Genomic DNA, 57,671 nt, shown 5'->3' with positions numbered 1-57,671 from the left:
GGGTGCGTCGCCCGGCTATGGCTGGCCGCGCCCCGTTGCCAGTGAAACTGCACCTTGACCCGGTGATCGCGGTCGGTATGCACCACCGCACCCGCGGGCCCGACCACGATGGCGGTCTGCTGGCCGCGCACCGTCGGGTGCGGATGCAAAAAACGCCCATGGTCGTCGACGCCCGTGCTGCGGTAAGGCACGCGCGCCGGGATCGCCTCGATGCGGTTGCGGTAAAGGGGACGTCCGCCGTCCACCTCGCGCGTCTCCCTCGGCCCGAACTCGTGCGCGCCCGCCAGCGCGACGACGCCTTGCCCGAGCAGCTTGCCCACGCCGTCGCGCATATCCGCGCTCAGGTTGTTGTGCATCAGGTGCCTGGCGCGGACGATGACGAAGCTGCGCTCGTCGTCGCTCCCTGCTTTATCGAAGCGCGCATGCCCGTGCAGGGTAAAGCTGGTGCCCGGCGCGAAAGTCCGCACCGTCCCGGCGGCGATGTGCACCTGGCGCGCAGCCTCGAACGCCTGGATCTGGTTGACGGCGATCCGCTGGCCCACTTCCCGTGTCTGCCACGCATACAAGCCCGGCGCGTCGCGGCTGGCCAGCACCGGGCCGCTGCCCTCCGGCCCTGCCGCACTGGCCTGGCGCTGGCGCGCGCTGCGATAGTCCCAGCTGCCCATCTCGATCGCGTTGGTGTTCATGCGCATTTCGGTGCGCCAGCGATCGATGCTGTCGGCCTTCATTACCGCACCCGGACGGGTGAACTCCACCTCCGCCTGTGCATTTGGCTGGAAGGCGCCGTTGTGATCGGCAATCACCATCGTGTGGCTGCCCAGCGCGGCGCTGTCCGGATCGCCGCTGTGCTCGAAGAAGTAGAACAGTCCCTCCTCATGCATCAGGCGCTCGGCAAACGCCAGGTCGCTTTCCTGGTATTGGGTGGTCAGGCTGCGCTTCGCGTACACGCCCTGGTCGGCGACGTCGATGCGCCACGCGGGCGCCAGCAGGCCGCGTCCCGAATAGCTGCCGAAGATGACGTCCAGGATGTCGAATACGCTCATGTCCTGGAAGGTTCGGCTGTCCCTGCCCAGCGACAGGAACTTGCTCCACGGTTCAATAGTGAGGACATAGCGTGCGAAGCCACCATTGGCGCCCGTCATCGCAGCGCCCGTGATGTAGCCGTGGAAGGGGCGGAAGCAGTCGAAGCCCGACGCGGTGAGCAACTGCACCAGCGCCGGCCGCCCGACCAGGGTTTTCAGCACCAGGTGGGCGTCCGTCGACAAGGCATCGATCTCAAAGCGGTAGGCCTGGCTGATCGCTTCCTCGCCGCGCACGCATTCGGCCACCAGCGCATCACCCAGTGGCGTGGCGAGCCGGATCAGGCGGGTGTCCTGGGTAAAACGGCCGAGGGACGCAAGCAGGCTGGTTTCTAGGGCGCGCAGCAACATTGTTTCCTCCGATCATGCATGGCCAGGGTATTCGGCGATTACACGTCGAGATGCGGTCACGGCCGTTGCGAAGGATCAGGCTGCTTGATGACAGGGTGGACAGTGAGGCTGCCCGTGCACAACCTTTCGGAGGGAGGATGATACGACTCGGAATTGTCCGATAGCGAACGAAGAAAAAAAGAGGCGCCGACGCGTTTCCGCGGTCAGCGCCTCGAGCAGACGGCGAGGCCGCGTGCTAGTTCAGGTCGAGGCCACCAAAGGCATTCGGCAGCTGCTCCGCCGCCGTGGTCTCGAACACGTCGCCCTTCAGGTTGGTCAGCACGACCGGCAGCGCATTGCCGCCCAGTTCGAGGATGACCTGGCGGCAGGCGCCGCAGGGGGCGATCGGCCCATCGGTCTGGCCGATGACGGCCAGCGCGCTGAAGTCGCCCGGCTTGTAGCCATTGGCGATGGCGCTGAAGAAGGCCGTGCGCTCGGCGCAGTTGCACAGGCCGTAGGACGCGTTTTCCACGTTACAGCCGCGGAAGATGCGGCCGTCCTTGCATTCGAGGGCGGCGCCGACCTGGAACTTCGAGTACGGCGTATAGGCCAGCTCGCGCGCGGCGCGGGCTTCGGCTATCAGTTTTGCGTATTTCATGCTGCTCCTGTTACGGACGAATGGTGCGGAAGATCATCGGCTCGGCGACCGCTTTCACAGCGCCGACCTTGTAGGCGGCCTGCACCTGGCGCACCGCCTGTTCGGCCGCCTGCTGGGTGCGTGCGTGGACCATGGCCAGCGGCTGGCCGACAGCCACCTGCTCGCCCAGTTCCATCAGCCCGGTAAGGCCGACCGCGAAGTCGATCGCATCCTGCGGACGCACGCGGCCGCCGCCCAGTGCCACCACGGCCAGGCCGATCTCGCGGGTGTCGGTCGATGTCACGAAACCGGCATGCAGCGCCGGTACAGGGACGATAATCGGTGCGGTTTCCAGGTGCGCGTCCGGCTTGTCCATCAGGTCGGCCGGGCCGCCCAGGGCGGTGACCATGCGCGCGAAGCGCTCGGCGGCTTCGCCCGAATCCAGCGCCGCCTGCAGCCTGGCGCGTGCCTGCGTGTCGTCGGCGGCAATGCCGGAAATGACCAGCATCTCGGCGCACAGCGCCATCGTCACTTCGTGCAGGCGTGCCGGGCGCGCCTTGCCGCTCAGGTAGTCGATCGCAACGCGCACTTCGACGGCGTTGCCGGCGGCGTGGCACAGCGACTCGTTCATGCCGGTCAGGATGGCCGAGGTGCGGGTGCCCGCGCCGTTGCCAACCTTGACGATGCTCTCGGCCAGCTCCACCGATTTTTCAAAGGTCGGCATGAAGGCGCCGCTGCCCACTTTCACGTCCATCACCAGCGCGTCCAGGCCCGCGGCCAGCTTCTTGGACAGGATCGAGCCGGTGATCATGGCCACCGATTCCACGGTCGCCGTGGTGTCGCGGATGCTGTAGAAGCGCTTGTCGGCCGGCGCCAGCTGGGCGGTCTGGCCGATGATGGCCACGCCCACTTCCTTGACGATCTTGCGGAACAGTTCCGGGTCCGGCACGGTGCTGTAGCCGGGGATCGAATCGAACTTGTCGAGGGTGCCGCCGGTGTGGCCCAGGCCCCGGCCGGAAATCATCGGCACGAAGCCGCCGCAGGCCGCGATCATGGGCCCCAGCATGAGCGAAACCACGTCGCCGACGCCGCCGGTGGAGTGCTTGTCGACCACCGGGCCTGGCAGGTCGAGGGATTTCCACTCCAGCACCTGGCCGGAATCGCGCATCGCCAAGGTGAAGGCGACGCGTTCGTCCATGGTCATGTCGTTGAAGTAGACCGCCATCGCGAACGCCGCGATCTGGCCTTCGGTGGTGCTGCCGTCCGGGATGCCGCGCACGAAGAACTGGATTTCTTCGGCAGTCAGGATGCCGCCGTCACGCTTTTTGCGGACGATTTCTTGGGGTAGGAACATGCTCGATTCCTCGTAAGGGTAAGTCTGATCTAGTGTTAGCCCAAAAACCGTCATTCCCGCGAAGGCGGGAATGACGGTGCTTGATGGTGTTGGTTGTGTCAGCGTCGCGTGTGTCTTACACGCCGTACGGAATCCACACGTTCTTCACCTGGCTCGCATGCTGCAGCACCGTACGGCCGCAAGCCTGCTTCGCATCGAACCAGTCACGACCCTTGCCGCCGCCGACCCAGGTGCGCTTGAGCGAGTCGGCGGACAGGCGTTCGACTTCGGCGCAGCCGGCGGCCGAACCGTCGTGGCGCCAGACGGCGTCCACGTCGCCGTGCGAAGCCAGCGTGCGGGCCAGCTCGTCGGCGGAACCGGTGACGATGTTCAGCGCGCCGCCCGGCAGGTCGGAGGTATCGAGCACCTGGTACAAATCAAGCGCCGACAGCGGGTGCGCTTCCGACGGCACCGCCACCACTCGGTTGCCCAGCGCGATGGCCGGGGCCACCAGCGAGATGAAGCCCAGCAGCGGGTTCTCGTTCGGGCAGATGATGCCGATCACGCCGACCGGTTCGTTCAGCGCCACGGTGATGCCGTGCATCGGCGGCTGGTGGGCGGCGCCGTCGTACTTGTCGCACCAGGCGGCCCAGTAGAACAGGCGCTCGATCGAGGCTTGCACTTCGCGCGCTGCGTCTTTCGAACCGGTCTGCGCAGCGATGCGGGCGACGAATTCGTCGGCGCGGATCGCCAGGTTCTCGGCCATGTAGTACAGCACCTGCGCGCGGTTGTGCGCGGTGGCCTTGGACCAGCCGGCCGCCTTGTGCGCCGCTTCAACGGCATTGCGGATGTCCTTGCGGTTGCCTTCGCCGACGTCGGCCAGGAAGGCGCCGTTGGCGCCGGTGATGGCGCGGCTGTAGGCGCCGTCAGGGCGCGCCTGCTTGCCGCCGATGTAGAGCTTGGCGGTGCGGTCGACGGCGAACGGGCTGCCTTCGTCCGACGCTTTCACGCGGCCCTTCTCGGCCACGATCGGCGCGGCCGGGCGTGCATCTTCCGACAGCGGGGTCAGGTACTCGTACATCCCTTCCTTGCCGCCTTCGCGCCCAAAACCCGATTCCTTGTAGCCGCCGAAGCCGCAGGCTGCGTCGAACTGGTTGGCGGTATTGATCCACACCACGCCGGCCTTGATCTGCGGCGCCACGTCCAGCGCCAGCGAGATCGATTCCGACCACACGCAGGCGGCCAGGCCGTACACGGTGTTGTTCGCCAGCTGCACCGCTTCATGCGGAGTGCGGAAGCTCATCGCCACCAGCACCGGGCCGAAGATCTCGGCCTGGGCCACGGCGGCCGAGGTCGAGGCGCCGGTGATCAGGGTCGGCAGGTACCACGAACCGGCTTGCGGCATGTCGCAGGCTGGCTGCCAGACTTCGCAGCCTTCCGCACGGGCCGATTCCACCAGGCCGTGGATGCGCTGCTGCTGCACCGGGTCGACCAGGGCGCCGATGTCGTTCGATTTATCGAGCGGCGAACCGACGCGCAGGTTCTGCATGCGCAGCTTGACCTTGGCGATGAAGCGGTCGTACACCGACTCCTGCACCAGCAGGCGCGAACCGGCGCAGCAGACCTGGCCCTGGTTGAACCAGATCGAGTCGACCAGGCCTTCCACCGCGGCGTCCAGGTCGGCGTCGTCGAAGACGATGAAGGGCGACTTGCCGCCCAGTTCCAGCGACAGCTTCTTGCCAGTGCCGGCGGTGGCCTTGCGGATGATGCGGCCCACTTCGGTCGAACCGGTGAAGGCCAGCTTGTCGATGCCGGGGTGATTCACGATGGCTTCGCCCACGGCGCCGTCGCCGGTAACGATGTTCACCACGCCCGCAGGCACGCCGGCCTGCTGGCAAATCTGCGCGAACAGCAGCGCGCTCAAGGGCGTGTACTCGGCCGGCTTGAACACGATGGTGTTACCGGCGGCCAGCGCCGGCGCGATTTTCCATGCCAGCATCAGGAGCGGGAAGTTCCACGGCACGATCTGGCCCACCACGCCCACGGCGCGGTAGTCCGCGAATTCTTCCTGTTGCAGCTGGGCCCAGCCGGCGTGGTGGTAGAAGTGGCGCGCGGCCAGTGGCAGGTCGGCATCGCGGGTTTCGCGGATCGTCTTGCCGTTGTCCAGGGTCTCGAGCACGGCGAACAGGCGCGCATGCTTCTGCAGCAGGCGTGCCAGCGCGTACATGACGCGCGCACGGCCATGGCCGCCCAGCGCGACCCAGCCCGGCTGCGCGCGGCGCGCGGCCTGCACGGCGCGGTCGACGTCGTCGCCGCTGGCCTGGGTGACTTGCGCCAGTTCGCTGCCGTCGGCCGGGTTATTGGTGGCGAAAGTGGTCGCACTCTCCGTCCACGCGCCGTCGATGAACAGGCCAAAACGGCGTCCATGCTGCTCCAGCCACGCAGTTGCTTCCTTGGTGCTTTCGGGTGCGGGGCCGTAGTCCATGGTCTGAAGAATCTCTTTAATAGTTGGCATGACGAATCCGTTGGTATTTAAGGTTGCGCGTGGCGATGGGCGGCCGAGTAGTTGCCGGTGACGTAGTGCTCGAGCTGGCGCTCGATGTCGGTCATCAGGCTCGACGCGCCGATGCGGAACAGGTGCGGCTGCAGCCAGTCGTTGCCCAGTTCTTCCTTCATCACGGTCAGGTATTGCAGTGCGCTCTTGGCGGTGGATACGCCACCGGCGGGCTTGTAGCCGACCTGGAAGCCGGTCTGCTCGTAGTATTCGCGGATCGCGCGGGTCATCACCAGCGACACGGGGATGGTGGCGTTCACGCCTTCCTTGCCGGTCGAGGTCTTGATGAAATCGGCGCCGGCCATCATGCAGACCCAGGAGGCCTTGGCCACGTTGTCCAGCGTGACGATGTCGCCGGTGGCGAGGATCGCCTTCACGTGGGCGTCGCCGCAGGCCTGGCGGTAGGCCAGCATCTCGTCGTACAGCGCCTGCCAGTTACCGGTCAGGACGTGCTGACGGGTGATGACGATGTCGATCTCGGTGGCGCCGGCGGCCACGCTCAGTTCGATCTCGCGCAGCTTGGTTTCCATGCTCGACAGGCCGGCCGGGAAGGCGGTGGACACCGCGGCGATGGGCAGGCGGCCCTGCAGCACTTTCACGGCTGGCTGGATCATTTCGTGGTACACGCAGACGGCGCCGGTGGTGAGCGTCTCCAGGCCGAGGGCCTGCATCAGGTCGGTGCGCAGCGGACGCATCGCCTTCATGCACAGGCGCTCGACGCGGCCCGGGGTGTCGTCGCCGCCCAGGGTGGTCAGGTCCATGCATTCCACCGCGCGGATCAGCCAGGCGGCCTGGTATTCCTTCTTCACGGTGCGGCGGTTGGCCAGGCTGGCGGCGCGGCGGTCGGCCGCATTGCGGTTGACCTTGATGCTGTTGACCCAGCCAAGGTCGAGGCCTACGGCGGTATTACGTTTGAAGTCCAGTGGCTGGGTCATAGCAGTGCGGTTCCGTTCGAAAGTGGTTTGACGCCAAGGTGCTTGGCAAGGGTGGCGCCGATGCTCGAGAAAGTGTCGGCAGTCGGCAGTTCCTGCGCGGCGACGTTCGGGCCGAAGAAGATCATCGGGATGTGTTCGCGGGTGTGGTCCGAGCCCGGCGCGGTGGGGTCGCAGCCATGGTCGGCGGTGATCACGCACAGGTCGCCTTCCTTCAGCTTGGCCAGGAATTCCGGCATGCGCGCATCCAGTTCGTGCAGCGCGTTCGCGTAACCGGCGACGTCGCGGCGGTGGCCGAAGTGCATGTCGAAGTCGACGAAGTTCACGAACGTGAGCGATTTTTCCGGCGCGGTCTCGGTTTCTTCCAGCAGGCGGTCGAACAACGCCATGTTGTCGACGCCCTTCACCAGTTTGGTCACGCCCTGCGCGGCGAAGATGTCGCTGATTTTGCCCAGCGCGATGACTTCGCCGCCCGCGTCCTTGACGTGGTCGAGCAGGGTCGGCGCGGTCGGCGGCACGGCGTAGTCGTGGCGGTTGCTGGTGCGCTTGTACTTGCCGTTTTCGCCCAGGAAGGGACGCGCGATCACGCGGCCGATGTTGTAGGGCTTGACCAGCTCGTAGGCCGCTTCGCAGACTTCATACAGGCGCTCCAGGCCGAAGTGCTCTTCGTGCGCAGCGATCTGCAGCACCGAGTCGGCCGAGGTATACAGGATCGGCTTGCCGGTCGCGACATGCTCGTCGCCCAGCTCGTCGATGATGGTGGTGCCAGAAGCGTGGCAGTTGCCGAGCCAGCCCGGCACGCCAGTCAGCTCCTGCAGCTTGTCGGTCAGCTCCTGCGGGAAGGACGGCACCGTCTTCGGAAAATAACCCCAGTCGAACAGCACCGGCACGCCGGCGATTTCCCAGTGGCCGCTCTGGGTGTCCTTGCCGGTCGACTGTTCGCGCGCGGCGCCCCAGGCCCCCGTGAAACCGTCGCGCTGGCTGAAACCCGCGGCCCATTCGCCGCTGGCCTTGTGGGCCGCGGCGGCCAGGCCGAGGCGCTCGAGGTTGGGCAAGGACATCGGCTTGCCCTCGTTGGCCGCCCACTTGGCGATGTGGCCGAAGGTGTTGGCGCCGGTGTCGCCATATTTGTCGGCGTCGGGCAGTGCGCCCAGGCCGAACGAGTCGAGCAGGAGGATGAATGCGCGTGACATGTTATCGCTCGCTTTTCAAAAGAAGTTAGGCCGCGCTGCGCGGGGTCGCGCCCAGGCGCTCGATGAAGGAATGAATCAGGGTGACCAGGTCCTTGGCGGCCACGGCCGCGTACTTCAGGGTCTGCTCGTGCGACAGCGGGAACGGGCTCAGGCCTTCGGCCAGGTTGGTGACCGCCGAGACGCCGGCGACCTTCAGGCCGCAGTGGCGCGCGGCGATCACTTCCGGCACCACCGACATGCCGACCACGTCGGCGCCGAGGGTCTTGAAGGCGCGGATTTCCGCCGCCGTCTCGAAGTTCGGGCCCGGGCAGGCCAGGTACACGCCTTCGTTCAGGGTGATGCCCTTGGCGGCTGCGGTTTCCTTGATCATGCTGCGCAGTTCGGCGTCGTAGGCATTGGCCATGCTGAAGAAGCGCGGGCCGAAGCGGTCGTCGTTCGGGCCCGACATCGGGCTGCCCGGCAGCAGGTTGATGTGGTCGTTCAGGACCACGACGCTGCCTGCATCGACTTCAGGACGCAGCGAACCGGCGGCATTGGTCACGAACAGCATTTCGCAGCCGATCAATTTGAAGGTGCGCACGGCGGAAGTCATCACGCTGGCGCCGTAGCCTTCATAGAAGTGGCCGCGGCCCTTCATGCACACGACCGGCACGCCGGCCAGTTCGCCCAGCACCAGCTCACCCGCGTGGCCGTGCACGGTGCTGATCGGGAAACCCGGCAAGTCGGCGTAGCTGATCGACACGGCGTCGGTCATCTGCTCGGCCAGCACGCCCAGGCCGGAGCCCAGGATCAGTGCGACGCGCGGCGCGAAGCCCGGCTTGCGGGCCTTGATGACGTCTGCTGCTTCGAATGGAGTATTGCTGAACATGGTTGTCCTTATCGTGTGCGGAATGCGGGAGGCGTGATGGAGAGGCTGGTATCAATATTGCTACTGAACAGTAAGCAAGGGGCACATATCAGCCGGAATATTATAACTATGCACGACAGCCAATATGTATGGCAAATACCGTTTTTCTTGCCGATTTATTGGTTTAAAAAATAAATCATCCGGTGTATTGTCGATGTGAGGAGACACAATGCCCCAAACCTTTGACTATTTTATGACATTTGTCTAGTATTACTAAACATATGTTTAATGCGGATGAGCCCCGACGTGACCGAACTGCCTAAAAAAGAACAGTTATACGAGCTGATCCGCGCGAATCCCTTCATCGCGCAGCAGGACCTCGCGACCCAGCTGGGCCTGTCGCGCTCGGCCGTGGCCAACTACATCGCCACCCTGGTGCGCGAGCGCCGCATCCTGGGGCGCGCCTACGTGCTGCCGGACCAGCGCCCGATCCTGTGCATCGGCGCCTCCAACCTCGACCGCAAGCTGCGCACGCTGGGCAAGCTCACGCTCGGCACCTCCAACCCGGCCACCCAGGATGAATCCTTCGGCGGCGTGGCCCGCAACATCGCCGAGAACCTGGCCCGGCTCGGGGCGCCGGTGGCATTGATCACGGCGGTGGGCAACGACGCCTCGGGCCGCGCCCTGCTGGCCCACGCCGACGACGCCGGCATCGACACCCGCGGCGCGCTGCGCCTGGATGGCGTGAGCAGCGGCACCTATACCGCCATCCTCGACCAGGATGGCGAAATGGCGGTGGCGCTGGCCGACATGGCGCTCAACGACCGCCTGACGCCGGACTTCCTCGCCACCCGCCAGCAGCAGCGCGCCAGCGCCACCCTGGTGGTGGCCGACATGAACCTGCCGCTCGACACCATCGCCGCGCTGCTGGACGATGCCGCCCGCGACGGCGTGGCGCTGGTGCTGGTGGCCGTGTCGGAACCGAAGATGGCGCGCCTGCCCGCCAGGCTGGACGGCCTGCGCCTGTTGATCCTGAACGAAGGCGAACTGGCGACGCGCGTGGGCCACGTGCTCGACAGCGACGCCGCGATCGACGCCGCCTGCGCCGACGTGCAGCGCCAGGGCGCGCAGGATGTCGTGGTCACGCGCGGCGCGCGCGGCGTCCTGTATACCTCCAGCGCCGGCATGATGCGCCTCGATGCGCCGCCGGTCGCCGTGGTGGACGTCACCGGCGCCGGCGACGCCTTTGCCGCTGCCGTCTGCTGGTCGCTGCACAGCGGCGAGGCCGACCTGGCGCTGGCCTGCCGCCGCGGCCTGCAGCTGTCGGCCATGACCATCGAATGCGCGCAGACCGTCTGTCCCCGGCTCGAACCAGGGCACTTCGACGGCCCGGCGCACCAACTCAACGAACCCGTATTGGACTAAGCATGCACTCCTTCCTCCTGTTCTCGCCCGAAGTGGCGGCCGCGCGTATTGCCGGCAAACCCGTGGTCGCGCTGGAATCGACCATCATCTCGCACGGCATGCCCTACCCGCAGAACGTGCACACCGCGCGCGAAGTCGAACAGCTGATCCGCGACGCCGGCGCGGTGCCGGCCACCATCGCCATCATCGACGGCAAGATCTGCATCGGCCTGTCGGAAGCACAGCTCGAGCTGCTGGGCGCCTCGCCCGACGCCATGAAAGTGAGCCGCCGCGACCTGGCCTATGTGCTGTCGCAGAAGCGCCTGGGCGCCACCACCGTGGCCGCCACCATGATCTGCGCGCAGTTGGCCGGCATCGAAGTCTTCGTTACCGGCGGCATCGGCGGCGTGCACCGCGGCGCCGAGACCAGCTTCGACATCTCGGCCGACCTGCAGGAACTGAGCAACACCAGCGTGGCCGTGGTCTGCGCCGGCGTGAAATCGATCCTCGACATCGGCCTGACCCTCGAATACCTGGAGACCCATGGCGTGCCGGTGCTCAGCGTCGGCCAGCCGGGCTTCCCCGCCTTCTTCACGCGCGACAGCGGCTTCAAGGCCGACTTCCAGCTCGACACGCCGCAGGAGCAGGCCGCTTTCATCCGCACCAAGTGGCAGCTCGGCATGGCCGGCGGCGTGGTGGTGAGCAATCCGGTGCCGGCGGAATCCGCGATGCCGGCGCAGGAGATCGACGCCATTATCCAGCAGGCGCTGGGTGAAGCCGGCGCGCAGGGCGTGAAGGGCAAGGCCGTCACGCCCTTCCTGCTGGCGCGCATCAAGGAGCTGACCGAAGGGCGCAGCCTGGCGACCAATATCGCGCTGGTCAAGCACAACGCCGTGGTGGGCGCGCGCCTGGCCGTCGCGCTCAATGCCACGCCGGCGGATTGACGGCAGGCGCGCCATGTCGATCGACCTGAAACAGCTGCGCTACTTCCTCGCGGTGGCCGAAGAGAAAAGCTTCTCGCGCGCGGCCGAGCGCCTGCACATCTCGCAGCCGCCGCTGTCGCAGCAGATCATGAAGCTCGAGAGCGAACTCGGGGTGCGCCTGTTCACCCGCACCACGCGCAGTTTCGAGCTGACGGTGGCGGGCAAGGCGCTGATGCTGGAAGCGGCCGAACTGCTGGGCAAGATGCGCATGACGATCGACACCATCCGCCAGATCGACCGCGGCGAAGTGGGCCGGCTGCGGGTGGGCATCGTGGGTTCCGCCATGTGGGGCCCGATCCCCGGCCTGCTCGAACAGTTCCAGAGCCAGTACCCGCAGGTGACCTGGACCATCCACGAGATGGGCCCGAACGACCAGTGGGAAGCGCTGCGCGCCAAGCAGATCGACGTCGGCTTCTGGCGCGAGCCGCGCATCGAGCCGGACGTGCTGAAACAGGCCAACCTGCGCCAGGACCTGTGCTTCCGCGAGGACGTGGTGGTGGCCATCAACGCCAGGCACCCGCTGGCGCAGCAGGACGCGATCGAGCTGCGCGACATCGCCAACGAGCCGATGCTCACCCTGCACCTGGACCAGTCGGCCGAGCCGCGCTACCTGATCCAGTGCTGCGTGAATGCCGGTTTCGAACCGATGATCGCGCAGGAAGCCAACGAGCCGCAAACCCTGCTGGCGATGGTGGGCGCGGGCCTGGGGGTGGCGCTGCTGCCCGAGACCACCAGCCGCATCGGCTGGCCGGGCGTGCGCTTCCTGCCGGTGCGCAGCAATCCGCCGTCGGCCAACCTGTATATCAGTTACCTGGCGCAGGACGATGCGCCGGTGGTGCGGGCCTTCCTGAAGATCCTGTTCCCGGGCGAGACGTCGTAGGGTGGTCGGCTACGCCGACCGCGCGGCCAACTCCCGGTGGCACTGTGGCAGTGCGGGCAATGGTTGAACGCGCGGTCGGCAGAGCCGACCACCCTACAGTTGCACCTTACTGCCGCTTGAGTTCCACCGCCACGGTGCTGAGCGAGGCGATCTGGTGGCGCCGCTCCACCGGGCGGGTCAGCACCCGCATGGTCGTTTCCAGCGGTACGCCCATCCTGGCCAGCTCGGTCGCCGCGCGCGGACGGCCCTCGCTGGCCGCCTCGTGGATCGCGGAATCGATGAGCAGTGCGGTCTTGTAATCAGTTCTTCGGTCCATTTCTTCATCCTAACACCGCCACGCGGCGCGCTCCAAGGCCGGTCCTTTCACAAAACTGATCGGCAACCGGGTTTTGATTCATTTTCTTGAAAGATGAGGTTTTTCTTTATTCTGCGTTATCTCGCGCACCGTTCTCGAGCGCAAGCTGGTGCAAACTCTTGTCAAAAGATGAATAACTTAATCCCTCTTACAAGGAGCACACCATGAAAACCACGACCACTACCGCTACCATTTCCGCCCTGATGCTTGCCGTTGCCATGATGGCCACAGGCTGCAAGAAGGCCGACGACAACCCGAACATGGGCCCTGCCCAGGAAGCCGGCGCCGCAGTCGACAACGCTGCTGCCAACGCTGCCCAGGAAACCAGGGAAGCCGCCCAGCGCGTCGAGAACGCGACTGAGAACGCTGCCGCCAACGTGGACGCCGCAGCTGACCGCGCCGGCCAGAACATCGAGAACGCCGCTGACCGCGCTGGCCAGAACATGCGCGAAGCCGGCGCCGAAGTGAAGCAGGAAACCAAGGAAGCCGCTGCCGAAGTCCGCGCCGCATCGGACAAAGTGGGCGACAAGACCGGCGCCGCGCTGGAACGCGCTGGCGAGAAGCTGCAGGAAAAGCGTTAATTCCTGAGCCTTGAAGCTTGACCCGGGGCCTCGGCCCCGGCATGTGGCGCACCTTGGCGGGCATCCTTCAGTGGGTTGCCCCGCCGACGTGCGCCACGTCGCGTTCGACCGTCACCGCCGTCTCCACGGCGATCCGGAGCCCCGCGACGATGTCCTCCAGCGCCATCGACGGCGGATTGTCCGGCAGACCCGCAGCCTGCTCCGGCAGATAAGGCACGTGGATGAAGCCGGCCTTCACCGGCTTGCCTGCCGTGGCGTGCATCACCCCATAGAACACATGGTTGCACACGAAGGTGCCCGCGCTCTGCGATACCCCCGCTGTCAATCCCCGTTCCCGCATCGCCGCCACCATGGCCTTGATCGGCAGCGTGCTGAAATAGGCCGCCGGCCCGTTTGGATCGATCGGCCGGTCCACCGGCTGCCGGCCCGCATTGTCGAGGATGGACGCGTCGTCCACATTGATCGCCACCCGCTCCACCGAGATCTCGGCCCGCCCGCCGGCCTGGCCGACGGCGATGACGATGTCCGGGTACAGCGCGTCGAGCATCGCGGCCAGGTCGGCGTTGGCCTGGTCGAACACGCAGGGAAGCTGGCGCACCTCGACCCGGAAGCCGGGCCCGCACCAGCCTTCCAGCGCGCGCACCGCTTCCCAGGCCGGGTTGATGCTGGCCTGGTTGAATGGTTCGAAGCCGGTAAGCAGGACAGTCTTGGTCATCGGTTCATCAGGAAATACAGCAGGAAGATATTCGCCACCAGCAGCGGCAGCGCGGTCGGGATCTGGGCGCGGATCACGGCGTTCTTGTCCGGCAGGTCGAGCAGCGCGGCCGGCACGATGTTGAAGTTGGCCGCCATCGGCGTCATCAGGGTGCCGCAATAGGCGCTGAACATGCCGATCGCCGCCATCACGGCCGGATTGGCGCCGTACACGCCCACCAGCACCGGAATGCCGACCCCGCCCGCCATCACGGGAAAGGCGGCGAAGCCGTTGCCCATCACGATGGTAAACAGCGCCATGCCGATGCAGAACACCGCCACCGCGACGAAACGCGAATCCATATTGATGTACGAGGTCGTCACATGCGCCACCGCCTTGCCCACGCCGGCCTCGGTGAACAGCAGGCCGAGCACCGCCAGCATGTGCGGCAGCACCACCGCCCAGCTCATCGCGTCGACCAGCCGGCGCGCCTCGCGCACGCCCTGCAGCGGCGTGGCGCGCGTCAGCCAGCAGGCCGCCGCCAGGGCGATCAGCGCGGCGCAGCCGAGACTCACCAGGGTCAGGTGCTTGGGGTCGAGCAGCAGCATGCCGCCCACCTGCACGTCCTTGAACAAAGTGGCGCCGAGCATCGTCACGAGCGGCAGGATCAGCGCCGGGATGAACAGCCGGTTGCCGAGCCGCTCGCTGCTGGCGCGGCGCTGCGCTTCGGGAAGCAGCGCCGCCTTGCCGGCGGTGACGCCCTTGAAGCCGGCAACCAGCGCCATCAGGATCATCAGCGCGCCGACCAGGGCCGGCGGCAGGCGTTCGCCCGCCAGGTAGAGCAGCGCGTACAGGCCCCAGAACAGCGCCGTGGTATAGCGGCGCGGGTTGCTGCGGTCAAGCAGGTTCATTACGGCCACGGCCACGAACAGCAGGCCCACCAGCACATAGAAGAATTCCAGCGTGATCACGGTTTCACCATCGTGCGGACGATATACGCGTCGAGCCGGCGCAAATTCCACGCGTGGATGATGAAGGCGCAGATGGCGGTCGGGATGCCCCACAGCGCCATGTGCAGCGGGTCGACCGCGATGCCTTCGGCCTGCAGGATGGTCTGCATCAGGACGATGGCGCCGAAGGCGACGAAGATGTCTTCGCCAAAGAACAGGCCGACGTTGTCGGTGGCCGCCGACATCGCGCGGATGCGATGGCGCAGGTGGTCGGGCAGGCTGCCATGGCGCGTTTCGGCCGCCGCTTCGGCCATCGGCGCGACCAGCGGGCGCACCATCGAGGCATGGCCGCCCAGGCTGGTCAGGCCGGCGGCGGCCGAGGTCTCGCGCAGGAACAAGTAGACGATCAGGAGGCGGCCGGCGGTGGCCGACGCTACCCGCGCGATCGCGGCCTGGGCCCGCTCGCGCAGGCCGGCGCGTTCCAGCAGGCCGATCGCGGCCAGCGGCAGCAGCAGGATCAGCGGCAGGTTGCGGGTCTTGACGAAGGCGGCGCCGAGCGACGCGAGGATGGCCTCGAGCGGCATCGCGGCGGCCAGGCCGGTGACGGCGCAGGCGGCCACCACCACCAGCACCGGGTGGGCGCGCAGCAGGAAGCCCGCGACGATGACCGCGACGCCGAGCAGCGGCCACAGGTTGACGGCAGCTTGCATGAAAAACTCAGCCCGGACGGACCGGGTTGAAGGCGTCGTCCCCGACCACGGTATTCCACTGGCGGACGTGGAAGGCGCGCACCAGGCCGTGGGTGACGTAGGGGTCGCGCGCGGCGAACAGCTGGACCGGCTCCGGGGAGTCGCAGCTGAACACCAGCACCGCGTGGTCGGACGGCTCGGCCAGCGCCCCGGCAAGCACCAGCTCCCCGCGCTCCTGCGCCTCCCACGCCAGTTTCAGGTGCGCGTCCCGGTACTGGCCGCGGCGTTCCAGGTAGTCGGGGGCGAGGTCATACATGAGGAGGTAGTGCACGGGGGCTCCGATGGTTTTTCGGCACTGGGCCGGATGGCTGATCTTACTTGATCGCGCTGGGGAGCGGCAGTGTCCGTGCTCGCCTATATCGCTTGCACCGTCGCTCCGGCGAAAGCCGGAGCCCAAGTTCGTTCCGCTCCACCAAACGCACACGCAGTCGGTACGCAGGCAAGATTGGGTTCCGGCCTGCGCCGGAACGACGGTGCTGGGGGTGGTGGGCAAAGGAGAAGCCGGTGCGGTGCCGCGCTCGAGGACCACACCCCCAACCGTGCGTTTCCCTCCCCGCCCCTATGTCAAACTCCTTCACCAGTCCACCCACCGCCAGGAGAATGCCATGCAAAAGATCACCATCGCCGGCCAGCCGCTGCACACGATCCTGATGGCGGCGCCCGCCGTCCTCATTCCTTTCGGTTTCATCCTCGACGCCCTGCACAGCGCCACCGGCGACGAGGACTATGCCAAGGCGTCCTACCTGAGCATGGCCGGGGGCGTCATTGGCGCTCTGGCGGCGAGCGCCGCGGGGGTGGCGGACTATGTGGCGGAGCCGCCGGAAGGGGAAGCGAAACACGAAGGGCAGCTGCACGCCATCCTCACTGGCGCGGCCATGCTGGCCAGTGTCGGCAACCTGATCCTGCGCCGCAGCAAGCGCGAACACACGGTCGGTGCGCTGGCGCTGTCGGCCATCGCGGCGGCGGGCACGCTCGCCTCCACCGTCTACGGCAAGCGCATGGATGGCGAGCATGCGGAGGTGGGCATGCACACCGACCAGGACAAGGTGCGCATCGACCACACCAACCTGGACGTCGAACAATACGTGACCGCCGGCCCGTCCAACCTGCACGCGCCGCAGTAAGGCCAGGGGCCAGTCCACCCCCCCCGGTGTTGTAATAAACCCACTGTTCCGCATCTCATCCATATCCCGTCGCGCAGAGCGAAGTGCCGCACATAAGAAAGCGGAGCGGCGGGAGTAGACTGGAGGCATGAACACGTCGAAGAAAATGGCAGCGGGGATCACGGGGTTCGCCAGCTTTTTGTGGCTCACCATGACGGCAGCGGTGGCAGCCAACCAGCGCCGCCTCGTGTTCAACCCCTGCATCAAGCCGGAAGTCGAAAGCCCGCGCAGCACCGGGCACCGCACCCGCCCGGTCGTCCTGCGCGCCAAAGACGGCACCCGCCTGTGCGGCTGGCTGCTTACCCCACTGGTCCCGGGCCCGCGTCCTGCCGTCATGTACTTTGGCGGCCGGTCCGAAGAAGTCTCCTGGGTCGCGCGTGATGCTGGCAAACTGTTCCCCGGCATGACCGTGCTGGCCATGAACTACCGCGGCTACGGCCAGTCGCATGGCGTGCCCGCCGAAATCCACATGATCGAAGACGGCTGCACCCTGTTCGACTGGCTCGCCGCCCTGGGCCAGGTCGATGCCTCCCGCATCGCCGTGGTCGGCCGCAGCCTGGGTTCGGGCGTGGCGGTGCAGGTGGCCAAGGAGCGCCCGGCCAATTCGGTGGTGCTCATCACCCCCTACGATTCCATCCTCGCCATCGCCAAGCGGCGCTTCCGCGTGATGCCCATCGAGTACATGCTGCGCCACCGCTTCGAATCGATCAAGCACGCGCCGTCGCTCAAGGTGCCCACCTACGTGCTGCGCGCCGCGCAGGACGACGTGGTCCCGCATGCGAACACCGACCAGCTGGTGGAAAAGATCGCCACCCTCGTCTCCGACGACACGGTGCCCGGCTCGGACCACATGAACATCCCCTACCTGGAAGCGACCCAGGCCCTGATCGCCAGCTTCCTCACGCGCCAGTTCAGCAAGCCGGCGGCCCCGCCCGTGCTGCCGCCCGCCGACACGCCCGCGGCCACGGTCGAAGTCGGCGTGGAGGTCGGTCCCAAGCTGGCCGCCGCGCCCCTTCCCGCCCTGGCCGTGTCCGACACGATGGCCGCCATTGCAAAATAATTGCTGAAAATTGTCAGCAGTTATATTTCCTTGGAATAAATTGCCAAGTAAAATCGTATTTGTCATCAAACTGTCGCTTGATGCATATTTGACAGGCTGAGCTGCGTATACTCAGGAATCCCCTTCTGCGCGGCTTGCGGACGGTTTCGCCTCCGGGCTGGTGCTCGGAATGTTGCTGATAATGTTGCAACTAAGCTACATGCACCAGGCACTGTCGAGAGAAACAACACCGCGATACAAATCGTAACCACACGCGCGCCAAACGGCTGACACAATGCGCTTCGCATTGCCGGCCTTGTTGGCGCCCTTGGCGATGCAGCGTGCGCGCCCCGTTCCAAGCTCACCGTTGGGCCGGGTACAATATCGAAATTCCAGGAGCCTCATTCATGAAACTCAAGCAACTCACCATGACCATCGCGGCGCTGTGCGTCGCCGGCAGCGCCGCGGCAGCACCGGCAGCGCCGAAGCTCGGCATGGTCTACGATGCGGGCGGCAAGTTCGACAAATCGTTCAACCAGTCGGCTTTCGAAGGCCTGCAGCGCTTCAGCAAGGAAACCGGCATCAAGGTGTTCGAAGCCCAGGCCAGCAGCGATACCCAGGCCGAGCAGGTGATGCGCGGCCTCGCGCGCAAGAAGCTCGACCTGATCGCCGCCATCGGCTTCTCGCAGACCCAGGCGGTCGCCAAGGTCGCCAAGGAATTCCCGAACGTGCGCTTCGTCCTGATCGACAGCATCGCGCCGGGTAACAACATCAATTCGGTGATGTTCAAGGAACAGGAAGGCTCCTACCTGGTCGGCGTCGCCGCCGCCATGGCTTCCAAGTCGAAAAAGCTCGGCTTCGTCGGCGGCATGGACATCCCGCTGATCCGCGCTTTCGCCTGCGGCTACGCGCAGGGCGCCAAGGCGCAGGTGCCGAAAGCCGAAATCGTCCAGAACATGGTCGGCACCACTGCCGCCGCCTGGAACGACCCGGCCAAGGGCGGCGAGCTGGCACGCGCCCAGTTCGACCGCGGTGTCGACGTGGTGTTCGCCGTTGCCGGCGGCAGCGGCATGGGCACGCTGCAGATGGCCAAGGAAAAAGGCAAGCTGGCGATCGGCGTCGACTCGAACCAGAACTACCTGCACCCGGGCACCATGCTGACCTCGATGGTCAAGCGCGTCGACATCGCCGTGTACGACTCCTTCATGGCGCAGAAGAACGGCACCTGGAAGGCGGGCGTCACCCACAAGGGCCTGAAGGAAGGCGGCGTGGACTGGGTGCTGGACAAGGACAACCGCAAGGTCGTCACCCCGGAAATCGAGAAGCGCGTCATCGGTGTGCGCAACGACATCATCAACGGCAAGATCAAGGTCATCGACTACCGCGCTGCGAGCAGCTGCCCGGTCTGATCCGCCTATTCCCATGCGAAGCGCGCCGCGCCGGTATTCCGGCCCGGCGCGCTTTTGAATGAAGACCACCCCTTTTTTATATCATCGATCGCAATGCAGCCAGCCGTAGAATTTCGCAACATCAGCAAGGCCTTCGGGGCCGTGCAGGCGAACGCTGACGTCAGCTTCCCGATCGCCAAGGGCTCGATCCATGGCGTGATCGGCGAGAACGGCGCGGGCAAGTCCACCCTCATGAGCATCCTGTACGGCTACTACCATGCCGACAGCGGGCAGCTCCTGATCAACGGGCAGGAACGCCAGATCCGCACCTCGTTCGAAGCGATCGCGCTGGGCATCGGCATGGTGCACCAGCACTTCATGCTGGTCGAGAACATGACGGTGCTCGACAACGTCATGCTCGGCACCGAGGGCGGCTTCAAGCTCGCCGCCAAGCGCCTCGAGACCGAGGCGAAGCTGCGCGAGATCTGCGCCAGGTACCGCCTCGACGTCGACCCGCTGGCCACCATCCACGACCTGTCGGTGGGCGCCCAGCAGCGCGTCGAGATCCTCAAGCAGATCTACCGCAGCGCCGAGATCCTGATCCTGGACGAGCCGACCGCCGTCCTCACCGCCCAGGAAACCGCCTCGCTGTTCGAGATCCTGAAGCTGTTCAAGGAACAGGGCAAGACCATCATCCTGATCACCCACAAGCTCGGCGAGATCATGGAGATCACCGACCAGGTGACGGTGATGCGCGCCGGCCGTGTGGTGGGCGCCGTCGCGACCCGCGAAACCTCGAAAGAGCAGCTGGCCAACATGATGGTCGGCCGCCCGATCGAAGGCAACCTGCCGCGCAAGGCCTTCAATCCGGGCGCGCCGGTGCTGAAGGTGGCGAACCTGCAGCTGGAAGACAAGCAGAAGGTCCGCCTGCTGGCCGACATCGACCTGACGGTGCGGGCCGGCGAGATCGTCGCCATTGCCGGCGTGTCGGGCAACGGCCAGAGCGAACTGATGGAAATCCTGTCGGGCATGCGCCTGCCGACCTCGGGCAGCGTGGAATTCCTGGGCAAGGAACTGCCTTACGCGCGGCGCGCCAATGCCGACGGCCTGCCGGCCGAATTCCGCGAACTGGGCATCGGCCACGTGCCGGAAGACCGCCTGCGCGACGGCGTCATCAAGGATTTCACGGTCATGCAGAACACCGTGTTCGGCTACCAGGACCGGGTCAAGAACAAGGCCGGCCTGTTCGACTTCGACGCCATCGCCAAGCGCTGCGCGCACCTGCTGGAGGCCTTCGACGTGCGGCCGAAAAACCCCGACCTGCGCATCGGGCTGCTCTCGGGCGGCAACCAGCAGAAGGTCGTGATCGCGCGCGAAGTCTCGGCCAGCCCGAAGCTGATGCTGGTCGGCCAGCCGACCCGCGGCGTCGACATCGGCACCATCGAAAGCATCCACACCCAGCTGCTTCGCTTGCGCGACGAAGGCGTGGCGATCCTGCTGGTGTCGACCGAACTGGAAGAAGTGCGCGCCCTGGCCGACCGCATCGTGGTGGTCTCCGGCGGACGCATCACCGGTGAACTGAACATCAACGAATTCGACACCACCCGCATCGGCCTGCTGATGGGCGGGATGCACAAGTCGTAGTAAAGACGAGCCTTCATGAAAATCACCGAACTCCCCCGCTGGGCGACGGGCATCGCCCTGCCGCTCCTGAACCTGCTGTCGGCGCTGCTGGTGTCGGCGCTCGTCATCCACCTGCTGGGCGAAAGCCCGATCGAGTCGCTCCAGATCCTGGTCAACAGCGCCGTCATCAATCCTGAAGGCTTGAGCTACACGCTGTTCTACGCTTCCACCTTCGTCTTCACCGGCCTGGCGGTCTCGGTGGCGATGAAGGCCGGCCTGTTCAACATCGGCGCCGAAGGCCAGATGTACCTGGGCGGCCTGGGCCTGACCCTGGCGATGCTGGCGTTCGACGCGACGCTCTCGCCCTGGCTGCTGATCCCGCTGGCGATGCTGGCCAGCGCCCTGTTCGGCGCCGGCTGGGCCTTCCTGCCCGGCTACCTGCAGGCCAAGCGCGGCAGCCACGTGGTGGTCACGACCATCATGTTCAACTTCATCGCCGCCAGCCTGATGAACTACCTGATCCTCAAGCTGATCCCCGAGGGCGACCAGAACCCGGCCAGCCGCGTGTTTTCGGAAGCGGCATGGATGCCGCGCCTGGGCGAATGGTTCCCGGCGCTGGGCGACACCCCGCTCAACATCGGCTTCTTCATGGCGATCGCCGCGCTGGCCATCTATGGCGTGGTGATCTCGCGTTCGGCCTGGGGCTACAAGCTGCAGGCCACGGGCCTGAACCAGCACGCGGCCCACTACGCGGGCGTGCGCATCAGCCGCATGATCATCGTCGCGATGCTGATCTCGGGCGCGCTGGCCGGCCTGGCCGCGGTGAACTCGATCCTCGGCTCGACCCACTACCTGAGCCTGAACTTCCCGGCCGGCGCCGGCTTCATCGGCATCGCGATCGCGCTGATGGGCCGCCAGCACCCGGTCGGCATCTTCCTGTCGGCCGTGCTGTTCGGCGCGCTGATCCAGGGCGGCTTCGACCTGTCGCTGGAAAAACCGAACATCCCGCAGGAGACCTTCATTTTCATCCAGGGCCTGATCATCCTGTTCTGCGGCGCGATGGAGAACCTTTACGCGCCGGTGCTCCTCAAAATGATCAACGCAACACGCAAGGGATAAGCCATGGAAGACTTCCAGTTCGCCAGTATCGTCGTCTCCACCATCCGCAACGCGCCGGTGCTGATCTTCGCGGCCATGGCCGGCCTGTTCGCCGAACGCAGCGGCGTGATCGACCTCGGCCTCGAGGGCAAGATCCTGGCCTCGGCCTTTGTCTCGGCCGGCGTCGCCTACAGCTACCAGGACCCGTGGATCGGCATCGCCGCCGGCATCCTGGCCTCCTGCGTGCTCGCGATGGTGCAGGCGTTCGTGTCCATCACCCAGAAGGGCAACCAGCTGGTGGCCGGCATGGCGATCAACATCGCGATGAGCGGCCTGACCTTTGTCGTGGCCCAGTACTTCTTCCAGCAGGGCGGCCGCACGCCGGAGCTGGGCGAGGCGCGCCTGACCGACATCGTCCTGCCGGGCACCGCCGCCCTGGCCGACATCCCCTTCCTTGGCTGGTTCTATGGCCACGTGATCGGCGGCCACTCGATCCTGGTCTATCTCGCCTTCCTGCTGCTGCCGCTGGTGCACTGGCTGCTGTACCACAGCCGCTTCGGCCTGCGCCTGCGCGCCTGCGGCGAAAACCCGCACGCGGCCGATGCCGCTGGCGTGTCGGTCAAGCAGACCCGCTACACGGCCATGCTGATCGCCGGCGTGCTGTGCTCGTTCTCGGGCGCCTACCTGTCGATCGTCCAGAGCGGCTTCTTCCTGCGCGACATGTCGGCCGGCGCCGGCTACCTGGCGCTGACCGCGATGGTGTTCGGTAACTGGCGCCCGCTGCATACGGTGCTGGGCTGCCTGATGTTCGGCTTCTTCGGCGCGGTGCAGATCCAGATCGAAGGCGTCGACCTGCCGGTGGTGGGCCGCATCCCGGGCTCGCTGATCCAGATGATCCCGTATGTGCTGACGGTGGTGGTGCTGGCCGGCCTGATGGCCAAGTCGGTCGCCCCCAAGGCGCTCGGCAAACCCTTCGTCAAATCGCGCTGACGCGCCCCTTGCCCCACGATGGCCCGCTCCGCGGGCCATTTTTTTCGCCCATCGCATGACAAAAACTTCGGGGTCAGGTCTGACATTTGGACACGGCCTCAACGCTAGGCGCTCCGACAGGCCGTCGTACAGCCGAGCTCGTGTCCGATTGTCAGACCTGACCCCGAAGTGGATTTTTGCTTTGGGTAAGGGGAAATTGCCGTGTTTGTTAGTAAATGTGACTACCGTAAGGGTTTGTAAGCCGGGTCAACAGGGCGTAGGCGGGGGCCGTTTCATGTCGAGGTGACACGAATAAACGTACGCCAGAACCCAGAAAAGGATTCATCACATGAAAAAAGCACTTGCTACCCTGATCGTCGCTCTGTCCGCTACCTCGGCATTCGCCCAGACCGCCACCCCTGCTGTCCCTGCCACCCCGGCTACCCCTGCTGTTCCAGCCACCGCCGCTACCCCGGCGCTTCCGGCAACGCCCGCGATGCCGACCGTCGAGGCTGCGGCCAGCATCGACGCCACGACTGGCGGCACCGGCGCGACCGCGACCACCGCAGCTTCGCCGGCGATCCCGGCTACGCCTGCGGTGCCGGCATCGGCTGCGGACAAGGCTGACAAGACCGACAAGGCCACCAAGTCCCAGGCCAAGCATGACAAGAAGTCCGCGCACAAGGATGCCAAGGACAGCGGCAAGTAAGATGTGACAGGCCGGGCGCGCCTTGCGCCGCCCGGTGCTTACATGCCCGCCGGATCGACCGGCTCCCGGCCGCTGGCCGGGCGGCTCGATCGTTTGAACGTCCACATCACCCCTACCCCACCCGACACTCCGCTGTCCTTCACGTGCAGCGGGCTGTCGCGATTTGCCGCGCCCTGGTAGCTCTCGAAACGCACATAGCCGAATACCCGCAGGTCCGCATCGATGCGGCGCGAGCCGAACAGGCCGAGGCGCGTCGCCAGCAGGCCGCCGTCGGCGGCGTAGGCCGGGCGCGAGGCTGTCGCGTACTGCGGCGCCACCTCGTAGAAGTGGCGGTTGATCCTGCGGTCGCCCCACACCGCCGACACGTTGCCCTCCAGCGTCCACACGCCGCGTTCGCCGGCCATCTCATAGGCCAGGCGCGGCTCGAAGGTGTAGCCGCGGCCGTGCAAGCCGCCGCGCGCCTCGATCACGGCGCGCAGCGGGATTTCCGCGCGCAGCCGGCGCCGCTCGCCCAGGTCGGCCAACCGGATCTTCAGGCGCGGGCCGAATTCCACCAGCGGACCCAGGTCGGGCATGCCGGAGCGCTCGTCGACGTCGTCCGAGTCCGATGGCAGCGCGCCGGCAAAACCCACGTCGAGTTCCACCCGTTCGCTGCGGAACAGGCGCGCGTTGACCCCGGAGCGGTCGGCGCGCAGGACCTCGCCGCGGTAGACGATGTTGGGGAAGACCAGCAGGCGCGATTCGCGCTCGTCCGCGCCCGGATAGGAAGGGGTGGACAGGGCGGCCGCGCCGAGGCCCAACTCCCACAGCGGAAGATTGCGCTCGGAACCGGACTGGGCGCTGGCCGCCGTGGAAACGATAAGACAGGCGGCGCAGGCGGCCTTGGGAAGGATGGTCATGGTGGACAGGAAGGAATCGGTGGTGAGCCGGATTCTAACCAAGACCGTCCTGGATGCGCGCCGCGCACGTCCACGCGGGTTCCTTTCTACGGCACCCTGTTCACAGGGATTGTTCCCACATCAGGCGCCAGACCGGCCGCCGGCTGTAGAGCGTCGTGCGTGCCAGCGGGTTGCGGCAGGCGTAGAGCAGGCGTTCGCGCACATCCTGGTGCAGCAGGTCGGCTACCGACAGCCGCAGGCGCGACTGCGCATCGCGCTTCCATAGCGCGTACAGGTCGAGCTGGCGACCAGGGCCGCTGTCGCTCGAGAGCACCGCGCTCGAGCGATGGGCGAGCGCTCCCCGATAAGTGAAACTGCCACCCAGCTCGATGCGCCTGGCGGGCGATGCGACATCCAGCCCGATACTGCCGCTCCACGCAGCCTGGCCTTCGATGCGATTGTCGGGCCCCGGCACGCTGTCGATGCGCGACCAGTTGCGCGCCAGGTGCATGCGCGCCGCGAACGGGCCGCGCGTGGTCCGGCCTTCCAGCTCGATGCCGTAGACGGTGGCGCTGCCCTGGTTGTCCGGTATCGCGGTCCAGGCGCCATCGCGCTGGTCGAGGCGCACCAGCGTGATGTCGTGGATGCGCTTGTGGAAGGCGCTCACGCTCACCATGCCGTCCTTGCCCGTATAGCGTTCCCACGCCAGGTCGATGCCGAAGGCCAGTTCCGGACGCAGCGCCGGGTTGCCCTGCTGGTCCGGGTTGGTGGCGTTGTTGTTATTGTCGACCGTGTAGCGGCGCGGCATCAGCTGGATGATGTTCGGCGCCTTGTAGGTGCGGCTGGCCGCCAGGCGGAACTGGTCGCGCGGACCGGTATCGCCGTCAAGGCGCTGCGGCTTGAACAGCGCCTGGAAGATCGGGCTCCAGGCGCCCGCATCGACATCGACCGGCGCGGCGGCGTTGCCCTGCCCGGTCGTATGCAGGTCTTCGCGGCGCAGGCCGACGTAGGCCGACCAGGCGGCGTCGATGTCCCACTCGTCCTGGATGAACAGGGCGCTGCGCGCGACCGTGGCGCGGTAGTGCTCATCGCTGGCGCGCAGCAGTGCGCCGCCGGCGTCGGTCTGGCGCTCGCGCCGGTATTCATGGCGTCCCTTGCGGCCAAACTCCCAGCCGGCGGCCAGCGCATGATTGTTCCTCCAGGGCCGGCGCCAGCTGCCACTGAAGGTCCATTCGCGCTCGGTCGGACCGGAAGCGACGCGGTGCAGTTCGAGCAGCCGGTCGGCCGGGTCCAGGCCGCGGTAGTCGAAATCGGCGTCGCGCGTCGTGTAGAAACCCGACAGCCTGGCCGCCAGGCGCGCGCCGGCGTCGAGCTTGCGGGTCCAGGCCAGGTCGGCATAGGCGTTCAGGGGCGCGGTCTGGTAGGTGTGCACGGCGTGCGGGAAAGCGGTCGGGGGGCCAATGTCGGTGCGCTCGCGCTCGCGCTTGAGGTTATCGATGCGGCGCTTGCGCAGGTAGCTCTGGGAGGTGATGGAATCGGCGCTCGTGGCTTGCCACGACAGGCGCGGCGCCAGTTCCAGCAGGTCTTCCACCTGGTGGTCGGTCCAGGCGGTGCGGCGCAGCAGCGCCGGTTCCAGCCCTTCCTCGGTGGTGAGGGCGGCGATCGGGTTCTCGTGGCGCCTGAGGGTCGCCGTCAGCGAATAGGCCAGCGCTCCCTCGCGCCCGCTGTGCTGGGCCACCAGTTGCGGCGCCACGCGGCCGCGCGCGAAGGCGCTTCCGAGCTTGATGTCGCTCGCAGCGGCGCCCTTTGCGGCGCCGGCGCGGCGCAGGATCACGTTGATGGTGCCGGCCATGGCCTGGCTGCTGGTTTCCGCGGTAGCGGCGCGCTGGATCTCGATGCGTTCCACCAGGTCCGGGCTGATCGACTCGAGCGAAAAGTCGCCCGGCGCCGGCAGGCCGTTGAGCAGGATCGCCACATAGCCGCCACCCATGCCGCGCATGCGGATCGCCGCCGGCTTGCCGGGGGTTGCGTCGATGGTGACGCCGGGTTGGCGCTTCAACACCTCGGCCAGCGTGGCGTCGCCCTGGCGCAGGATCTCGTCGCGCCCGACGACGATGGCGGTGGTGATCGATCGTTCGCGCCCGTTGGCGGCGGCGCTGACGACGACCTGCTGTACCGGTGCAGCCGCGGATTGGGCAAACGCAGGCACGTGCGCTGCCAGCAGCAGCGCGCCGGCGCTGCCGGTTCGGATGAGTCGCATGGGGATTCCGGGAGAAGGGGTGAACGGAGAAGCGCGTGCGGGGCGGCCTGCCTCAGCGCCGCTGGGCCAGCGCGCCTCCCAGCACCAGCTGGGGGTCGATCGGCGCGCCTTTGCGCGACACTTCGAAGTGCAGGTGCGGGCCGGTGACTTTGCCGGTGGCGCCCGACAGGGCGATGGGCTGCCCGGCACGCACGCTGTCGCCGGCCCGCACCAGGCGCTGGTCGAGGTGCGCATACAGCGTGCGCGTGCCCTCGGCGTGCTCGATGACCACCACCTTGCCATAGCGGGCGCCGCCCTCGTAGCGGTCGGTGGAGATGCTCACCCTGCCTGCGGCCGGCGTCAGTACGGCGGTGCCGCGCGCGGCGCCGAAATCCATGCCCCTGTGCGGCCTGCCGCCCGGCCGGTTGATCTCGCCGTATTCGCCCGTGACGCGCAGCTGGGCCAGCGGCGCCTGCCAGCCGGCCGGTGCATCGCCCGCCACGGGCGCTTCGTCGCCCGACTCGCGCCATGCGAACTGCGGCTGCAGCAGCACGCTGGCGCCGCACAAGCCCGGCAGGAGCAGCAGGGAAAGCAGGCTCGCCGCGCTGAACCTGGGCGCCGGCCGGGCCTCGCGAATCAGGCGGATGCGCGCGGCCACGTCCTGCGCGCCGCCCACACCGAAAGGCAGCGCGCTGCGCGCCGTGTGCGCCGTCGCCAGGCCCTTCGCCAGCACCGCCAGTTGCGCCAGCAAGGCGGCCGCATAGTCGCGGCGTTCGCTGTCCGGGCGGCCCGCCAGCACCGCACGGTCGCACCCGAGTTCCATCGCCCATTGCAGGCGCTGCTGGAAACCGTGGGCGAAGGGCACGAACCAGAGCAGCGCCTGCAGCAGCGCGCCCGCATGCTGCCACAAATGATCGCGGCGGCGCAGGTGCATCAGTTCATGCGCGACGATCAAGCGCTGTTGCGCAGGCGGCAGTGCGCGCATGTGGGTGGGCAGCAGCAGGACCGGCTGGAACAGGCCGGCGAGCATCGGCGACACCGGGGCATCGATCTCCAGCACCGGCGGCAGGCCGCGGCGACGCGCGCCGAGCGCCGGGTGCGCGCGCAGGGCCGGCCCGTCGAGGGGCTCGGCCGCCAGCAGGAGCGCGCGCAGCGCGCGCCGCATGCGCGCCCAGCGCAGGACATGCGCACCGGCGCCGGCCACGTAGATCGCCAGCCACAGCCAGGCAAGCGCCGCCAGCGCGTCGCCGGCGGCCGGCTCGGCGGCCCCGTACGGGAGCGCGCCGCCAAGGCTGCCTGCGGCCAGGGGCGCGGCGAATCCGGCGACGAGCGCCTCGGGCGCGCTGGCGAACAGGCTCCATCTGGCCGAACCGGGCAGCATCACCAGCACCAGCACGGCGGCGCCGGCCAGCTTGGCCAGCAGCCACGGCGTACGGCGCGCGTCCAGGCCGGGGAAGGCGCGGCGCGCCAGGCGCAACAGGCTCCAGGCGACGGCGCAGGCGAGGACGGCGCTGATGCCGGCCTGCAGGAAGATGAGCGGGAAGCTGGAGGTGGCCATGCTCATTCCTTCGACCCGGGCCAATCGTGCAGCAGCTGCTCCAGCTCGGCCAGTTCGGCATCGGTGACCAGCTTCGAGCCGGTGAACATGTTGACAGGCAGCGGCTGGTCCATCTCCATGATGCGCTGCCCGAAGTCGCGCGCGAACGCGGCCAGCGTCCCGATCTTGTCCAGCGCCGCCGCGTACACGTTCACGCCGTGCACGGACTGGATCTCGACCATGCCTTTTTCCACCATCCGCTCGAGGGTCTTGCGGGTGGAAGAGTAGGACCAGTGCAGCTCCTGCGCGGCCTGGTCGTGGAGCTCACGGGCCGACAGGGGGTGCTGGCGCCACAGGCATTTCAGCAACGTCAGTTCGGTGACGGAGGGGATGGACATGACGTGCTCCTGCGTGTGACGGATGACGCAAGGATACGACATGTGTCACATTGGAGCAAGCCTTAGGTGTGGTGGGTAAGGAAGGTGAACAGCTCCCCGCGCTCACTACACCACTACCGTGTAAACGTCATCCCGGCGAAGGCCGGGATCCAAGTTCGCTGCATAGCGTTACGTTCACACTGTGCTGCGGCATTGGATCCCGGCCTGCGCCGGGATGACGGATCAAACGTTAACGAATGAAGAACGAGCTAACGGTCCTACAGGAAAACTCACCCCTTTTCCGGATAAATCGCCTGCAGAATCGCCGCCAGGTTATACCCGCCCTTGATCAGCTGGGTCTTCGCAATCGCCGAACTCGGCACCGGATAATTGGCCGGCACTTCCAGCGCGAAGGTGTAATAGGTTTCGCCCTTCTTGCTGGTCTGCGGCGTGAGCTTGCCCGGCACCACATCGGCGTAGGCCAGCTTGGCCACCACCAGCGCGTCGTCCGCCCACTGGTAGGGCCAGGTGATCGGGTCGCCCTTGGCCTTGGCCACTTGCGGGTTGGCGGCGATGGCCGCGTCCGCGAACTGGTCCGGGGTACGGGTCTTGATGCGGCGGAAGGCGTAATCGACCGCGGTGCTGTCCCAGTAGGAGTGGAAGGGCTTGGTCAGCGCCGCCGGCACGCCTTCGCGCACCGGCCGTGCTTCGCCCGGGCCGATCAGGCCGTCGGCCAGCGACGTGATCCTGGCGTCGTCCAGCAGCAGGTTGTTGCCGCCGCGCGAATCGAAGATCGCGGCCTCGTCGACCTCGGCATGGGTCCTGGGCGCCACGAACTTGCCGTCCTTGCTGACGAACGCCGCCCCCACATGCAGCGGCTGGTGGATGTCGCCGGCGAAGTGGGCCAGCAGGATCAGGGCCTGGCGCTTGGTGAACTTGTGCGGGTTCAGCGCCGGGTCGGTCTTGCCCTGCAGGACCGCGATGCACTGCTTCAGGGTCTGGACGATGTCGACATCGGCCGTGCCCACGCCGTGGTCATGGTACTTCTCGAGCATGAACGGCACGTCCGTGTAGTGGTACTCGCTGTGCTTCGGGTTGCCGTTGACGTAGTCGAGCATCTCCGGGGTCTGCGGGCCGCAGTACGTACCCTTGACGCAGTCGGCCCAGTTGGCGATGGATTCGAGCGTCTCGCCCGGCAGCAGCAGCGCCTGGATCTGCCGTTGCGCGGCGCTGCCCTTGAGCAGCCTGTCGGCGATGGCGCCGACCGCCTTGTGGCCGTCGCGGCCCCAGGCGGCGGCGTCCATCGATGCGAATGCGCTGGCCAGCGCGAGTACACATGCCAGTTTTTTCATGGTCATCCTCTTTGTAACAGGCTTATTGGGCCTTGATGATGCGCGGGGCAGCCGGGGCGAGCGATGCGCCCTGCCCTTCGCTGGCGCGCAGGTAGTCGGTGAAGGCGTCGAGGTCCAGCATGCCGGTCTCGAGGCGATTGGTCCCCTTGGCGAATTCCGGGAAGTTGTCGCCGCCTTCGGCCAGGAAGTTATTGGCGACGATGCGGTAGGTCGTGGTATCGGCCAGCGGCTTGCCGTCCAGGCGCATGCCGGTCACGCGGCTGCCCACCGGGCGCCTGGCGTCCCAGGTGTAGGAGAAGCCGTTCGACACCTGCAGCATCGAGCCATTGCTCGAGGCCGAACGCCACTGCTGCTCGAGCAGCTGGCGGATCTGGGCGCCGGTCAGGTCCATCGCCACCAGCGTATTCCCGAACGGGAGCACGGCCTGGGTCTGGCCAAAGGCGGCCACGTTGCCTTCGCCGGCTTCCAGGTCCTTGCGGATGCCGCCTTCGTTCATGAAGCCGATCTGCACGCCCAGGTTGCGGGTGGCGGCCAGGATGGCGTCGGCGATCAGGTTGCCGAGCGGCGCTTCGCCGGCCTCGTTCTGCTTGCGCAGCACGGGCGCCGCGGGCAGGCGTGCGATCGGGCGGGTCAGCGCCGCGCGGCTGCTTTCCTTGACCTTGGCAACAAAAGCCACCATCTTCTCGTCGGCAGGATAGTCGCCCGCCTTCATCAGGACGTTCTCGACCTTGATGTCGGCCACGTTGCCCGGTGCGCCCTGCTGCACCGTCATGGCGATGCGGGTCAGCAGGTGGCCGTAGGACGACGCCTGGGTCACGGTGCGATCGCCGACCTTGCACAGGTAGCCCTGGTGGGTGTGGCCGGTGACGACCAGGCGCACCGCCGGGTCGAGCTTCTTGACGATGTCGACGATCGGGCCTTTCAGGTTGGTGCAGCCTGGCGTCATCGGGTTGTCCGTGGTGGTGCCGCCTTCGTGCACCAGCACCACGATCACCTCGGCGCCTTCGGCGCGCATCGCGGGAATTGCGCGGTTGATCGCATCGGCTTCGTCGCCGAAGGTCAGGCCGGCGATACCCGAGGCCATCACCACCGACTGGGTGTCCTGCAGGACCGCGCCCACCAGGCCCACCTTGACGCCCCTGCTCTGTTCGATGCGGTAGGCCGGGATGAAGGGCTTGCCGGTGGCGCTGTCGACCACGTTGGCGGCCAGCCAGGTGAACTTGGCGCCGCCGAAGTTGGGCGCCATCTGGCAGGCCTTGGCCGGGCGTGGCGAGTCGCAGCCGCCGCGCTGCTGGCGCAGCAGTTCCTTGCGGCCGGCATCGAATTCGTGGTTGCCGGCTGCGCTGGCGTGCAGGCCCAGCATGTTGAGCGCTTCGATGGTCGGCTCGTCAGCCCACAGCGAGGACATGGCCGGGCTGGCGCCCACCAGGTCGCCGGCGGCGACGAAGATCAGGTCCTGGTCCTGCTTGCGCCAGGCCTGCAGCGCGGCGGCCACCGCTTCGGCGCCGCCGGCGCGGATCGGCTGGCCCTTGGCGCCGTCGGGCGCGGTCGGGATGTAGCGGCTCGCTTCGAGGTTGCCATGGAAATCGTTCATGGCAACCAGGTTGATCGTTACCGGCGCACGGCCGGCGGTGGCGGCGCAGCCGGCCAGGCCAAGGGCCAGGGCGACGGCCAGCGCGGCGCGGGAAAGGGGTGCCGGGGCAGGCAGGGAAATGGTCATGGAAGTGTCTCGATCAAGGGCGGGAGCGCGTGAGCCAGCCGCATTATCACATGGGGTCCTGAGGGCCGGCCATCTTTACAGGGCCGGCAAGGGCAGGCCTTCACCCAATAAAAAACGGCCGGTGTCGCCACCGGCCGTCCTCACATCAGGCGGATGCCTTCAAGCGCAGAGCTTAGAACTCGTACTTGAGGGTAGCCTGGATGGCCCACTGCGATTCGCCCTTGGCTTGGCGAACGTCCAGGTCTTCCACGTTGTTACGCACGCCGTAGACGTAGCGGCCCTGTGCATCCAGGCCGAGGTAGTCGACGAAGCTGCGCGCCTGTGCACCGGCGGACTGGAAGCCCACTTCCTCGATACGGCCCCACTTCTTGTTCAGCAGGTTGCCGAAGTTGAGGATGTCGAGTGCGAAGCTGGCCTTGTGCTTCTTCATGAAGCCCGGCAGTTCCTGGGTGATCTTCAGGTCGATGCTGTTGGTCCACGGCGAGAAGTCCGTGTTACGGCCAACCACGCCGCCCTTGGCATTGCGCAGGACTTCGTTGGCGTTGACGGTAGCCCAGAAGCGCGACTCGTTGGCCTTGTTGGTAGCGGTGTCGCCGAAGAACACGACGTCGCCCGAACCTTCGGCGCGTGGGATGTACATCAGGTCGTTGCCGGCCAGTCCGTCGCCATTCAGGTCGTTGTTGAAGGTCCAGCTGTATGGCTTGCCTTCACGGCCTTCATAGAACACGCCCAGACGGGTGCGGTATTCGCCGAAGAAGCGCTTTTCCCACGACAGGCGGGCATTGATACGCTCTTTCACCAGGTACGACGAGTTGGCGGCCACTTCTTCGTTCGGGTTGAACACCGAACGGCCCGACCAGCTCGAGTTCGAGGTCGACGAGGTCAGCGGCGAGACTTCGCTGGCGTTGGTGTGGGTGTAGGCCACCGACCAGCCGAAGCCCTTGCGGGTCGGGCTCGTCACCGAGAAGGTCACCAGCTGGGCGTCGCCCTTGCCGGTGCGCTGTGCCTGCAGCACGCGGTCGTAGCTCAGGTTCGACAGCGCCTTGGCGGTGTTCTGGCAACCGGTAGCCGCGCCGGCCGAGTTGTTGGTGAAGGTGTAGCAGTTCGCAGCCAGGCCGTTGGCGCTGTAGAACAGTGCGCGGCCATCGGTACCGGTACGGGTCGGTGCGCCCAGGTTCAGGTGCTGGTAGAAGATCGCATCCTTGTTCTCGGTCGCCAGCAATTCGGCGCCGAACACCAGGCCTGCAACCGGCAGCTCATGCTCGAAGGCCAGGTTGGCTTTCCAGATCGACGGCTGGCGCAGGCTTGGCGACAGGACGTCGACGTTGACCGCGGGGGTCGAGCCGGTCACGGTCTTCTGTGCGTTCACGTCCGGGGTGAACAGGCCGTCGGTGTTCGGGCAGCGGGTTGCGCCCGAACCCGAGCAGGTGATGGTGCGGGTAGCCACGCCAGGGTTCGAGAACGGGTTCGACATCCACACGGTCGCCGCAGCGCCCTGGAACAGGCCGAAACCGCCGCGCAGCTGGGTCGGACGCGCCGCGTCGAACTTGTAGTTGAAGCCGACGCGCGGCTGCCACAGCTTGTTGCCGTCGAAGGTGCGGGTGTTGTCGAGGCTGTAGCCGCCGGTCTGGCGTGCGAAGGTTGCGGCATTGCCGGCGACGGTAGGCAGGGCCACGTTGGCGTTGCGCAGCGGGGTGTTGTCGACATTGGTCATGTCGACGCGCACGCCGGCGCTGACGGTCAGCCGGTCGTTGACGTTCCAGTTATCCTGCAGGAACAGGCCGGTGTTCTTCATCGTGAACTGGGCAATCGCGTTGCTCAGCGAACCGCCGGCGACCGGCAGCTGCACGGTGTACGACGACGGACGGCCGCGCGAGAAGTTCTCGTAGATCGCAGCATCGATCTGGGCCGCGGTCGCGGTGGCGCAGTTGATGGCGCCGGCAGCCGATGCACCCGGCACGGCGCCATAGGTGAAGTTGTTATCGCACTGGAAGGTGTAGTTGCCGTACACGTTCTGCAGGAAGGCGTTGTACACCTTGTTCTGGGTGTAGTCGGCGCCGACCTTGAATTCATGGTCGCCCCACAGGTAGTTGGCGCCCGCGTACAGGTCCAGGGTCTTGGTGCCCAGGACGTTGTTGTGGCGGCTGCTTTCGGTACCGGTGTTCAGGAAACGGGTGCCGGTGCGGGTGCCGGCCGGTGCGTCCGCCGGCAGCGCGCCGGTGAACGAGAACGACATGGTCGGCAGCTTGGCCGCGTTGATCGGCACCGAGTCATAGTCGCGCTGCGAGATCTTGAATTCGGTCGACAGGTTCTCGGTCCAGTCCGAGAACACCTGGCCCACCAGGGTCTCGATGGTCTTGTCCTGGTTGTAGAACTGCGAGCTCAGTGCCACGCCGCTCTGCGAGAAGCCCGGGAAGATCGGCTCGTTCTGCGAGGTCTTCGAGTAACGCAGGTTGGCGCGGTGGTCGTCGCTGATGTTCCAGTCGAACTTGATCATGCGCTCTTCCGACTTCATCTTGGTACCGGCCGGCACCTGGGTGCTGCCGAGGTCGAAGTTGTAGCGGGACTGGGCGATGTCCTTCAGGCGGTTGATCTGGTTCGGGCTGATGCCGACCGTGGTGCCGGTGCCGGTGCCGATGGCGCCGAACTCAGGGCCGTTACGGCTGCTTTCATAGTTCTCGGCCAGGGCGAAGAAGAACAGGCGGTCCTTGACCAGCGGGCCGCTGACCCACAGGCCCTTGGTGTTGTCCTTGAACGCAGGGGCGTCGGTGTAGCTGTCGGTGGAGCGGTTGTAGCGCTCGCCGACCAGGCGGTCGTCGCGGGTCACGTAGTAGGCGCCGCCGTGGTACACGTTGGTACCCGACTTGGTCGCGGCGTTGATGTTGGCGCCGGTATAACCGCGCTGGGTCACGTCGTAGTTGGCGACGTTGACCTGCACCGAGGCGATCGCTTCCATCGAGATCGGCTGGCGTGCGGTCGGGCTGCCGTTGGCTTCCAGGCCGAAGGTGTCATTGACGGCCACGCCGTCGATGGTCATCGAGTTGTAGCGCGAGTTCTGGCCGGCTACCGAGATTTCGCCGCGGTCCTTGTCGGTCTGCGAGACGCGCGGATCGATACGCGCGAAGTCCTGCAGGTTGCGGTTGATCGATGCCTGGGTTTCCAGGTCGGCGCGGGTGATGGCGGTGACCGAACCCATCGTGTTGTTCGAGAAGATCTCCGAACGGGCAGCCGAACCGGTGACGGTCACGGTCTGCATGCTCTGGCCGAGGGTGGCATCGATGGCGGCGGTTTCAGCCAGCTCGATGAACACGTTCTCGCGGCGCTCCGAGACGCCGTCCTTGGTGATGACGATCGTGTATGGACCGCCCACGCGCAGGCCGCGTGCAACATAACGGCCTTCCGCGTCGGTGACGACATTGCTGACAGAACCGGACTCAGCGTGAACGATCTGCACCTGGGCGCCGACGGCAGGCTTGCCGTCCGGAGCCGAAATGCGGCCGCCGATAGCCGAGGTGGTGTTCTGTGCGAAGGCAGGCGCGGCAGCCAACGCAACCGACAAAGCCAGCGCGAGCTTGGTGAGCCGGATCTGTTGATGAGTGATCATTGATAACCCCAAATTGAACTTAATAGTTATAACGGGCAGCCGACGGTTGCCCATCTCTTACAGTACTGCAATCTTTTCTTGCTGCTTGGTACGCTGGCAGGTCTGCCGACGGTCGGCGGCGATTGTAATGTGCTGGTATGACAAGGAAGTGACAGGGCGCGGCCATGTATAAGGAATCAAATTTCTGGACATCAATGTCCAATATGCATGACCGTTAACATTCCGGCAAATTCGTTTTGGCTTACTTATTTATACAAACCGCGTATAAATGAAGTCCACACCTTGTCATTACACAAAGAAATTCAGCGTTTCCCAAGCAAAAAACACAGGCGGGATTATACGGGGGGCGTTCCTGAGTGAAATGCTTATGAGAAAAATTTCACGAAAGTCGCGGAGGGAGGGGGAATTTTGTAGCAGGATGGCCACAAAAATGGAGCGCGCCAGGATGCTTGACCAAGGCTTTATGGCGCGTCTGTAACCGTTCGGCACTCCGTCGCGATGGCCGGAATGCCGTGGTGGTGTTAGCGCGAGGACTTCCCCAGCTTGGCCAGGGCGGCGATTTTCGCTTCAAACGCGGCGAAACGCGCATCGAGCTGGCGGGTCAGGCGTTGTTTTTCCGCCACCGGCAGGAAGGCATAGCGGATGCTGTTGTACGAGGTCTTCTTCATTTCCGCGTAGTCCGGCTTGTAGCGGCTGGCGAACAGGACGTATTCGTTCGACAGCGTGTGGCGGGTCACGCCGGCGTCGTCGGTCGAAATCACATAGGGCACGCCGTATTGACGATACAGGGTCACCGGGTGGTTCGCGCCTTCGATGCCGTTGATGAAGGCGTTCGAGGTCAGGTTGATCTCGACCGGAATATCGTCCTTGCGCATCTTCGCCATGATGGCCGGGGCATTGGTCTCGTGGGCCAGGTCGATGCCGTGGCCGATGCGGTCGGCGCCGGCCACCACCAGGGCCTGGTCGATGTGGAACTTCAGGCCTTCCGGCGGCACGTCGCCCAGCGCCAGCTCGCCCGCGTGCATCGCGATCTTCACTTGCGGGTAGCGCGACTTGAGGAAGCGGAACATCTTCATGTGCAGCGCGTAGTCGCGCATCGAGACCATGGTGCTTTCCTGGCCGACGATATTCACGCCCACGATCTTGTCGCTCATGGCCGCGGCGCGGAAGCCCGACACCATCGAGGAAAACACCTGCGACGGGTTCAGCAGGCGCAGCACATAGGTCTGGTAGCGCATCGTGAAGCGCTCGTCGTCGATGCCTTCGGCCGCCTCGTGGATTTTCGTCACGAAGTCTTCGGTCGACTTCTTGAAACCGGCATCCTGGTCCAGCAGCGCCAGCCAGGCGCCCATCTGGGCGTCGAAGGCCTTGTCGTCATGGGCGTTCTGCCAGGCCTGGGTGTCGAAGTCCTTGTTCACCACGAAAGGCGACATCTTGAACATGGTCTCGATGTAGCCGACGTTCTCGGCGATGGCGCGTTTCTTGAGCTCCAGCAGGCCTTCGCGGAAGTTCGCGTTCGAGACCGGGCCGAAGAAGCCGAAGGTCTGGAAGAACAGGCGGTCCGGCGGCGGCTGGACCGCACCGTGGTTACTGAAATCCTTGTTGGACCAGCGCTGCAGCAGCTCGCGGTAGGTGTAGTCGTCGGCATACACTTCCGCGGTCGACAGGCAGTTGCGCTCCTTGGCCGGCTTGGCGCGCTCGGCCTCGATCACGTCCTTGCGGGTCTCGATCTGGTAGGTCTGCTTGTTGACGCAATAACCCTGCTTGTCGAGGAAGTCGACGTACTGCTCGGCATAGACCGACCCCGAATAATGGTGGTGCAGGTCGCCGCCCTTGGGCATCTGGGTGAAGAACAGGGTCAGCGCGGAGGTCTTCGGCTCGCCGGCGATCAGGCTGGCGTAATGGCGGGCGGTGGCCGCCTCGTTGGCGGTCGATGCCGGGCCCTTGGCCAGGGCTTGCGGGGCGCCGGCGACGGCCAGGGCGAGCAGGACGCCGCCGGTCAGTTTGGTGTACATGGATCGGGCTTTCTCGTGCGGTTGAATGGCAAGCAGGCGCCTGCGGTTGACCGCGCAACTCTATACGGTTGGGTAAGTGTTGGCAATATCGCTATGTAGGGTGGGCGGCTTCGCCGACCACCCTACCGTGCGTGGACCTGTTTGCCGTTCGAGTAAGTCGCCTTGATGCTGCGGTCGTCCCCCAGCAGCGCCAGCGCGAACAGCAGCTCTTCGAGCGACGCCAGTTGCGCGGTGCGGCGCGCCATCAGCGGCGTCGCCTTCGGGTCGAGCACGATGAAGTCCGCTTCCGCGCCCGGTGCAAAGCTGCCGATCGTGCCTTCCAGCCCCATCGCGCGCGCCGCGCCCAGGGTGGCCAGGTAGAACATGCGCTCGGCCTTCAGATAGCTGCCCTTCAGGCGCGCCACCTTGTAGGCTTCGTTCATGGTCTGCAGCATCGAGAACGACGTGCCGGCGCCGACGTCGGTGCCCAGCGAGAGCAGCGCCCCGGCCCGGTCGGCGCGCTCGAAGTCGAACAGGCCGCTGCCCAGGAACAGGTTGGAGGTCGGGCACACGGCCGCCGCCGACCCGGTATGCGCCATGCGGGCGAAGTCGTCGTCGTCGAGCCAGATGCAGTGGCCGAACAGCGCGCGCGGGCGCATCAGGCCGAAGCGCTCGTACACGTCCAGGTAGCTGCGCGCCTGCGGGTGCAGCTCGCCCACCCACTTGCATTCGTCCTTGTTTTCCGAGACGTGGGTCTGGATGAAGGTGTCCGGGTAGGCGGCGGCCAGTTCGCCGGTGGCGTGCAGCTGGGCGTCGGTCGAGGTGGGAGCGAAGCGCGGGGTGATCGCATACAGCTGGCGGCCGCGCTTGTGCCACTTCTCGATCAGGGCGGCGCTGTCGCCGACGCCGCCTTCGACGTCGCGCAGGAAGTCCGGGCAGTGGCGGTCCATCAGCACCTTGCCGGCCACCATGCGCAGGTTGCGCGCTTCGCTCACCTCAAAAAAGGCGTCCACCGACTGCGGATGCACGGTGCAGTAGACAACCGCGGTGGTGGTTCCGCAGCGCAGCAGCTCGTCGAGGAAGAATTCGGCGGTCGAGCGCGCGTGCGCCGGGTCCTCGAAGCGGCGCTCCGTGGGAAAGGTGTAGGTCTCCAGCCACGGCAGCAGGCCGGGGCTGGGCGAGGCGATCATGTCGGTCTGCGGGAAATGCAGGTGGGTGTCGATGAAGCCGGGCGTGATCACCATGCCGCGGTAGTCGACCGGCGTCACGCCGTCCGGCAGCATGCAGGCCAGCTTCGCGTAGTCGCCCGCGGCCTTGACGCGGCCATCTTCGATAAGCAGCAGGCCATCCTCGTGCCAGGCATGGGCGTCGTCGTTGAAGGCCGGGTCGGCGTGGAAATGCAGCAGGCTGGCACGGTAGGCCTGCATGGTGGTTGTTGCGGTGGACATCAGTTCAATTCCGGAGAAATATCAGGTTGGCGGGCCGCCGCTTCCCACAGGGAGAGCAGCTGGGCCGCCACGGAGGCCGCGATCACGGCCGGGGCCTTGCCCTCGATGCCGGGCAGGCCGACCGGGCAGACCATCTCGGCCAGGCGCGCGCTATCGACGCCGCGTTCGCGCAGGCGGTGCTCGAACTGGCGGCGCTTGGTTTCGGAGCCGATCAGCCCGAACCAGTCGTGGCCGGGGCGCGACAGTATCGCGTGCGACAGGCGCAGGTCAAGTGCGTGGCTGTGGGTCATCACCAGGAAGGTGGTGCCGTGTGCCGCGTTTGCAACAAGCGACTCGGGCGTGTCGGTCGCTTCCACCGTCGCGTTGGCCGGCAGCACCGCCGGGAACAGGTCGTCGCGCTCGTCCACCCAGGTCACGCGGCAAGGCAGCTCGGCCAGCGCGCGCACGATGGCGGCGCCGACATGGCCGGCGCCGAACAGCATCAGGTGGGCACGGGGGGCCAGCACGGCGTCGACCAGCCAGCGCCGGCCGCCCTCTTCCAGCACGTGGGTGCCGGCAGCGCGATCGAAGGCCGGGCAGTCGCCGCCGGCAAGCTGGCGACCGCTCGCGTCGAACAATCCCGTAGGGTGGTCGGCTGCGCCGACCGCGCGTTCAGCTGAAGACGGCATCTCGGCCGCGCTTGCGCTGGTTGAACGCGCGGTCGGGGAGCCCGACCACCCTATGCACACCACGCGCCAGGTATCTTCATTGCGGCGTGTCTCCAGCAGCGCCAGCTGGGCCGGATCCGCCATCTCGAACGCCAGCCACGCGATTCCGCCGCAGCATTGGCCAAGACTCGGCCCCAAGGGAAACCGCTCGATATGCGCCTCGCCGCCGCCCGCCAGCATGGCGCGCGCAATCTCCAGCGCCCGGTGCTCCAGGTGGCCGCCGCCGATGGTGCCGTGGAAGGCATCAAGCGCCACCAGCATCCGTGCGCCCGCTTCGCGCGGCACCGAGCCCTCGGCCCGGGCCACCGTCACCAGCACCGCCGGCCCCTGTGGCGCCGTAAGCAAGCCCTCGATCATCACGCGCCCTGCGCCGCTTCGACCGCCGCGATCGCACGCAGGATTTCCTCGCAGGTGGCCGGCGCGTTCAGCGGCGGGTTCACCCGATGGCCGCCGACGCTGGAAATCGCGTCGCGGATGGCGAAGAACACCGAGAACGGCAGCAGCAGCGGCGGCTCGCCCACGGCCTTGGAGCGGTGGATGCTGTCGGCCACGTTGCGGTTCTTGAACAGGCGCACGCGGAAGTCTTGCGGGCAGTCCGAGATGCCGGGAATCTTGTAGGTCGAGGGCGCGTGGGTCATTAACTTGCCGGCCGGGTTCCACCACAGCTCTTCGGTGGTCAGCCAGCCCATGCCCTGGATGAAGGCGCCTTCGACCTGGCCGATGTCGATCGCCGGGTTCAGCGAGTTGCCGGCGTCGTACAGCGCGTCGGCGCGCACCAGCTTCCATTCGCCGGTAAGGGTATCGACCACCACTTCCGACACCGCCGCGCCGTAGGCGAAGTAGGAGAAGGGGTTGCCGTTCATGGTCTTCGGGTCCCAGTGCAGGCCCGGGGTGGCATAGAAGCCGTCGGACCACAGCTGCACGCGGGCCAAATACGCCTTGGCCACCACCTCGCCGAAGCGGAGCGCCTGCCCGGCCACGAACACGGTGTCGTCGGCGAAACGGACTTCCGAGGCGTCGCCGCCGAACTGCGCGGCGACGAAGGCCGCCAGGCGGTCGCGGATCTTGCGCGCGGCGTCCTGGGCGGCCTTGCCGTTCAGGTCGGCGCCGGTGGAGGCCGCGGTGGCCGAGGTGTTGGCGACCTTGCTGGTATTGGTGGCGGTGGCGCGCACCCGTTCCAGGTCCACGCCCAGCTCGTGCGCAACCACCTGCATCACCTTGGTATTGATGCCCTGCCCCATCTCGGTGCCGCCATGGTTGACCAGGATCGAGCCGTCCACGTACACGTGCACCAGCGCGCCGGCCTGGTTCAGGTGGGTGACGTTGAAGGCGATGCCGAATTTCACCGGCGTGATCGCCAGCCCCTTCCTGAGCACCGGGCTGGTGCGGTTGAACTCAGCGATCCGGGCGCGCCGGGCGCGGTAGTCGCTGCTCTCTTCCAGTTCGGCGACCAGCTCGTGGATGACGTTGTCGACGATGGCCTGGCCGTAGGGGGTGACGTTGCGCTGGTTGCTGCCGTAGAAGTTCAGGCGGCGGATGTCCAGCGCATCGCGGCCGAGCGCGCGCGCGATCTCGTCGATGATGTACTCGATGGCGATCGCGCCCTGCGGCCCGCCGAAGCCGCGGAAGGCGGTGTTCGACTGGGTATTGGTCTTGCCGCAGGCGGCGCGGATCTCGACGTCCGACAAATAATACGTGTTGTCGAAGTGGCAGACGGCGCGCGTGGCCACCGGCCCGGACAAGTCGGCCGAATAGCCGGCGCGGGTGACCATGTCGACCTTGGCCGCCACGATGCGGCCTTCGCGGTCGTAGCCGGCTTCGTACTGGTAGTGGAAGCAGTGGCGCTTGCCGGTGACGAGCATGTCGTCGTCGCGGTCGGCGCGCAGCTTGACCGGACGGCGCAGGCGCGCGGCCGCGATCGCCGCGCCGGCCGCCCACAGCGCCGACTGCGATTCCTTGCCGCCGAAGCCGCCGCCCATGCGGCGGCACTCGACCACCACGTGGTGCGAATGCAGGCCGAGCGCGTGCGCCACCACGTGCTGCATTTCGCTCGGGTGCTGGGTCGAGCAGTAGACGTGCATCCCGCGGTCTTCGCCGGGAATCGCGTAGGCGATCTGGCCTTCCAGGTAGAACTGTTCCTGGCCGCCGACGTGGAGTTCGCCCTTGACCCGGTAGGGGGCCGTCGCGAACGCGGCTTCCGCGTCGCCGCGCGCGAGCCGCATCGGCGGCAGCACATAGGACTGCGCTGCGCGCGCCGCCTGCGGCGTCAGGATGGCCGGCAGGTCTTCATAGTCCACCTTCGCCAGCTTGGCGGCGCGGCGCGCATTGTCGTGGCTGTCCGCGACGACGATGAACACCGGCTGGCCGACATACTGCACCAGGCCATCGGCCAGGATCGGGTCGTCGTGGATGATGGGCCCGCAGTCGTTCAGGCCCGGGATATCCTGGGCGGTGAGCACCGCGACCACGCCGCGGCTGGCGCGTACCGGCGCGAGGTCGATGCTGTTGACGCGCGCGTGGGCGCGGCTCGACAATCCCAGCGCCGCATGCAGGGTGCCCGCCAGCTCGGGAATATCGTCGGTATAGGTGGCCTGGCCGAGCACGTGCAGCACGGCCGATTCATGCGGCCGCGCGCGGCCGACTTCTTGCCAGTCGGCCTTGTTGAGGGCAGGTGTGCCTGCGTCGTTCATGTCCGTTCTCCTCTCAGCCGGCCGCGAAGGCGTTGACAGCGCTGGCCGGCAGCGGATGGTCGGTGCGGGTTTCAAGCCAGAAGCGGCGCAGCAGGTTCTGCGCGGCCTGCAGCCGGTAGCCGCTGGAAGCGCGCATGTCGCTCAGCGGCGCGTAATCCTGCCCCATCGCGGCCATCGCGGCGCGCAGGGACGCTTCATTCCACGGCTGGCCGATCAAGGCCGCTTCCGCCGCGGCGGCGCGTTTCGGGGTGGCGGCCATGCCGCCGAAGGCGATGCGGGCACTGGCCACGAGGTCGCCGTCCAGGGTCACGGTAAACGCCGCGCACACGGCCGAGATATCCTGGTCGAAGCGCTTGGCCAGTTTGTAGGTACGGAACTGCACACCCGCGCGCGGCAGCGGGATGCGCAGCGCCTGCACGAATTCGTCCGCACGCAGGTCTTTCTGCTGGTAGCCCAGGTAAAGATCTTCCAGCGCGAGCTGTCGTTCGCCGCCGGCGCCGCGCAGCAGCACCTGGGCGCCGAGCGCGATCAGCCACGGCATCGAATCGCCGATCGGCGAGCCGTTGGCGACGTTGCCGCCCAGGGTCCCGGCATTGCGGATCGGGAGCGAGGCGAAGCGCTGCCACATCTCGGCCAGTTCATCCGGATAGTGGCGGCACACGGCCGCGTAGGCGTCGCTCAGCGTGACGCCGGCGCCGATCTCCAGCATTCCGCCCGCCTCGCTGACGGTCTTGAGTGCCTCGACCTGGCCCAGGTAGATGATGTCGTCCAGCTCGCGCATGTGCTTGGTGACCCACAGGCCGACATCGGTCGACCCGGCCAGCAGCAGCGCGGCAGGGTGCTCCGTGCGCAGCCGCACCAGTTCCTCGAGCGTGCGCGGTGCGTGGAAGCGCCCACCCCTGGCTTCGTAGCTGAACCCGTGCGCGCGCTGCAGCGCCTGCAGGCGTTCGGCCAGCGCGGCGCGATCGAAGGCGGCGGCGGGAAGCTCGACCATGCGGCGGGCGGCGTCGATGATCGGGCGATAGCCGGTGCAGCGGCACAGGTTGCCCGACAGCGCGTCGTCGATCTGGCAGCGCGAGGGCTGGCGCCCGGAAAGCCCGTGGCTTTCCTGCTTCAGGTACATGCCCCACAGCGACATCGCAAAGCCCGGCGTGCAGAAGCCGCACTGCGAGCCATGGCATTCGACCAGCGCCTGCTGCACCGGGTGCAGGCTGCCGTCCTGCTGCTGCAGGTCTTCCACCGTAAACAGGGCCTTGCCGTCGAGGGTGGGGGTAAACTGGATGCAGGAGTTGACGGCCTTGAGTTCCAGCTTGCCGTCTTCCAGCGAGCCGATCACCACCGTGCAGGCCCCGCAGTCGCCCTCGGCGCAGCCTTCCTTGGTGCCGGTGCAATGCAGGTCTTCCCGCAGGTGCTGCAGGATGGTTTGCGTGGGCGGCACGTCCCGGACTTCCTGGACGGCCCCGCGGTAATAGAATCGGATCGGGTCTGGCATGGTGGCGCGTCTCTCTACGTGACTGGCGGTGCGACAAGGGCGAAGGGCGGAAGGCTACCACCCGGGGCAGCGTGACTTATAAGGTTTTGAATATATCGCTTATCTATTTATAAGCATACCTAATGAATCCGCCTGCTCTTTCATTCTAGGAAAGGATGCACCGATTTCCAGTGATTGGCGATATCGATGCGGCGCGTGATCCATACATGCTGGAAGCTGCCCACGTAATCGAGGAAGCGCGCCAGCGCCGCCGCCCGCGCCGGCCGCCCCACCAGCCGGCAGTGGAGCCCGATCGACAGCATCTTCGGCTGGTTCAGCCCGTTCGGGTCGCCTTCCGCGTACAGCACGTCGAAGGCATCCTTCAGGTAGTCATAGAACTGGGTGCCCGAATTGAACCCCTGCATGGCGGCGAAGCGCATGTCGTTGGTGTCCAGGGTATAGGGCACCACCAGGTGCGGCCGCACGCTTGCGTCGCCCATGCTCACGCGCTCCCAGAACGGCAGGTCGTCGCCGTAATGGTCGGCGTCGTAGGCGAAGCCGCCATGCTCGACCACCAGCCGGCGCGTATTGGGCGAATCGCGCCCGGTGTACCAGCCCAGCGGCGCTTCTCCGGTGAGCTCGCGCATGATCTGCACGGCTTGCGCCATGTGCGCCCGTTCAGTGTCTTCGTCGGCGTGCTGGTAGGAGATCCAGCGCAGGCCGTGGCAGGCGATTTCGTGGCCCAGCTCGCGGAAAGCGCTGACGGCCTCGGGGTTGCGCTTGAGCGCCATCGCCACCCCGAACACCGTCAGCGGCAGGCCGCGCTCCTCGAACAGGCGCAGCACCCGCCACAGGCCGGCGCGCGAACCGTATTCGTAGAGCGACTCCATGCTCATGTGGCGCATCGGGAAGCTGGCCGCGCCGATGATCTCGGACAGGAAGGTTTCCGAACCCGCGTCGCCGTGCAGCACGGAATTTTCACCGCCTTCCTCGTAGTTGAGCACGAACTGCAGCGCCACCCTGGCCTGGCCGGGCCACTGGGGATGGGGCGGGTTGCGGCCGTAGCCGGCCAGGTCGCGCGGGTAGTTGCTGTAGGTGTCCATGGGGTCCGGAAAAAGGCGGGTATATCGGCGATCATATATTGCAGGAAGCACAAGCGTATATGATTGGCCGCATACTCCACTTCAGCGCAAGCATATGGGCAAACTCTCCACCCACGTCCTCGACACCGCCCACGGCCGCCCCGGCGCCGGCGTACGGGTCGAGCTCTACGGCATCGCCCCGGGCGGGCGCACCCTGATCAAGTCCGACGTCACCAACGACGACGGCCGCTGCGGCGCCCCGCTGCTGGAAGGCGCACAGCTGCAGACAGGCCAGTACGAACTGGTATTCCACGCCGGCGACTATTTCGCCGCCCAGGGCGTGGACCTGCCCGCGCCGCGCTTCCTCGACCGCGTCACCATCGCCTTCGGCATCGCCGACGCCGGGCAGAACTACCATGTGCCGCTGGTGATGACGCCCTGGTCCTGGTCGACTTACCGCGGAAGTTAAATTGGTGGCACTCCAAGTTGAACAGAAGTATTATTTGCTCAACAACAACCTGGAGCTGGCCCCCCATGCACGTATCCACCGCCCCCGCCGACCCGCTTGACCTGCCCGCCGCGCCGGGCATCGCCGTCAGCCGCATCGGCATCGGGCTGGTCCAGGGACTGGTGCTCTACCTGCTCTACAGCGCCGCGATGGACCTGGCCTGGCCGGCCACCCGGCCGCTGCTGTTCCTGCCGCTGCTGATGGTGGCCGTGATCGTGCCGGTCATCGCCATCAGCGGCCTGGGCCACATGACGCGGCGCCAGCTGCTGCTGTGGGTCGCCGCCGGCGCCGCCATCATCGCCGCCCTCGCCTGCTACGACGCCTGGCGCATGGAAGGCGCCTGGCGCCCGTCGCCCGCGCCGCGCGGGCCGGAACCTTCGCCCGAGCTGTGCCTGTTCCTGGCGGCCGGCTTCTTCATCGCCCATGCGCTGGTGCTGTCCGGCGCCCAGGAAGGCCGGCGCATCGCCAGCTATGCCAGCTATTTCGAGACGGCCTGGAAGCTGGGCGTGCAGCTGGCTTTCAGCGGCCTGTTCGTGGGCGTGACCTGGCTGGTGCTGCAGCTCGGCGCCCAGCTGTTCCTGCTGATTAAACTCGACTTCCTCAGCAAGGCGATCGCGCAATCCTGGTTCTCGATCCCGGTCACCACCTTTGCCTTCGCCTGCGCCATGCACCTGACCGACGTGCGCCCGGCGATCGTGCGCGGCATCCGCAACCTGCTGCTGGTGCTGCTGTCCTGGATCCTGCCGGTGCTCACGCTGCTGGTGCTCGGTTTCCTGGCCAGCCTGCTGTTCACGGGCCTGGAACCATTGTGGGCCACGCGCCGCGCCGCCGCCGTGCTGCTCGGCGCGGCCGCCGCCTTCGTGGTGCTGGTCAACGCCGCCTGGCAGAACGGCGACGCGCCGGCCGCGCGCGTGGTGGCGCTGTCGGCGCGCATCGCCGCCGTGCTGCTGGTGCCGGTGGTGGCCTTGTCCGTGTACGCGCTGGCCCTGCGCGTGGGCGACCATGGCTGGACCGGCGACCGGGTGCTGGCGGCCGCCTGCATGCTGGTAGCGGCCTGCTATGCGGGCGGCTATGCGGCCGCCGCCATGCGCAAGGGCTGGCTGCGTTCGCTCGCCGGGGTCAATATCGCGGCTGCCTTCGTCGTGATCGGCGTGCTGCTGGTGCTGTTCTCGCCGCTGGGCGACCCGGACCGCATCTCGGTGAACGACCAGCTGGCGCGGCTCGAATCGGGCCAGGTCTCGGCCGCGACGTTTGATGCGCGCTACCTGCATTTCCAGGGCGCCCGCTACGGCCGCGAAGCCCTGCTGCGGCTGGAAGCGGACACGGCGCGCCCGGACAATCCGCTGCTGCGGCTGCGCATCGCAGCGGTGCGCAAGGAGCGCTATCCGCAGTGGGAAAACGTAATGCAGGACCCGCCGGTGCTGGCCGAGAGCCTGCGGGTCTGGCCCAAGGGCGCGCGCCTGCCGGCCAGCTTCCTCAAGATGAACTGGTCGCAGGTGAGCGGCACGCCCGGCTGCCTGCGCGAGCGCGGCGCGATGTGCGACGCCTTCATGCTCGACCTCGGCGGCAGTCCCACGCCGGAAGTGGTGCTGGTCGGCGCTTTCCAGGGCGCGGTGCTGCAGGAAGACAGCGACGGCTACTGGACGGTGGCCGGCGCCCTGCAGCCGCGCCTGGCCGACTGCCCGCGCCTGCGCCAGGCCTGGCGCGCGGGCGAAGTGCGGCGCGCGCCGGCGGCCTGGGACGACCTGGAGATCGCCGGCCAGCGCGTCCCGATGCGGGAATCCTTCGACCTGCAGCGCGACTGCAGGAATGGCGAAGCGGCCGCGCCGGCGCCCGTCCCCGCGCCGGTCCAGCCGGACGCTGCGCGGCAGTAAATCGCGCTATGCTTGGGCTTACCGCGTCGGGGAGCCCACATGGCCTTGCACATCGTTCATTTCATCGGACCGATCAACCACACTTCCGCCTGCGCGGTGCGCAACCTGTGCCTGCAGGCAGTGCAGAGCGGCGCCACCGAGATCGAGCTGCACATGTCCAGCGAAGGCGGCAACATGACGGCTGGCTTCGCCCTGTACTTCTTCCTCAAATCGCTGCCGGTCCCACTCACCACCCACAACATCGGCAGCGTCGAGTCGATCGCCGTCGTCATCTTCCTGGCCGGGCACAAGCGCTACGCCTGCCCCGGCACCCGCTTCCTGGTCCACCCGCTGCACTGGGGCTTCGGCAGCCTGGTCGCGGCCGACCACGCCCGCGTCTCCGAATGGCGCGACTGCCTCGATTTCGACGCCGAGCGCTACGCCAGCATCTTTCTCGAGGCCACCACTGCGGCCGGTCCGGCCACCGATATCCGGCACAACCTCACGGGCAACGCCCGCATCTTCGACGCCCAGCAAGCGGTGCAAGCGGGCATCGTCGACGAAGCCAGGCAGGCCGAGCTGCCGCCGGCAGGAAGCACTTGTCACTGGTGGAATTAACCTTGGTTTAATTGACAACGCGCTGTTTCAATTGCGCAACGCCAAAAGAGAGTTTGCTACCCAATTGTCACCAATTGTCATCATTTTTGTTGCCGGGAAAATTGCTCACTGGATAGAATGATTTCCAGTGTTTACGGCGTTGCCAGCTTGCTGCTTTGTCAGCGCCGCCCTTCCCAAGCAGCTGTACGCAATTTTTAGCGCATCAAAAAATGATTACCAAAAAACGTGTGATTGCTACCCTGCTGGCGCTTCCGCTGGCAGCAACGACCGCCCATGCGCAGGACAGCGCGGGCTTTCCTGCCGTAAAAATCAGTGGCTTCGGCACCGGCGCCCTGACCTGGGCCGATACCGACAAGGCCGAGTTCGCTCGCCCGAACCAGGCTTCCGGCTCCTCGAACAACATCCGCACCGGCGTCGACTCGAACCTCGGCCTGCAGGCCGACATGCCGGTCAACAGCTGGCTGTCGCTGACCGCCCAGGGCCTGGTGCGCAAGGATGCCGAAGACAGCTACGGCGCCGAACTGAGCTGGGCCTTCGCCAAAGCCCGCATCTCGGATGAACTGAGCGTGCGCGTCGGCCGTGTCGGCCTGCCGGTGTTCATGATTTCGGACTACCGCAACGTCGGCTACGCCAACCACATGCTGCGCCCGCCGGCGGAAGTGTATTCGCAGGTGCCGTTCAACAGCATCGACGGTGCGGACATCACCTGGCAGCACGCCTTCGGCGACACCAGCGTGACCACCCAGCTGGCCTACGGCAATGTGAAGTCGCCGGTATCGGGCGGCATCCACATCAAGGGCAAGGGTATCGCCGCCCTGAACGTGAGCGCCGAACACGGCCCGTTCACGGTGCGCGCCGGTCATGCGACCGCCAAGGTCAGCATCGACGATTCGGTGTCCCTGAACACCCTGCTCGGCGGGCTGCGCACAGCCGGCGCGGGCTACCGCTTCGCTCAGCTGGCGCCGCTGGCAGCCGAGATCGAAGTGAGTGAAAAGCGCGCCACCTTCAGCTCGCTGGGACTGGCGATGGACTGGAACGACATCGTCGTCCAGACCGAGTTCGCCAAACGCAAGACCAAAGCCTATATCAACGACACCAGCGCCTGGTACGTGATGGGTGGCTACCGCATCGGCAAGTTCATGCCCTACGTCAGCCACAGCCGCCTGAAGATCGACGGCACCGTGGCCAACACCGTCCCGGCAGCCTGCCCGGCCGGCTATCCTGCCGCCTGCACCCCGACGCTGCAGGCGCTCGGCGCCGGCGTACGCCGCCTGTCGAACACCGGCGTGGGCCAGGGCGAGCAGTCGACCAACACCATCGGCGTGCGCTGGGACTTCGCCAGCTCGGTCGCGCTGAAGGCACAGGTCGACCGCGTCAAGCCGAAGAACGGCACCGGCCTGTTCACGAACCCGCAGCCGGGTTTCAACGACACCGTGACCGTCGGCGCCGTCGCCCTCGATTTCGTCTTCTAAGGAGCGGCCATGAACAAGATTCTCGCAAGCCTGTTCGCCGTCGCTGCACTGGGCGCCGTTGCCCCGGCCATGGCCGAAGTGGTCGTGGTGGTGAACCCGAAAGCCGCCGAAGCCACGATGAGCAAGGAGCAGGTCGCCCAGTTCTTCCTCGGCAAGTCGTCCAGCATGACTCCGATCGACCAGGCCGACGCCAGCGCCATCCGCACCGAGTTCTATAAAAAGGTCGCGGACAAGGATGCGGCCCAGGCCAAGGCCCTGTGGTCCAAGCTGGTCTTCACCGGCAAGGCCACGATGCCCAAGGAAGTCGCCGACAGCGCCGCCGTGAAGGCCGCCGTCGCCGCCAACCCGAAGGCGATCGGCTATATCGACAAGAGCGCGGTCGACGGCAGCGTCAAGGTCGTCTACACCGCACAGTAAGCGCCAGGCCCGCGTGGGCCGGCGTTTGCATGACTAGGTAGCACCCGCCGCCGGCCTCGACGCCGCCGGCGGTTTCTGCATTCTGGAGACATCATAATGAGCATCAAGCGCAGGATCTGGGCACTGCCCGTCATTTCCGCCATTATTTTCGGCCTCGGCGCCGGCGCCAGCGCGATGATCGCGAACGGCGCACTGAACTCGATCACCACGACCGCCAGCGTCGACTACCCGGTGCTCGATGCCTCCAAGGCACTCATCCTGGACGTGGCCGCCATTACCGGCGGCCTGCAGGACGCTGTCGCCGAAGGCGACAAGGACAAGATCAACGAAGTGGGCGAGCAGGCGGTCAAGCTGCGCGCCAAGCTGCAGAAATTCAGCCAGATCCCGGGCCAGCAAGACACCGGCGCCCGCCTGGCCAAGGAATTCGACGCCTACTACGCGCCGGCCCTGTCGGCCGCGCGCATCATGCTCGAAATGGAACAGGGCGATCCGCAAGCCGTGGTCGGCAAGATGCAGTCGACCATGGCCACCCTGACCGGCGACCTGGCCAAGGTCAACGAAACGGCCCAGCGCCAGTTCGCGGCCGGCATCGAGGCCAGCAAGGACAGCGTGAACCAGGTGATGATCTCGATGATCGTCACCGCGCTGGTCGTCATCGCCTGCCTGGCGGTGGTGTCCTGGTTCGTGGTGCGCACCATCTGGCAGCAGCTGGGCGGCGAACCGGAATACGCACGCGAGATCGCCCAGGCCGTGGCCGCCGGCGACCTGTCGACCGAGATCCGCATCGAAGCCGGCGACACCGGCAGCCTGCTGGTGGCCCTGAAGGACATGCGCGGCCGCCTGGCGACCCTGGTGGCCGAGATCAAGGCGTCGGCCGACACCATCGCCATGGCCAGCTCGGAAATCGCCAGCGGCAACGCCGACCTGGCGCGCCGCACCGAATCGCAGGCCTCGAGCCTGGACCGCACCACCCGCTCGATGGAAGAGCTGACCGGCGCCGTGCGCGAAAACGCCACCGCCGCCAGCCAGGCCAACACGCTGGTGGAGACGGCAACCAATATCGCCACCCGCGGCGGCCAGGTGGTGGGTGGCGTGGTGACCACCATGGGCGACATCAACAGCTCGGCCAAGAAGATCGTCGAGATCATCTCGGTCATCGACGGCATCGCCTTCCAGACCAACATCCTGGCGCTGAACGCGGCGGTGGAAGCGGCGCGCGCCGGCGAACAGGGCCGCGGCTTCGCGGTCGTGGCCGGCGAGGTGCGCAACCTGGCCCAGCGCTCGGCGGCGGCAGCCAAGGAAATCAAGGAACTGATCGGCGACTCGGTCGCCAAGGTCAGCGCCGGCAGCGCGCTGGTGGACGAAGCCGGCGTGACCATGGGCCAGATCGTTGAATCGGTGCGCAAGGTGCAGACCATCATGATGGAAATCAGCGCCGCCGGCGCCCGCCAGAGCACCGGCATCGACGAAATCGGCCGCGCCATCGGCAGCATCGACGAGATGACCCAGCAGAACTCGGCGCTGGTGGAAGAAGCGTCGGCGGCGGCGGAGTCGCTGACCGAGCAGACCACCCAGCTGACCGGGGCGCTGTCGGTGTTCAAGCTGGAGCCGGGCACGCCGGTGATGGCGGGGGCGGCGCGCAGGTTGGCGTTGCAGTAAGTTTTATATATGTACGTAGCGGCTACCGCTTGCTGTGGTGGTTTGCTACGGACTTAGGTACCGGCCTTCGCCGGTACCTAATCTTGCCAGCACACCGCACACAGCGTGCACCCCATCAACCCCCTCACCCGCCGCCATCAAGGCGTATGCTTGTCGCCTGAACCATAATGCTTGTCGGCCCAACCACAGGCATTGTCGGCTGGGCCATAAAACACCCCTTGCCAAGGCGTAGCCGTGGCGCGCACGCATCTACGCGGGAGCAAATCCTTTACAAATTTGATGCTCGTAGGCATCATCGAGATTATCCTTCCCGGGTCGTCCGCCCCGTTTTCACAGCTCTCCCTTAGCGCTCTCTTATGGCAGCAGTCCTCCCGAACACGATCACTGGCGCGCCCCTGTCGGGCCTGGCGCGCGCGCTCGTGCAGGCGAGCCGGCTGAGCCCGGGACAGGCCGATGCGCTGCACAAGAAAGCGGCCCTCGACAAGACCGCCTTCATCGACGCCCTGCTCGAAAGCGGCCTGATCGACTCCGCCACCCTGGCCAGCTTCTGCGCCGAGACCTTCGGTTATCCGCTGCTCGACCTGTCGAGCTTCTCGCCCGAAGCGATCCCGCTGACCGCCATCGACGCCAGGCTGATGCAGGCCCAGCGCGTCATTGCGCTGGCCAAGCGCGGCAACAAGATGTCGGTGGCGCTGTCCGACCCGACCAATACCCAGGCCCTGGACCAGATCAAGTTCCAGAGCGAAGCGTCGGTCGAGCCGGTGATCGTCGCCCACGACGTGCTGGTCAAGCTGCTGGCCAGCCTGGCCAAGAACGCCGAGCAGAGCCTGAACGACCTGGCCGGCGAAGAAGCGGAAATCGAGTTCGCCGAAGAAGAAGCCCAGGCGAGCACGGCGCCGGACGCGACCAACGACGTCGAGGACGCGCCGATCGTGCGCTTCCTGAACAAGATCCTGATGGATGCAGTGCAGCTGGGCGCCTCGGACATCCACTTCGAGCCCTACGAAAAATACTACCGGATCCGCCTGCGGGTGGACGGCGTGCTGCGCGACCATGCGTCGCCGCCGCTGTCGATCCGCGAAAAGCTGGTCTCGCGCATCAAGGTGCTGGCCAAGCTCGACATCTCGGAAAAGCGCGTGCCCCAGGACGGCCGCATGCGCCTGGTCATGGGCCCGACCCGCACCATCGACCTGCGCGTGAGCACCCTGCCCACACTGTTCGGCGAGAAGACCGTCATGCGTATCCTGGACGCGACCCAGGCCCAGATGGGCATCGACGCGCTCGGCTATGACGCCGACCAGAAGGCGCTGCTGCTCGACGCCATTTCGCGCCCCTACGGCATGGTGCTGGTCACCGGCCCCACCGGTTCCGGCAAGACGGTGTCGCTGTACACCTGCCTGAACGTATTGAACAAGCCGGGTATCAATATCTCGACCGCGGAAGACCCGGCCGAGATCAACCTGCCCGGCGTGAACCAGGTCAACGTCAACGACAAGGCCGGCCTGACCTTCCCGGTGGCCCTGAAATCCTTCCTGCGCCAGGATCCCGACATCATCATGGTCGGCGAGATCCGCGACCTGGAAACCGCCGACATCGCGATCAAGGCCGCCCAGACCGGCCACATGGTGTTCTCGACCCTGCACACCAACGACGCGCCGTCGACCCTGACGCGCCTCATGAATATGGGCGTGGCGCCCTTCAATATCGCCTCGTCGGTGATCCTGATCACGGCCCAGCGCCTGGCGCGCCGCCTGTGCGCCTGCAAGCAGCCCATCGAGATCGGGCGCGAAGCCCTGGTCGCGGCCGGCTACCGCGATACCGACCTGGATGGCAGCTGGAAACCCTACGGCCCCGCCGGCTGTGACCGCTGCCTCGGCTCGGGCTACAAGGGCCGGGTCGGCATCTACCAGATCATGCCGATCACGCCCGCCATCGAAGCGCTGATCCTGGCGCACGGCAACTCGATGGACATCGCCGCCCAGGCCGAGAAGGATGGCGTGAACTCGCTGCGCCGCTCGGGCCTGATGAAAGTGAAACAGGGGCTGACCAGCCTCGAAGAAGTGCTCGGCTGCACCAACGAGTAGCAAGGGAATTTAAGGACGATATGGCAAGCCTCTTACCCACCAAGAACCAGGGCGGCGCCCAGGTCAAGGAAAAGGTCTATGCCTGGGAAGGCAAGGACCGCACCGGCAAGACCGTGCGCGGCGAACTGCGCGCCGGCGGCGAGGCGATCGTCAACGTCACGCTGCGCCGCCAGGGCATTTTGGTCACCAAGGTCAAGAAGAAGGCCTACCGCAGCGGCAAGAAGATCACCGACAAGGACCTGACCCTGTTCACGCGCCAGCTCGCCACCATGATGAAGGCCGGCGTGCCGCTGCTGCAGGCCTTCGACATCGTCGGCAAGGGCCATTCGAACCCGTCCATGTCCAAGCTGATCATGGACCTGCGCAACGACGTCGAGACCGGCACCAGCCTGAACAATGCGTTCCGCAAGTACCCACTGTATTTCGACCCGCTGTTCTGCAACCTGGTGGGCGCCGGCGAACAGGCCGGCATCCTGGAAGACCTGCTCACGCGGCTGGCGATCTACAAGGAAAAGACGCTGGCGATCAAGGCCAAGATCAAGTCGGCCCTGATGTACCCGATCTCGATCATCGCGATCGCCTTCGTGGTGACCGCGGTCATCATGATCTGGGTGGTGCCGGCCTTCAAGGAAGTGTTCAAGAGCTTCGGCGCCGACCTGCCGGCGCCGACCCTGATCGTGATGGCGATCTCGGAATTCTTCGTCACCTGGTGGTACATGATCTTCGGCTCGATCTTCGCCGGCTTCTATTTCTTCTTCCAGGCCTGGCGCCGCTCGCTCAAGATGCAGCAGGCGATGGACCGCATCCTGCTGCGCCTGCCGATCTTCGGGGCCGTGATCCGCAAGGCGACCATCGCGCGCTGGACCCGCACCCTGTCGACCATGTTCGCGGCCGGCGTGCCGCTGGTGGAAGCGCTCGATTCAGTCGGCGGCGCCTCGGGCAACAACGTCTACCTGGAAGCGACCCGCAAGATCCAGACCGAGGTCAGCACCGGCACCAGCCTGACCATCTCGATGCAGAACGTGAACGTGTTCCCGAACATGGTGATCCAGATGGTGCAGATCGGCGAGGAATCCGGCTCGCTCGACGCCATGCTGGGCAAGGTGGCCGATTTCTTCGAGGAGGAAGTCGATGAAGCAGTGGCCGCGCTGTCCTCGCTGATGGAGCCGCTGATCATGGTGATCCTGGGCGTGCTGATCGGCGGCCTGGTGATTGCGATGTATATGCCGATCTTCAAGCTGGGGGCGGTGGTGTAAGGGTTGCTCCAGCTGTGGGTTCTCGGAATACTTCGCAGTGTCTCAGAAAACTTCGCAGTGAGTTTGCAGTCGCTCTCATGTAATTCGCAGTAGGTCTACCTCAGCTGAGGTAGAACTACTGCCTAGCGTAGCGCCTCATGAGATTATTGCTATCCTGATTGCAGAGCTTCCTTAACTCGCCACTTATCCAGAGAGCGGCAAATACGTTAGTGCTACGGCTGTGTTCGTCTACGTCCGCTATCGACCCAAAGCCGACGTCCGCAGATAGGCAGAAGCCCATGAGCTCCGCCTGCCCCTAAGCTGCAGCTATTTGCCGCGACTAAGAGGGCGCCATGGTAGCCGCTGGCGTACGCCCCCTGATGCTGGACGGTGAGCGCCTGGTCAAGCGCCTTAGGACCTACCCGCAGATCGTCCGGGAAGTCTCATGAGCGAGTTGGTAACGGTCTACCGTGGTCAGACAGTCCGCACGGTACTGGAACTTGACCCGCCCACCGGGCGAAAATGGCGAACAAGCCTCGGATTGGTTCCCACTATGCATCTGAGCCGTCGAACGTCTCTAAGTGAATGTCCGCATGGTTGGCATCGATTCAAGTTAAGCCTCTCAAGTGAACAAAGCCGTCGCGAAATATTTCGTGCAGTGATAAATTAGCAATGTCATAATGCAAACACGAAATTTCACTTGAATATTGGGGACTAATCCGATGAAAGATCGACGCAATTTTTTGCTAGGTGCTACTGGTGCGATTGGCGCCGCAGCCGTTACTTCGGGGGCCGCATCCGCAGCGGCAAGAAACAAATCCCTTCCACAAATAAAAAGTGCAAAAGGCAGCGACTTTCGGACGATCCGTGAAGAATTGACTAAGTCTTTTGTTGAAGAGGATAAGGATCTCCGCAAGTGGCTACAAGTTTTTGATAAAGACGTGGCTAGTCTTTCTTCGATTGCGGTACGAACGGCTGGACAAAATTGGAACAAGATTGCAGCCAAAGGTGAACCAAAATTCGACCCGAGGCAAGTAGAGCAGAATTTGTCGATCGCCAGTTCGTTGCTTGACGACGCACTTAGATTTCGGAATGAGCTCGCCGCGTTAGAAATTGCGGCTGTGAATGAGGGCCTGCACTATCAGCAAGGACTGCAATCCTTGCAAGTAGCTGAATATGTCATCGCCAACAGCTCATCGGAACCGGCTGCTGAAGCTTTATCCGAAGCTTATCGAATCGCAGCGGGAGTGGAAAACAAAAAAACCGTCGAAAGTGAACGCACGCTAGCCGATGCCGATGCTGCAAAAAATTTCGCCAACTTCAACGCGGTACAACATGATGCTGCGTTGTCGAATATGGTTATCGCAAGGAATAGCTTAAGCGCGCACAAAGCTGAACTTCTCCAACAAGGAAGTGCGAAAAACTTTAAAGAACGTTACTTACGACTACTTCCGTACTACATGGAGAGCTTGGGTGAAGCGTACCAGCGTAGTTATGCTGCGTCCCTTGCATTTACCGAACTGTACGGCCCCAACTCGGAACTCGAACTATTTACTTCGGATACCACGGACGACACTATTCGGAAGTGGTCGGAGAAACAGTTTTTGCTATCACCCTACCGGGAAAAGATTCTTGCAGAATTCAGTCAAGAGCAGGTTACTGCAGGCGACGTCGTTGACGCGCTTGTCGCTTGGTGCAGGAATTCGATCGATTTGATGGAGGCGGCCGCGCAGCACGAGACGGAGTTCACCGTTCTTATACCTTTACGCCAAGAAATTCTTGCCAACCTCGACGGCACACGAAAACCGCTGGTGTCGGCCGCTCAATACACAACAGCCCTAGATGATGGATCGGGCATCTTTGAGTTTAAGCTTACTAAGGAAATGTTGTTCGAGGACTACGGAGGCGAGATATTGGACTTGGATCGCGTTCGGATGATTGGAGTCGGCTTGCTCGTCAGTATGGCCACACCTGGCGAGGAGGCCGTTTTGCAGGTGTATAGTGGAAGAATCACCGTCGCTTCGCTTTCAGTGGCGGGAGCTCCTATTTTTAAACGTCCCCCAGTCACAATCGGTCGCATCAAGCTGGCATCCCAGTCGGGACCAAGCAATGATAGTGACTTAGTATATTCGGACGCCATTCATAACCTTAAACCTGACACGCTATGGAAAATTCGAATTTCCCAAAGGAGTATTCGAGCCCGGCCCCAAGCTATTTTGGCCGCGGCAAAGCGCAGTAAGATTGACGAAGTGTTACTAGCAATTCGCATTCGTGCTTTCATTAAATCGATATAGGCCGGGAGCGAGATAATGAGAATGAAACGAATAATTCGTCCGGGCGGACCGTTGGCAACGGGCCTGTTCTTGGAGGGTGCGCGATCAGGGAATTCGACCGATCGAACGTTGCAAGGCCTCACTTCCATCGGCCTGGGATCCATCATGTTGATTGGAGGTTGCGTTGTGGTGGGGACTGCCACAGGCTTTCCTCTCATCTTGGGCGCAATCTCGCTTAGCGCATCAATGGTGCATATTTTTTCTGGAAATTTATATTTGTCGAATAATATTGGTCAAGAACAATTTGACAAGATCAGCTTTGCGCAGGACCTGATCACTGATCCGTTTTACTCGGCTGTATACGTTGGTTACCGGGCTTTTCGAAGAGAGCACCATCAGAGCCACGAAGCTGCCGAGTTCGTATCGCTCTTCATCAATGGCATATCAGTCGCGCGTAGCTGGCGAGAGTTACGGAATTCCGGTGAGGCGTTTTCGGTCGCGCAGGAATATGAACTAGGATCTTTTCTTGCTAAGTCAACGGCCGCGTTCGACCCGGCCCCACCAGTACAGAAGCAAATTAGCGTTGTGCGTACAAATGAACCGCGACCGGAATCTGATCAGCATCGTAGTTCAGCACGCCAGGCACAACAGGAGATGCTCAGCTCGCGGAGTCCTCCTGCTAGTGAAGCGCTTAGCGGGAGACAGCTTGGTGAACATAAAGCCGGTAAGGGAGAACTTGGCGCGCAAGATGGCAATCGCCGCAACGGCAAGGGAATTCCAGAGTATGATTCCTCTACTATGGGAAAGCTATTGAACGTCGGAAAGCCAAAGCTTAATTAGGAGAAACCTAACCCCTTCCTTGATGGAAATTCAAACGGCTGGCCGAAACCGGTCGTTGAGCTAAGCATAGCAGGTTGCCAGGGCCGAAAATCGCGGACTTTCACGAAGGACCGGATTCGACCC

At 65.6% G+C, this 57,671-nt stretch carries 46 protein-coding genes (1 of these 46 running past the window's edge); 21 read left to right on the top strand and 25 right to left on the bottom strand.

What is annotated here, in order from left to right:
• The 7 genes from BM031_RS03815 to xapA all read right to left on the bottom strand — a co-directional run.
• A protein-coding gene (locus tag BM031_RS03815) for a type VI secretion system Vgr family protein (protein WP_091871379.1) crosses the window boundary here: on the bottom strand, positions 1–1,430 show its 5' portion. It extends 1,498 nt beyond the left edge of the window; only the first 1,430 of its 2,928 coding nucleotides appear in the window; its start codon is at positions 1,428–1,430; the stop codon falls past the left edge of the window.
• Positions 1,431–1,665: 235 nt separating this feature from the next.
• A complete protein-coding gene (locus BM031_RS03810) occupies positions 1,666–2,067 on the bottom strand; it encodes a cytidine deaminase (RefSeq protein WP_091871376.1) in 402 nt (133 codons plus the stop codon).
• Between the two features lie 10 nt (positions 2,068–2,077).
• Positions 2,078–3,400, bottom strand: a complete 1,323-nt coding sequence (gene deoA / locus BM031_RS03805) for a thymidine phosphorylase (protein ID WP_091871374.1) — start codon at positions 3,398–3,400, stop codon at positions 2,078–2,080.
• Positions 3,401–3,515: 115 nt separating this feature from the next.
• Positions 3,516–5,894 carry an aldehyde dehydrogenase family protein gene (locus BM031_RS03800; RefSeq protein ID WP_370660034.1) on the bottom strand — a complete coding sequence of 793 codons (2,379 nt, stop codon included), beginning with the start codon at positions 5,892–5,894 and terminating at the stop codon, positions 3,516–3,518.
• 17 nt (positions 5,895–5,911) lie between these two features.
• A complete protein-coding gene (gene deoC, locus BM031_RS03795) occupies positions 5,912–6,868 on the bottom strand; it encodes a deoxyribose-phosphate aldolase (protein WP_091871369.1) in 957 nt (318 codons plus the stop codon).
• The gene (locus BM031_RS03790) at positions 6,865–8,058 is read right to left on the bottom strand and encodes a phosphopentomutase (protein WP_091871366.1); all 1,194 of its coding nucleotides are present in this window, start codon (positions 8,056–8,058) and stop codon (positions 6,865–6,867) included. Before BM031_RS03790 ends, deoC begins: the two co-directional genes overlap by 4 nt.
• Before the next feature lie 25 nt (positions 8,059–8,083).
• Positions 8,084–8,926: a xanthosine phosphorylase gene (gene xapA, locus BM031_RS03785; protein ID WP_091871363.1), complete on the bottom strand. Its 843-nt coding sequence runs from the start codon at positions 8,924–8,926 to the stop codon at positions 8,084–8,086.
• Between the two features lie 285 nt (positions 8,927–9,211).
• Between xapA and BM031_RS03780 the strand changes: the two genes are divergently transcribed.
• Genes BM031_RS03780 through BM031_RS03770 form a run of 3 tightly spaced genes read left to right on the top strand, consistent with a single transcriptional unit; the run spans position 9,212 to position 12,172 of the window.
• Complete coding sequence (locus tag BM031_RS03780) at positions 9,212–10,330, top strand: carbohydrate kinase (protein ID WP_091871792.1); 1,119 nt, start codon at positions 9,212–9,214, stop codon at positions 10,328–10,330.
• Positions 10,331–10,332: 2 nt separating this feature from the next.
• A complete protein-coding gene (locus BM031_RS03775) occupies positions 10,333–11,253 on the top strand; it encodes a pseudouridine-5'-phosphate glycosidase (RefSeq protein WP_091871361.1) in 921 nt (306 codons plus the stop codon).
• A 13-nt stretch (positions 11,254–11,266) separates the two neighbouring features.
• Positions 11,267–12,172: a LysR family transcriptional regulator gene (locus BM031_RS03770; RefSeq protein WP_091871358.1), complete on the top strand. Its 906-nt coding sequence runs from the start codon at positions 11,267–11,269 to the stop codon at positions 12,170–12,172.
• 106 nt (positions 12,173–12,278) lie between these two features.
• On the opposite strand, the gene BM031_RS03765 is transcribed toward BM031_RS03770, so the two are convergent.
• Entirely contained in the window at positions 12,279–12,488 is a 210-nt protein-coding gene (locus BM031_RS03765; protein WP_091871356.1) for a hypothetical protein, read from the bottom strand.
• Positions 12,489–12,691: 203 nt separating this feature from the next.
• On the opposite strand from BM031_RS03765, the gene BM031_RS03760 reads away from it, so the two are divergent.
• On the top strand, positions 12,692–13,108 hold the full coding sequence (locus tag BM031_RS03760; protein ID WP_229408513.1) for a hypothetical protein: 417 nt from the start codon (positions 12,692–12,694) through the stop codon (positions 13,106–13,108).
• A 67-nt stretch (positions 13,109–13,175) separates the two neighbouring features.
• Here the strand turns inward: BM031_RS03760 and pcp are convergent, their stop codons facing one another.
• Genes pcp through BM031_RS03740 form a run of 4 tightly spaced genes read right to left on the bottom strand, consistent with a single transcriptional unit; the run spans position 13,176 to position 15,772 of the window.
• Entirely contained in the window at positions 13,176–13,823 is a 648-nt protein-coding gene (pcp, locus tag BM031_RS03755) for a pyroglutamyl-peptidase I (RefSeq protein WP_091871354.1), read from the bottom strand.
• Positions 13,820–14,773: a DUF979 domain-containing protein gene (locus tag BM031_RS03750; protein ID WP_091871351.1), complete on the bottom strand. Its 954-nt coding sequence runs from the start codon at positions 14,771–14,773 to the stop codon at positions 13,820–13,822. The genes pcp and BM031_RS03750 overlap by 4 nt, the downstream gene beginning before the upstream one ends.
• Positions 14,770–15,462 carry a DUF969 domain-containing protein gene (locus BM031_RS03745; RefSeq protein WP_091871349.1) on the bottom strand — a complete coding sequence of 231 codons (693 nt, stop codon included), beginning with the start codon at positions 15,460–15,462 and terminating at the stop codon, positions 14,770–14,772. Before BM031_RS03745 ends, BM031_RS03750 begins: the two co-directional genes overlap by 4 nt.
• 7 nt (positions 15,463–15,469) lie before the next feature.
• Complete coding sequence (locus tag BM031_RS03740) at positions 15,470–15,772, bottom strand: YciI-like protein (protein ID WP_091871346.1); 303 nt, start codon at positions 15,770–15,772, stop codon at positions 15,470–15,472.
• Positions 15,773–16,106: 334 nt separating this feature from the next.
• Here BM031_RS03740 and BM031_RS25440 point away from each other — a divergent pair, with 334 nt between their 5' ends.
• The 7 genes from BM031_RS25440 to BM031_RS03705 all read left to right on the top strand — a co-directional run bounded on the left by BM031_RS25440 (position 16,107) and on the right by BM031_RS03705 (position 23,490).
• Entirely contained in the window at positions 16,107–16,625 is a 519-nt protein-coding gene (locus tag BM031_RS25440) for a DUF2231 domain-containing protein (RefSeq protein WP_177207647.1), read from the top strand.
• A 127-nt stretch (positions 16,626–16,752) separates the two neighbouring features.
• A complete protein-coding gene (locus BM031_RS03730; RefSeq protein WP_091871342.1) occupies positions 16,753–17,724 on the top strand; it encodes an alpha/beta hydrolase in 972 nt (323 codons plus the stop codon).
• A 386-nt stretch (positions 17,725–18,110) separates the two neighbouring features.
• On the top strand, positions 18,111–19,112 hold the full coding sequence (locus BM031_RS03725) for a BMP family lipoprotein (protein ID WP_091871340.1): 1,002 nt from the start codon (positions 18,111–18,113) through the stop codon (positions 19,110–19,112).
• A 93-nt stretch (positions 19,113–19,205) separates the two neighbouring features.
• Positions 19,206–20,735, top strand: coding sequence for an ABC transporter ATP-binding protein (locus tag BM031_RS03720; protein ID WP_091871337.1), 1,530 nt, complete (start codon positions 19,206–19,208; stop codon positions 20,733–20,735).
• A 15-nt stretch (positions 20,736–20,750) separates the two neighbouring features.
• A complete protein-coding gene (locus tag BM031_RS03715; RefSeq protein WP_091871334.1) occupies positions 20,751–21,833 on the top strand; it encodes an ABC transporter permease in 1,083 nt (360 codons plus the stop codon).
• Between the two features lie 3 nt (positions 21,834–21,836).
• Positions 21,837–22,802, top strand: coding sequence for an ABC transporter permease (locus tag BM031_RS03710; RefSeq protein ID WP_091871331.1), 966 nt, complete (start codon positions 21,837–21,839; stop codon positions 22,800–22,802).
• A gap of 328 nt (positions 22,803–23,130) precedes the next feature.
• A complete protein-coding gene (locus BM031_RS03705) occupies positions 23,131–23,490 on the top strand; it encodes a hypothetical protein (protein WP_091871329.1) in 360 nt (119 codons plus the stop codon).
• Between the two features lie 38 nt (positions 23,491–23,528).
• Here the strand turns inward: BM031_RS03705 and BM031_RS03700 are convergent, their stop codons facing one another.
• The 13 genes from BM031_RS03700 to puuE form a co-directional block, all read right to left on the bottom strand.
• A complete protein-coding gene (locus BM031_RS03700; RefSeq protein ID WP_229408511.1) occupies positions 23,529–24,431 on the bottom strand; it encodes a MipA/OmpV family protein in 903 nt (300 codons plus the stop codon).
• Between the two features lie 58 nt (positions 24,432–24,489).
• A complete protein-coding gene (locus tag BM031_RS03695; RefSeq protein WP_091871323.1) occupies positions 24,490–26,628 on the bottom strand; it encodes a TonB-dependent receptor plug domain-containing protein in 2,139 nt (712 codons plus the stop codon).
• Positions 26,629–26,680: 52 nt separating this feature from the next.
• On the bottom strand, positions 26,681–28,165 hold the full coding sequence (locus BM031_RS03690) for a M23/M56 family metallopeptidase (protein ID WP_177207646.1): 1,485 nt from the start codon (positions 28,163–28,165) through the stop codon (positions 26,681–26,683).
• A gap of 2 nt (positions 28,166–28,167) precedes the next feature.
• Positions 28,168–28,542: a BlaI/MecI/CopY family transcriptional regulator gene (locus tag BM031_RS03685; protein ID WP_091871318.1), complete on the bottom strand. Its 375-nt coding sequence runs from the start codon at positions 28,540–28,542 to the stop codon at positions 28,168–28,170.
• Positions 28,543–28,811: 269 nt separating this feature from the next.
• Positions 28,812–29,873 (bottom strand): S1/P1 nuclease, encoded by a 1,062-nt coding sequence (locus tag BM031_RS03680; protein WP_091871788.1) that lies wholly within the window; start codon positions 29,871–29,873, stop codon positions 28,812–28,814.
• 22 nt (positions 29,874–29,895) lie between these two features.
• Positions 29,896–31,593 (bottom strand): bifunctional metallophosphatase/5'-nucleotidase, encoded by a 1,698-nt coding sequence (locus tag BM031_RS03675; RefSeq protein ID WP_091871316.1) that lies wholly within the window; start codon positions 31,591–31,593, stop codon positions 29,896–29,898.
• 172 nt (positions 31,594–31,765) lie between these two features.
• Positions 31,766–35,197, bottom strand: a complete 3,432-nt coding sequence (locus BM031_RS03670; protein ID WP_091871313.1) for a TonB-dependent receptor — start codon at positions 35,195–35,197, stop codon at positions 31,766–31,768.
• A 521-nt stretch (positions 35,198–35,718) separates the two neighbouring features.
• On the bottom strand, positions 35,719–37,212 hold the full coding sequence (locus BM031_RS03665; RefSeq protein WP_091871310.1) for an amidohydrolase family protein: 1,494 nt from the start codon (positions 37,210–37,212) through the stop codon (positions 35,719–35,721).
• Positions 37,213–37,334: 122 nt separating this feature from the next.
• Entirely contained in the window at positions 37,335–38,639 is a 1,305-nt protein-coding gene (gene guaD / locus BM031_RS03660; protein ID WP_091871307.1) for a guanine deaminase, read from the bottom strand.
• The gene (xdhC, locus tag BM031_RS03655) at positions 38,639–39,703 is read right to left on the bottom strand and encodes a xanthine dehydrogenase accessory protein XdhC (RefSeq protein WP_091871305.1); all 1,065 of its coding nucleotides are present in this window, start codon (positions 39,701–39,703) and stop codon (positions 38,639–38,641) included. Before xdhC ends, guaD begins: the two co-directional genes overlap by 1 nt.
• Positions 39,703–42,036 (bottom strand): xanthine dehydrogenase molybdopterin binding subunit, encoded by a 2,334-nt coding sequence (xdhB, locus tag BM031_RS03650; protein WP_091871302.1) that lies wholly within the window; start codon positions 42,034–42,036, stop codon positions 39,703–39,705. Before xdhB ends, xdhC begins: the two co-directional genes overlap by 1 nt.
• Positions 42,037–42,049: 13 nt before the next feature.
• Positions 42,050–43,528, bottom strand: coding sequence for a xanthine dehydrogenase small subunit (xdhA, locus tag BM031_RS03645; protein ID WP_091871299.1), 1,479 nt, complete (start codon positions 43,526–43,528; stop codon positions 42,050–42,052).
• A gap of 140 nt (positions 43,529–43,668) precedes the next feature.
• Entirely contained in the window at positions 43,669–44,610 is a 942-nt protein-coding gene (gene puuE / locus BM031_RS03640) for an allantoinase PuuE (RefSeq protein ID WP_091871295.1), read from the bottom strand.
• Between the two features lie 94 nt (positions 44,611–44,704).
• On the opposite strand from puuE, the gene uraH reads away from it, so the two are divergent.
• The 10 genes from uraH to BM031_RS24905 all read left to right on the top strand — a co-directional run bounded on the left by uraH (position 44,705) and on the right by BM031_RS24905 (position 57,548).
• Complete coding sequence (gene uraH / locus BM031_RS03635) at positions 44,705–45,058, top strand: hydroxyisourate hydrolase (protein ID WP_091871292.1); 354 nt, start codon at positions 44,705–44,707, stop codon at positions 45,056–45,058.
• A 65-nt stretch (positions 45,059–45,123) separates the two neighbouring features.
• Positions 45,124–46,971, top strand: coding sequence for a DUF4153 domain-containing protein (locus BM031_RS03630; protein WP_091871289.1), 1,848 nt, complete (start codon positions 45,124–45,126; stop codon positions 46,969–46,971).
• Positions 46,972–47,010: 39 nt separating this feature from the next.
• On the top strand, positions 47,011–47,568 hold the full coding sequence (locus BM031_RS03625) for a ClpP family protease (RefSeq protein ID WP_091871287.1): 558 nt from the start codon (positions 47,011–47,013) through the stop codon (positions 47,566–47,568).
• A gap of 209 nt (positions 47,569–47,777) precedes the next feature.
• The gene (locus BM031_RS03620) at positions 47,778–49,040 is read left to right on the top strand and encodes a porin (protein ID WP_091871284.1); all 1,263 of its coding nucleotides are present in this window, start codon (positions 47,778–47,780) and stop codon (positions 49,038–49,040) included.
• 9 nt (positions 49,041–49,049) lie between these two features.
• Positions 49,050–49,457 carry a hypothetical protein gene (locus tag BM031_RS03615; protein ID WP_091871282.1) on the top strand — a complete coding sequence of 136 codons (408 nt, stop codon included), beginning with the start codon at positions 49,050–49,052 and terminating at the stop codon, positions 49,455–49,457.
• A 96-nt stretch (positions 49,458–49,553) separates the two neighbouring features.
• Complete coding sequence (locus tag BM031_RS03610; protein WP_091871279.1) at positions 49,554–51,116, top strand: methyl-accepting chemotaxis protein; 1,563 nt, start codon at positions 49,554–49,556, stop codon at positions 51,114–51,116.
• A gap of 356 nt (positions 51,117–51,472) precedes the next feature.
• Positions 51,473–53,200, top strand: coding sequence for a type IV-A pilus assembly ATPase PilB (gene pilB / locus BM031_RS03605; protein ID WP_091871276.1), 1,728 nt, complete (start codon positions 51,473–51,475; stop codon positions 53,198–53,200).
• A gap of 20 nt (positions 53,201–53,220) precedes the next feature.
• Positions 53,221–54,456, top strand: a complete 1,236-nt coding sequence (locus tag BM031_RS03600) for a type II secretion system F family protein (RefSeq protein ID WP_091871274.1) — start codon at positions 53,221–53,223, stop codon at positions 54,454–54,456.
• 701 nt (positions 54,457–55,157) lie between these two features.
• Positions 55,158–56,729 carry a hypothetical protein gene (locus BM031_RS24910; protein ID WP_143084506.1) on the top strand — a complete coding sequence of 524 codons (1,572 nt, stop codon included), beginning with the start codon at positions 55,158–55,160 and terminating at the stop codon, positions 56,727–56,729.
• A 15-nt stretch (positions 56,730–56,744) separates the two neighbouring features.
• Positions 56,745–57,548, top strand: coding sequence for a hypothetical protein (locus tag BM031_RS24905; RefSeq protein WP_143084505.1), 804 nt, complete (start codon positions 56,745–56,747; stop codon positions 57,546–57,548).
• Positions 57,549–57,671 lie beyond the last annotated feature (123 nt).

The organism is Massilia yuzhufengensis, assembly GCF_900112225.1.
Lineage (GTDB): Bacteria > Pseudomonadota > Gammaproteobacteria > Burkholderiales > Burkholderiaceae_D > Telluria > Telluria yuzhufengensis.
The sequence above is the reverse complement of the archived record's forward strand: the minus strand, read 5'-3'. Positions and strand labels throughout refer to the sequence as shown.

Bases quoted from the DNA above. Each gene is read 5' to 3' on its own strand.
- BM031_RS03810 (WP_091871376.1), bottom strand. From the start codon at position 2,067: ATGAAATACGCAAAACTGATAGCCGAAGCCCGCGCCGCGCGCGAGCTG.
- deoA (WP_091871374.1), bottom strand. From the start codon at position 3,400: ATGTTCCTACCCCAAGAAATCGTCCGCAAAAAGCGTGACGGCGGCATC.
- BM031_RS03800 (WP_370660034.1), bottom strand. From the start codon at position 5,894: ATGCCAACTATTAAAGAGATTCTTCAGACCATGGACTACGGCCCCGCA.
- deoC (WP_091871369.1), bottom strand. From the start codon at position 6,868: ATGACCCAGCCACTGGACTTCAAACGTAATACCGCCGTAGGCCTCGAC.
- BM031_RS03790 (WP_091871366.1), bottom strand. From the start codon at position 8,058: ATGTCACGCGCATTCATCCTCCTGCTCGACTCGTTCGGCCTGGGCGCA.
- xapA (WP_091871363.1), bottom strand. From the start codon at position 8,926: ATGTTCAGCAATACTCCATTCGAAGCAGCAGACGTCATCAAGGCCCGC.
- BM031_RS03775 (WP_091871361.1), top strand. From the start codon at position 10,333: ATGCACTCCTTCCTCCTGTTCTCGCCCGAAGTGGCGGCCGCGCGTATT.
- BM031_RS03770 (WP_091871358.1), top strand. From the start codon at position 11,267: ATGTCGATCGACCTGAAACAGCTGCGCTACTTCCTCGCGGTGGCCGAA.
- BM031_RS03765 (WP_091871356.1), bottom strand. From the start codon at position 12,488: ATGGACCGAAGAACTGATTACAAGACCGCACTGCTCATCGATTCCGCG.
- BM031_RS03760 (WP_229408513.1), top strand. From the start codon at position 12,692: ATGAAAACCACGACCACTACCGCTACCATTTCCGCCCTGATGCTTGCC.
- pcp (WP_091871354.1), bottom strand. From the start codon at position 13,823: ATGACCAAGACTGTCCTGCTTACCGGCTTCGAACCATTCAACCAGGCC.
- BM031_RS03745 (WP_091871349.1), bottom strand. From the start codon at position 15,462: ATGCAAGCTGCCGTCAACCTGTGGCCGCTGCTCGGCGTCGCGGTCATC.
- BM031_RS25440 (WP_177207647.1), top strand. From the start codon at position 16,107: ATGCAAAAGATCACCATCGCCGGCCAGCCGCTGCACACGATCCTGATG.
- BM031_RS03730 (WP_091871342.1), top strand. From the start codon at position 16,753: ATGAACACGTCGAAGAAAATGGCAGCGGGGATCACGGGGTTCGCCAGC.
- BM031_RS03725 (WP_091871340.1), top strand. From the start codon at position 18,111: ATGAAACTCAAGCAACTCACCATGACCATCGCGGCGCTGTGCGTCGCC.
- BM031_RS03720 (WP_091871337.1), top strand. From the start codon at position 19,206: ATGCAGCCAGCCGTAGAATTTCGCAACATCAGCAAGGCCTTCGGGGCC.
- BM031_RS03715 (WP_091871334.1), top strand. From the start codon at position 20,751: ATGAAAATCACCGAACTCCCCCGCTGGGCGACGGGCATCGCCCTGCCG.
- BM031_RS03710 (WP_091871331.1), top strand. From the start codon at position 21,837: ATGGAAGACTTCCAGTTCGCCAGTATCGTCGTCTCCACCATCCGCAAC.
- BM031_RS03705 (WP_091871329.1), top strand. From the start codon at position 23,131: ATGAAAAAAGCACTTGCTACCCTGATCGTCGCTCTGTCCGCTACCTCG.
- BM031_RS03695 (WP_091871323.1), bottom strand. From the start codon at position 26,628: ATGCGACTCATCCGAACCGGCAGCGCCGGCGCGCTGCTGCTGGCAGCG.
- BM031_RS03690 (WP_177207646.1), bottom strand. From the start codon at position 28,165: ATGGCCACCTCCAGCTTCCCGCTCATCTTCCTGCAGGCCGGCATCAGC.
- BM031_RS03685 (WP_091871318.1), bottom strand. From the start codon at position 28,542: ATGTCCATCCCCTCCGTCACCGAACTGACGTTGCTGAAATGCCTGTGG.
- BM031_RS03680 (WP_091871788.1), bottom strand. From the start codon at position 29,873: ATGAAAAAACTGGCATGTGTACTCGCGCTGGCCAGCGCATTCGCATCG.
- BM031_RS03675 (WP_091871316.1), bottom strand. From the start codon at position 31,593: ATGACCATTTCCCTGCCTGCCCCGGCACCCCTTTCCCGCGCCGCGCTG.
- BM031_RS03670 (WP_091871313.1), bottom strand. From the start codon at position 35,197: ATGATCACTCATCAACAGATCCGGCTCACCAAGCTCGCGCTGGCTTTG.
- BM031_RS03665 (WP_091871310.1), bottom strand. From the start codon at position 37,212: ATGTACACCAAACTGACCGGCGGCGTCCTGCTCGCCCTGGCCGTCGCC.
- guaD (WP_091871307.1), bottom strand. From the start codon at position 38,639: ATGTCCACCGCAACAACCACCATGCAGGCCTACCGTGCCAGCCTGCTG.
- xdhC (WP_091871305.1), bottom strand. From the start codon at position 39,703: ATGATCGAGGGCTTGCTTACGGCGCCACAGGGGCCGGCGGTGCTGGTG.
- xdhB (WP_091871302.1), bottom strand. From the start codon at position 42,036: ATGAACGACGCAGGCACACCTGCCCTCAACAAGGCCGACTGGCAAGAA.
- xdhA (WP_091871299.1), bottom strand. From the start codon at position 43,528: ATGCCAGACCCGATCCGATTCTATTACCGCGGGGCCGTCCAGGAAGTC.
- puuE (WP_091871295.1), bottom strand. From the start codon at position 44,610: ATGGACACCTACAGCAACTACCCGCGCGACCTGGCCGGCTACGGCCGC.
- uraH (WP_091871292.1), top strand. From the start codon at position 44,705: ATGGGCAAACTCTCCACCCACGTCCTCGACACCGCCCACGGCCGCCCC.
- BM031_RS03630 (WP_091871289.1), top strand. From the start codon at position 45,124: ATGCACGTATCCACCGCCCCCGCCGACCCGCTTGACCTGCCCGCCGCG.
- BM031_RS03625 (WP_091871287.1), top strand. From the start codon at position 47,011: ATGGCCTTGCACATCGTTCATTTCATCGGACCGATCAACCACACTTCC.
- BM031_RS03620 (WP_091871284.1), top strand. From the start codon at position 47,778: ATGATTACCAAAAAACGTGTGATTGCTACCCTGCTGGCGCTTCCGCTG.
- BM031_RS03615 (WP_091871282.1), top strand. From the start codon at position 49,050: ATGAACAAGATTCTCGCAAGCCTGTTCGCCGTCGCTGCACTGGGCGCC.
- BM031_RS03610 (WP_091871279.1), top strand. From the start codon at position 49,554: ATGAGCATCAAGCGCAGGATCTGGGCACTGCCCGTCATTTCCGCCATT.
- pilB (WP_091871276.1), top strand. From the start codon at position 51,473: ATGGCAGCAGTCCTCCCGAACACGATCACTGGCGCGCCCCTGTCGGGC.
- BM031_RS03600 (WP_091871274.1), top strand. From the start codon at position 53,221: ATGGCAAGCCTCTTACCCACCAAGAACCAGGGCGGCGCCCAGGTCAAG.
- BM031_RS24910 (WP_143084506.1), top strand. From the start codon at position 55,158: ATGAAAGATCGACGCAATTTTTTGCTAGGTGCTACTGGTGCGATTGGC.
- BM031_RS24905 (WP_143084505.1), top strand. From the start codon at position 56,745: ATGAGAATGAAACGAATAATTCGTCCGGGCGGACCGTTGGCAACGGGC.